Consider the following 55,555-nt stretch of genomic DNA (forward strand, 5'->3'; position numbering starts at 1 on the left):
AGCTCCATCAGAGCCATTCTGTCGTCGGTCATCGTCATCTCCGTCTCAGGTTTCAGGTGTCGCAACCCGAACCTTCTCCGAAGATCGACGGTGACCGCCAGCGTCGCATGTGGCGACGCCCGCGGATTCCTACACCACGCTATGGGGCACTATCGAGCTATGCACCAGAGTGAGACTCGAATTGACCCTCCCTGCGAGCCTTCGTGGCCAGACCGTGATGCTGGATACGTTGGAAGCCGTGGATGGAAGCACAGATACAAAGGCTCTGTTGCGTCCGATCCTGCAGATCATAGAGCGGGCGGTCTCTTCCGGCATCCAGCAGGAGTTTTTCGCCAACTTTGCGCTCTATGCCACTGAAGCGAACTTGCCTCGGCAAGGGCTGGGTGACTTCACCATTGCGCTAGATATCCCGGAGCACGCGCTTGACGCCGCCCGCCAAGATCTCCTCGACATCGCTGTCGCGGGATCCGACCGGATCTGGCAAACCACGTCAGACGGCCGCGCCGCCGCGGTCTTCGAGGTGATCTGCGACATCCTCGACGAGGGGCTCGCTCCAGTCGAGCAGCAGGCGCTGCTCGACGCCAACCTTGCAGACTTGGCAAGCTGATTTCGCCTCCATGCAGTGGCTTTGCCTACTGTGAACCATTCTGGAGCCGGACCGTCGAGGCGCCAGGTGTCATCGGCTGGCGGCCGGGCGTGCCAGGCGCAGCATGCCGGGCTTTGCAGCACGACCGGAGCGCGGGCGCATGTTGGCTTTTGCCGCACGCACATGGACGTGGGCCATCCTGCGATAGCCAAAGCTGATCGCTTCACAGCTGCTGTGCTTTCGATCATCCTTGGAGAGGGCGATGCCCATCGCTCACTTTCAGGCGCACGTCACAAGGATTTCAAGGCAATGTCGGCACCCGACAGTCAGGCGAACAGGGAACATCGGACGGTGAAATTGCGCCGCGCCCTGACGACGCCCTTGCTCACGCTCTATGGGCTTGGCGTCACGGTCGGTGCGGGCATTTATGTCCTCGTTGGGAGCACGGCGGCCGAGGCCGGGGCCTATGCGCCGGTTTCTTTCGTCATTGCCGCCACCGTTGTCGCCTTCACCGCCTTCTCCTACGCGGAACTGACGACGCGATACCCGGTCAGTGCCGGTGAAGCAGCTTACGTCGAAGCTGGATTTCGCTCCGGTTCACTGGCGACTCTCGTCGGGCTGGCGGTCGCCTTGTCGGGTATGGTCTCGGCAGCGGCCGTCGCGATTGGAGCAGCATCCTACTTGCAGGGGGTGATCGCGGCACCTCACTGGGTGCTGACAGTCGCGGTGGTGGCGCTGATGGGGGCCATCGCCCTTTGGGGCATCACGCAGTCGGTTCTGGTGGCCGCAATCATCACCCTGGTGGAAGTCGGCGGACTGATCTTTGTGGCTGTTTGGGGTTTTGGTATTTCCGAGCCACTTGGCGTCGATTTCACAGACATGCTCCCGCCTCTCGTCGGGCAGCACTGGACGGGGATCGGCGCGGCTTCGCTCTTGGCGTTCTTCGCTTTTGTCGGCTTCGAGGACATGGCGAACGTTGCGGAAGAGGTCAAAGACCCGGGATCGACCCTGCCCAAGGCCATTGTTCTGACGTTGGTCATAGCGACTTTTCTGTACCTCGCGACGACTGCCGCCGTGATTGTGGCCGTGCCGCTCGGTGACTTGACCTCTTCCTCTGCTCCGCTCTCACTGGTCTTTGAAGGTGCCCCTTTGGCGGTACGGCAGGGGTTCTCCGTCATCGCCATCGTAGCAACGATTAACGGTGTCTTGATCCAGATGATCATGGCATCGCGGGTCCTTTATGGCCTGGCCGATCAAGGGCACTTGTTTCCAGCCATGGCGATCGTCGGCTCGCGAACACAAACACCGGTCGTAGCAACGCTTCTTGTGATGGGCGTGGTCGCATTTCTGGCCTTGGCACTCCCAATTGATGAGCTGGCCGAACGCACGTCACAGATCGTTCTTTTGGTCTTTGTCTTGGTGAATGGTGCCCTGATCAGGCTGAAATGCCGGGGCGATGGCGGGCCTGACCACTTCACAGTACCCTTGATCGTCCCCGTCATGGGAGCGTTGACAAGCTTGCTTCTGCTCGGAACCGCTTGGCTTTAGAGACGAGGCAGACATCCGCGCAAATCGCGGTAGCGAGCGAAGTGACCGAAAGGATCAGCGGTTTACTGGACCGGGCCCGTTTGACCGCTCACAGCCCAGATTTGCCTTTCGCCGCGTGCTCCGCGGTTTGGTGGGCCGGACCTTTGCCCTGAGACCGTTGGCCGACCAAAGCACGGGGCTTCGGGCCCCTCGCTGGATGTGTCGCCAGCACGAGACAGCGCAGACGAAGCGCGCGAGCCGAAGCCCGCGCCCTTTGCAAATCGCATAAGGTCACTCGACTGTGCCAGGCAGAAGCTCGGTGTAGATCTGCGTGTGCACAAGTTCGATCACCTCCAGAGCATCGTCCGCCGCGGCCGCAAAGAGTGCCGCGTAATCATCGGGGGCGGGAAGCTCACCGTTGACGGTCTCATCTGCAAGATACGCGTTGATATCTACCGTCGCCGTCACGGGAAGCGCGCCGTCGATCGACACCCAGTAGGTGTAATCGGTCGGATAGTCCCGCGAATACTCGAAGGTCGAGTAATCGTAGTAGCCGCCGGCCTCCACGACACCGGAAATGACGTTCTCGTTCACGAGGTAGTCGAGCGTTATATCCCCTGTCTTGTCGGCTAGGCCGGCCAGGAGCGATGCGGCAGTGTCCAGCGTGGCCAACCCTACGGCATCGAGGGCTGCTTCGGTTTCGGATGTCGCGTCGGAAGCAAGCCCGGTCGCGAGATCGGTGTAGAGGGCAAGGTTCTCCAAGGGGGAGTCGATCGTGTACCAGACTCCATCAACGCTGTAGACGATCCTCCCCGACACATCGAGTGCCACGTCCTCGGCAACCTCCAGCTTGTCCAGAGCTTCCTCCAGAGCGTGATCCGTCACGCTTGCAGGAGACCGCGCCACCGACGACCTTCCGAAGTCGACCTCGATCGCGGTTGTGCCGTCGGGGATCTCCCCGAACTCCGTCGCCACGGTGTCGGTGCAGTCGGCGTCGAGACAGACGTAGACCTCGGTGATCTCTTCGCCGGTTTCGGGATCGACGCTGGTGCCGGCGACGATCGGCTCACCAGTTGCGAGATCCCGAAGCAGCACCACGATGTCGCCGTAGACGTCCCCCTTGGTCGTGCCGGAAGATGGGTTTCCTGTGCCCGCGCCCGCATGATCATTCAGGTCCGGATTGCCTCCGGCCCATTCCGGCCGGTCGCTATCTTCGTCAGCCTCTTGCGTAGCAGGCGCGGCGGGACGCACCGCCTGCACGCCAGCACTACCCTGGGCCCGAGAAGAACTCTGTCCTGCGGAACTGCTCCGGGTGTCCACCGACCCGCCGCCGCTCTTGGCGACACTGCCGCCACTGCTGCTACTGCCGCCCCCGGCACTGCCGCCGCTTCCGCCTGAGTCCGAACTGCCTCCCGAACCATGGCCTTGCGCCTGCGCGACATCGACCGTTGCGAGCGAAAGCGCTCCGGCGGCGACCCCTGCCAACAGGACGGTCTTTGCCGAAAGCGCGAGAATTTACCGCGATGTGATCATTGTCTTCCCTCCTCTAAACAGCAGACAACGGCCCCGTTTCCGGGATGGTCCACTTATCGCAAGGGGAGTTTAGCGACCCCCAAGCACATCGACGTTGATAGATATCAATTTCAAGATGCGTTCTTCCTGAATTCTGTTTCCCTTCGGCCAGGCGAGGGCAAGTCTGGGCTCGCAGAGGCCGATCGTCGCGCTCTGCCCGAACGGGAGCTTTCCGGGGATGCGCCTCAGCGGAGCTCCGTCAGCTTCTTGCGCATAGCGGCCCTTGAGAGGTGCCGCAGCGAACGCCGGCTTTCCTGCCCGCGGTGACGCTCTCTGATGGACCTGCTGCGTCAGGTACGCAAGACGGCTGCGCGCCGAGACCGGCCTTGCGCTTTGCGAAGCGCGAAGGCCAGATTGAGTAGCAGGAGCCCAACGAAGTGGGACACCGAGCTCTGCGCAGTTATATCTGCGGTCATCGGTGGCAGGAAACGGAGGCACAGTGCAATCAACAGCCGGGCAGTGCCCCCTGCACCCGCGCCCTCAGGTGCCCCGCCGGGCAGGCAGCGCTGCGCCCCCGTCACTCTCCCGCCCCGAGCTGTTACAATTCGTAAGAATCCGGAAATCATCACGAAATGATTGACCATCAGCCTCACCCTGACCCTTAATGAGGCCAGACGCGCGGGAGACGCGTCGGACCTCGCCAAGACGGGGTCACCGCCCGGAAGAGGAGCCGGGCGCATTGGGAGGAGACAACTTGGCTTACATGTCCGAGGGCGCGGAAGGTCTGCGCTCGATTCCGGCTCTGTTGCAGCGCAACGCCACCCGGTTCGGCACCCGTCCGGCCTATCGCGAGAAGGAATTCGGCATCTGGCAAAGCTGGAGCTGGTCCGAGGCCGAGACCGAGATCGAAGCCTTCGCGCTGGGTTTGCTGAACCTCGGCGTCGAGAAGGGCGACCACGTCGCGGTGATCGGCCGCAACCGGCCGACGCTCTACTGGTCGATGGTGGCGGCGCAGATGTGCGGCGCGGTGCCGGTGCCGCTCTACCAGGACGCGGCGGCGGAAGAGATGGAATACGCGCTGCAGCATTGCGGTGCCCGCTTCGTCATCGCCGCCGATCAGGAGCAGGTCGACAAGGTGATCGACATTCAGGACGACCTGCACCAGTTCGAGCACATGATCTATGTCGATCCGCGCGGCATGCGGAAATACGATCATCGCCGGCTGCACGAGTATTCGCATATCCAGAATCAGGGCCGCGCCGCCTATGACGAGTTCATCGGCGAGCTGACCGCGCGCCGCGAGAGTCTCGGCTACGATGACACCTGCGTGATGCTCTACACCTCGGGCACCACCGGCAAGCCCAAGGGCGTGGTGCTGTCGAACCGCAACATCATCGAGACCGCGAAGAACTCGGCCGAGTTCGACAAGCTGGGGCCGGGCGAGGAAGTGCTCGCCTACCTGCCGATGGCCTGGGTCGGCGATTTCATCTTCTCGATCGGGCAGGCCTACTGGACCGGCTTCTGCGTCAACTGTCCCGAGAGCGCCGAGACCATGATGACGGACCTGCGCGAAATCGCGCCGTCCTACTATTTCGCGCCGCCGCGGGTGTTCGAGACCCAGCTGACCCAGATCATGATCCGCATGGAAGACGCGGGCGCGCTGAAGCGCAAGATGTTCCACCACTTCATGGCCCATGCCCGCGAGGTCGGGCCGAAGATCCTTGATGGCAAGCCGGTGGGCCTGCTGGACCGGCTGAAATACGCGCTTGGCTCGGGGCTGGTCTACGGGCCGCTGAAGAACACGCTGGGCTTTTCCAACGTCCGCGTGGGCTACACCGCCGGCGAGGCGATCGGGCCGGAGATCTTCGATTTCTACCGGGCGCTGGGCATCAACCTCAAGCAGCTCTACGGCCAGACCGAGGCCTCGGTCTTCATCACCCAGCAGCCCGACAACGAGGTCCGGCCCGACACGGTGGGCGTGCCCTCGCCGGGGGTCGAGATCCGCATCGCCGAGAACGGCGAGGTGTTCTACCGCTCGCCGGGCGTGTTCGTGGAGTACTACAAGAACGCCGACAGCACCGCCGACACCAAGGACCCCGAAGGCTGGGTCGCCACCGGCGACGCGGGCTTCTTCGAAGAGGGCACCGGCCACCTGCGCATCATCGACCGCGCCAAGGACGTGGGCAAGATGGCCGACGGGGCGCTGTTCGCGCCCAAGTATGTCGAGAACAAGCTCAAGTTCTTCCCCAACATCCTCGAGGCGGTGGTCTTCGGGGCGGGCAAGGATCGCTGCACCGCCTTCATCAACATCGACCTGACCGCCGTGGGCAACTGGGCCGAGCGCAACAACATCGCCTACGCCTCCTACCAGGAGCTTGCCGGGCATCCCCAGGTGCTCGAGACGATCCGGGGCCATGTCGAGGAGGTCAATGCCAGCGTCGCTGAGGACGAGATGCTCTCGGGCTGCCAGATCCACCGCTTCCTGGTGCTGCACAAGGAGCTCGACGCCGATGATGGCGAGCTGACCCGGACCCGCAAGGTGCGGCGCAAGATCATCGCCGAGAAGTTCCACGACCTGGTGACGGCGCTCTATAACGGCTCGGACAGCATCTACACCGAGACCGAAGTGACCTACGAGGACGGGCGCAAGGGCAAGATCCGCGCCACGCTCGCGATCATGGACGCGAAGACGGTGCCGGCGGCACCGCCCGCGATGGCGGCAGAATGATGGGGATGGCTGGACGGCGCTCTTGCTGCGCAACTCGCCCCGCCCGCCATCCCGCTGACCGGCGCACCCGCGGGGAGGGGCGCGCATGATGGACGGGACCGAACAGACACACTGGACGAATGACGAAAGGCAGGCGGCCGTGAAGGACAGCGAAGGCTACGTGACCGCGGACGGGCGGCAGATCGGCGGGGTGCTGATGGAGCTTCGCAACATCACCCTGCGCTTCGGCGGCGTGGTGGCGATCAAGGACATCTCCTTCGACATCCGCGAGGGCGAGATCCGGGCCATCATCGGCCCCAACGGCGCCGGCAAATCGTCGATGCTCAACATCATCTCGGGCTTCTACACGCCCTCCGAGGGCGAGCTCTGGTACAAGGGCGCCAAGCGGCCGCCGATGAAACCCTACGAGGTGGCGCGGATGGGCGTGGCCCGCACGTTCCAGAACATCGCGCTGTTCGAGGGGATGTCGGTGCTCGACAACGTGATGACCGGGCGGCTCACCCATATGAATGCCGGCATCGCTTCGCAGGCGCTGTGGTGGGGCAAGGCCCGCGACGAGGAGATCGCCAACCGCGAGGTGGTGGAGAAGGTGATCGACTTCCTCGAGATCCAGTCGATCCGCAAGACGCCGGTGGGGCGGCTGCCCTACGGCCTGAAGAAGCGGGTGGAACTGGCCCGCGCGCTGGCGGCTGAGCCCAGCATCCTGCTGCTCGACGAGCCGATGGCGGGGATGAATGTCGAGGAGAAGGAAGACATGTCGCGCTTCATCCTCGATGTGAACGACGAGTTCGGCACCACCATCTGCCTGATCGAGCATGACATGGGCGTTGTGATGGACCTGAGCGACCGCGTGGTCGTCATGGATTACGGCAAGAAGATCGGCGACGGCCCGCCCGACGAGGTGCGCGCCAACCAGGACGTGATCGACGCCTATCTCGGCGTGGCGCATTGAGGGACGGATAGACATGCTGAACGACATCTTCATCAAGCCTTTCGTGGACATGTTCACGGCGCCCGACTTCCTGCTGCAGGTGCTGTGGGAGGGGCTGGTCTCGGGCATCCTCTACGCGCTGATCGCGCTGGGCTTCGTGCTGATCTTCCGGTCCTCGCGGATCTTCAACTTCGCGCAGGGCATCATGGTGGTTTTCGCCGCGCTGACCCTCGTGGGGCTGCACGCCATGGGCGTGCCGGCCTGGATCTGCGTGCTTCTGACGCTGGCGGTGATGTTCGGCCTCGCGGTCACCATCGAGCGCGTGGTGCTGCGCCCGCTGGTGGGCCAGCCCGACATCATCCTGTTCATGGCAACCATCGGCATCACGCTGTTTCTGATCGGTCTCGGCGAGATCATCTTCGGCGGCGAGAACAAGGTGATGATCACCGAGGAACTGGGGATCCCCACGGACAGCGTCGTGCTCGAGCCTTGGGGCGGCCTGCTGATCCTCGAGCAGAAGGATATCACCGCGGTGATCGTGGCGGCCCTGCTGGTGGTGGCGCTGCTGGCCTTCCTCAACAAGACCCGCATGGGCCGAGCGATCCGGGCGCTGGGGGACGATCACCAGGCGGCGCTGTCGGTGGGCATCTCGCTGCAGCAGATCTGGGTTCTGGTGTGGTTCATTGCCGGCATCATCGCGCTGGTCACGGGCATCGCCTGGGGCGCGCGGGCCGGGGTCAGCTTTGCCCTCGAGGTGATCGCCTACAAGGCGCTGCCGGTGCTGATGCTGGGTGGACTCGAATCGATCACCGGGGCCATCGTGGGTGGCCTGATGATCGGGATGCTCGAGAAGCTGTTCGAGATCTACTGGGGCCAGCCGCTGCTCGGGGGCAATACCGAGACCTGGTTCGCCTTCGTGCTGGCGCTGATCGTGCTGCTGTTCCGCCCGCAGGGGCTGTTCGGAGAACGCATCATCGAAAGGGTCTAGCGCCGGTCCGCGGCTCTGGCGCGCCAGACCCTCCGGGGGAGGGTCCGAGGCGCCAGAGGGCGGAGCCCCGGCAAGCCTTCGGGCAACGGACAGGTGAGAGCGGCGCAGGATGCGACCGGATCATCGCGACAGGGTGGAGCCCCCTTCAAGGCTCCGAGGAGACGGGTGGGTGGCGCCGGGAGGAGAGCTGGCGGCACCGCTGCAAGGGAGAAGAAAGAGATGGCGAAGCTGATCGCGATCCTCAACGTCACAGCCTGGGCCGGCTTCTGGGCCTTCGGCTATCTGGCCCTGACCGCCGACAGCGGTGCCGACGGGCAGATGGTCACGGCGCTGATCCTTGCCGCCATCGGCGGCGGGCTTGGGCTCTGGGCGTGGCTCTGGCTGGTGCGGCACAGCGAGGTGACGGGCTATGCCCCGGCGCCGAAGCGGGCCTACCCGGACGAGGATCTGCGGCTGCACGAAGGCAGTCTCTGACACCGCGATACGCGGCTCTGGAAACGACGATTTCGCGGCGGATCTTCCGACCGCGCAGGGCCCCTGCGGCCTGACAACAAGGGAGAGGACCCGGGATGCTCTATCGCACGGCCGGACAATTCAAGACCAGCTACCAGGCCGATCAGGCGCTGTTTCCGGTGCGGCAGGACGCGTTCCTGCTGGCCGTCATCCTCGCCTTCGCATGGGTGATCTTCCCGCTGATGGCGAGCGAGTTTGCCTTCCAGACGCTGCTGATCCCGATCCTGATCTACTCGCTGGCCGCCCTCGGCCTGAACATCCTGACGGGCTATGCCGGCCAGCTCTCGCTCGGCACCGCGGCCTTCATGGGGGTGGGCGCCTATGCCTGCTACAAGATGGTCACGCTGATGCCGTGGCTGAACCCGGTGGTGGCGATCCTGTTCTCGGGCGTGTTCAGCGCCGGGGTGGGCGTGGCCTTCGGCATCCCCAGCCTGCGCATCAAGGGCTTCTACCTCGCCATCGCGACGCTGGCGGCGCAGTTCTTCCTGGTCTGGCTGTTCGAGAAATGGGGCTGGCTCTACAACTACAACGCCTCGGGCGCGATCCAGGTGCCGAACCTCGAGATGTTCGGTGTCTACGTCGCCGGCCCGCAGGCCTCGTCGACGGTGCAATACTACGTGGTGCTGGCGATCGTGACGCTGCTCACGCTGCTCTGCATCAACCTCACCCGCGGCAATCTGGGCCGCACGTGGAAGGCGACGCGCGACATGGACATCGCCGCCGAGCTCATCGGCATCAACCTGATGCGCTCCAAGCTCACCGCCTTTGCCGTCTCGTCCTACGTGGTCGGCGTGGCGGGCGCACTCTTCGTCTTCATGTGGCGCGGCGCGGCAGAGCCCAACCTGTTCGACATCCCGCTGAGCTTCCGCATCCTGTTCATCGCCATCATCGGTGGGCTGGGCTCGATCCTCGGCAACTATCTTGGCGCGATCCTGATCGTCGGCCTGCCGGTGGTGCTGAACACGCTGCCAGAGGCGCTGGGCATCCCGATCAGCTCGGCCACCGTCGAGCACCTGAACATCATGATCGTGGGCTCGCTCATCATCTTCTTCCTGATCATCGAACCGCACGGGCTCGCCCGGCTCTGGGCGCTGATCCGGGAGAAGCTCATCATCTGGCCCTTCCCGCACTGACGGGCCGGCGCAAGATCATCGAATAAAAGGGAGGAGACTTTGACGATGAAGACTTTCACCAGGATCGCCGTGGCGGCGACGCTCGGCGCTGTCATGGGCGCCACCGCCATGGCCGAGGGCCTCTACGCCCCGAACCTCGCCTACCGGACCGGCCCCTTCGCGGCCACCGGCATCCCGCTGATGAACGGTCAGGCCGATTACATGAACATGCTGAACGCCCGTGACGGCGGCATTGGCGGCGTGATGATCGACTTCGACGAATGCGAGACCGGCTATTCCACCGAAAAGGGCGTGGAGTGCTACGAGAAGACCAAGGGCAAGGCCATCGTGACCCAGCCGTGGTCGACCGGCATCACCCTGCAGGTGCTGCCCAAGTCCAATATCGACGAGATCCCGATCCTTGCCCCGGGCTACGGCTTCTCGCCGATGGCCGACGGCAAGGTCTTCCAGTGGGCCTTCAACACGCCCCTGAGCTACTGGGACGGCGCCTCGATCATCCTCAAGTACCTGCAGGATCAGGGCGACCTGAGCGGCAAGAAGATCGCCTTCCTGCATCTCGACCACCCGTTCGGCAAGGAGCCGCTGCCCTATCTCGAGCAGAAGGCCGAGGCGCAGGGCTTCGAACTGGTGCCGATCCCAGTCGGTCTCAAGGAGATGCAGAACCAGTCGGCGCAGTGGCTGCAGATCCGCCGCGAGCGTCCCGACTATGTCATCATGTGGGGCTGGGGCGCGATGAACGCGGGCGCCATCACCGAGGCCGTGAAGACCAAGTTCCCGATGGAGAACATGCTCGGCGTCTGGTGGTCGGGTCATGACGCCGACCTCAAGATCGTCGGCGAGGACGGCAAGGGCTACAAGTCGGTCAGCTGGTCGTTCCCGAACCCGGACGCGCCGGTCATGGCGGACGTCAAGCAGCACGTGGTCGATGCCGGCAACAGCCAGTCCAACGAGGAAGAGATGCAGGGCGTCTTCTACTCGCGCGGGCTGGTGATCTCGGCGATCCTCGCCGAGGGCATCGCAGTGGCGCAGGAGCATACCGGCAAGGCCGAGATCTCGCCCGCCGACCTGCGCTGGGGCCTCGAGAACCTGAACTTCACCGAGGAGCGCCTCGAAGAGCTCGGGATGACCGGCATGGTGCCGCCGTTCTCGACCTCGTGCTCGAACCACACCGGCCACTCCGGCGGCTGGATCCTCGAGTGGGACGGCGCGAAGTTCGTCAAGGCCTCCGACCTGATCATGCCCGACAGCGAGGCGATCTCGGAGCTCGAGATGGCCAAGGCGCAGGAATACGCCGAGGCCAACGCACCCTGGCCGGTCAACGAAGACTGCGAGATGTGATCCGCACCCGTCCGGCGATGGCCTCGATCGTCGTCGCCGGACATACCGACACTGATCCGTCCGGCGGCGGCCCGTTCGCCGCCTGACACACCGACACTGGAGAGACATGACATGCTGGACGCCGGTCAGACGCGCGAGACCCTGCTCGAGGTCAACAACATCGAGGTGATCTACAACCACGTGATCCTCGTGCTGAAGGGGGTGTCGCTCTCGGTGCCCAAGGGCGGCATCACGGCGCTGCTCGGCGGCAACGGGGCGGGCAAGACCACGACGCTCAAGGCGATCTCGAACCTGCTGCATTCCGAGCGCGGCGAGGTCACCAAGGGCACGATCAGCTATCGCGGCGAGCGGGTGCAGGATCTCGACCCGGCGGCGCTGGTGAAGAAAGGCGTCATCCAGGTGATGGAGGGCCGGCACTGCTTCGAGCACCTCACCGTCGAGGAAAACCTGATGACCGGGGCCTTCACCCGCAAGGACGGCAAGGGCGCGGTCGAGGCCGACCTGCAGATGGTCTACGACTACTTCCCGCGCCTCAAGGAGCGCCGCAAGTCGCAGGCGGGCTACACCTCGGGCGGCGAGCAGCAGATGTGCGCCATCGGGCGGGCGCTGATGTCGCGCCCCGAGACCATCCTGCTCGACGAGCCCTCGATGGGCCTTGCGCCTCAGCTGGTGGAGCAGATCTTCGGCATCGTGAAGGCGGTCAACGAGGGCGAGGGCGTGTCGTTCCTGCTGGCCGAGCAGAACACCAACGTGGCGCTGCGCTTCGCCCATTACGGCTACATTCTCGAGAACGGGCGCGTGGTGATGGATGGTCCCGCCGCCGACCTGCGCGAAAACCCGGACGTGAAGGAATTCTATCTCGGCGTCTCGGACGAGGGCCGCAAGTCGTTCCGCGATGTGCGCTCCTATCGCCGCCGCAAGCGGTGGCTGGCGTGATCCGCGACCGGCGCGGCTGAGACATCACGAAGAGGGAGGGAGATGCGGTGCTTTCTTGCCCTGCCGATCCCGGAGCCTCTCCTGCCGCCGCTGATCGCGGTGCAGGAGGCGGTGCCGGTCGGCCGCGCGGTGCCGGAGGACAACCTGCACCTGACGCTGGCCTTCCTCGGGGACCGGCCAGAGGCCGAGCTGCGCGAGTTGCATCTGGTGCTCGGGCAGCGGGCGCTGCCGACGGTGACGCTGGCGCTCTCGGGGCTGGCAACTTTCGGCGGGCGGCGGGTCAAGCTGCTGGCCGCCGAGGTGACGAAGGCGCCCACGCTTGTCGGGCTGCAACGCGAGGCGGTGAGGGCGGCCACGGCAGCGGGGATGGCGCTTCCGCGGGAGCGCTTTCGCCCGCACGTGACGCTCCTGCGCTTCGGCGCCGGGCTGCGCGACGCCGACCGGCCGCGGCTCGACGCCGCGTTGGCACCGCTCGCGGCGCTGAGCACGGCAGCCGAACCGGTCGCGGAGATGCGGCTGGTGGGCTCGACACTGACGCCCGAGGGGGCGGTTTACGACACGCTGGCGGAGTATCCGCTGGCGACAGGATCCGGGACGGGATGAGAGGGAGGCTCGGATGAGCAGCTACTACGACGAACTCGAAACGCGCAGCGCCGAGGCGCGCGCCGCGGCACTGGCCGAGGCCCTGCCGGAGCAGATTGCCCGCGCCAAGGGCCTGCCGGGCTATGCCGAGGCGCTGGCCGGGGTCGACCCCGCCACGGTGACCGACCGCGCGGCGCTGGCGCGCCTGCCGGTGCTGCGCAAGTCGGACCTGGTCTCGGCGCAGGGGCCGGGGGCGCCGCTTGGCGGCTACGCCGCGAGGCCGGTGCATGGCTTTGCCCATGTCTTCCAGTCGCCGGGGCCGATCTATGAGCCGGGCGGCATCGAGCAGGACTGGTGGCGGCTCGGGCGCTTCCTGCATGCCTGCGGCATCGGGCAGGGCGACATCGTGCAGAACTGCTTCGGCTATCACCTGACACCCGCCGGGATGATCTTCGAGAACGGCGCCCGGGCAGTGGGGGCGGCGGTGCTGCCCGCCGGCACCGGCCAGACCGAGCTGCAGGCCCGCGCCGCGCATGATCTGGGCGTTACCGCCTATGCCGGCACGCCGGACTACCTCAAGCTGATCCTCGAGAAGGCCGACACGCTGGGTCTTGAGCTGAACATCACCCGGGCGGCGGTCTCGGGCGGGGCGCTGTTCCCATCGCTGCGTGCCTGGTACGCCGAGCGCGGCATCGCCTGCCGGCAATGCTATGCCACCGCCGATCTCGGCATGGTGGCCTACGAGAGCGAGGCGATGGAGGGGATGATCTGCGACGAGCGGGTGATCGTCGAGATCGTCACCCCGGGCACCGGCGATCCGGTCGCTCCGGGCGAGGTCGGCGAGGTGGTGGTGACCACGCTCAACCCCGACTACCCGCTGATCCGCTTTGCCACCGGCGACCTGTCGGCAGTGCTCGAGGGCGAGAGCCCCTGCGGGCGCAGCAACCTGCGCATCAAGGGCTGGATGGGCCGCGCTGACCAGACCACCAAGATCAAGGGCATGTTCGTGCGCCCCGAGCAGGTGGCGGCTCTGGTGGCACGCCACGACGAGATCGACCGGGCGCGGGTGGTGGCCAGCCGCGAGGGCGAGATGGACGTGCTGACGGTGCGCATCGAGACCAGTGCCGGCGACCCCGCGGCCTATGCCGGCACGGTGGCGGAGGTGCTGAAGCTCAAGGGCACGGTGGAACTTGTGCCGCCGGGCGGGCTGCCCCGCGACGGCGTGGTGATCGAGGACGCGCGGGTCTACGATTGAGCCTTGCGGGGGAGTGACGTCGGCGCTGCGCGGCTGTCCCGGCGGGGCACCTGGGGGCGTGGGCGGGGGGGGGGGGCTGCCCCCTCTGCGGCAGGGCCGCATTCACCCCCGAGGTATTTTTGAACCAAAGAAGACGGGGCGTCTGGTTGGCGGTCAGAGAAGGTCGAGTACCTTTTCCGGAGGGCGGCCGAGGATGGCGCGGGGGCCTGCGATCGCGAGCGGGCGTTCGATGAGCCTGGGCTCGGCGGCCATGGCGCGCAGCAAGGTGTCGTCGTCGGCGTCCTTGCTCAGGCCCAGCTCGCGGAAGGCGGGCTCCTTGCTGCGCATCATCTCGATCGCCGGCAGGTCCAGGGCGGTTTTCGCCGCCTTCAGCTCGTCGTAGCTGGGCGCGTCTTCGAGATACTTGCGGATCTCGGGGCGGACGCCGTGCGCCTCCAGAAGCTTGAGCGCCTCGCGCGATTTCGAGCAGCGCGGGTTGTGCCAGAGGATCACAGCCAGTCCTCCCGGCCGGTGCCCACCGCCTCGGCGACGCTGGCAAAGCCGTCGCGGGCGAGCAGCGCATCGAGGCCGCGCACGATCTCGGGCACGAGGCTCATGCCGCCGAACACCAGTGCGGTGTAGACCTGCACCGCCGACGCGCCGGCGCGGATCTTGGCATAGGCCTGTTCCGCCGAGCCCACGCCGCCGACGCCGATCAGCGGCAGCCTGCCCTCGGTCAGCTGCGACAGCCGCGCCAGAACGCGGGTCGATTTCTCGAACAGCGGCTGGCCCGAGAGCCCGCCCGCCTGCGCCGCGAAGGGCGAGCTCAGCCCCTCGCGCGAGAGGGTGGTGTTGGTGGCGATGATGCCGTCGATGCCGGAGGCCAGCGCCACCTCGGCCACGTCCGTCAGCCCGGCCTCGTCGAGATCGGGGGCGATCTTGAGGAACACCGGGATCGGTTTGGCCAGCCCGTCGCGCGCCGCGAGCACGCCGGCGAGCAGCGCCGACAGCGCCTCCTTGCCCTGCAGGTCGCGCAGCTTCTCGGTGTTGGGCGAGCTCACGTTGACCGTGGCGAAATCCAGATCGCCACCGCAGCGTGCCAGCACCTGCGCGAAATCCGCGGCGCGGTCGTCGCTGTCCTTGTTGGCGCCGAGATTGAGCCCCAGCACCATGTCGCGCGGGCGATGCACAAGCCGGCCGGCGATCGCCTCCATGCCGTCATTGTTGAAGCCGAACCGGTTGATTGCCGCCTGCTCTTGCGTCAGGCGGAACAGCCGCGGCTTGGGGTTTCCGGGCTGCGGGCGTGGCGTGGCGGCGCCGACCTCCACGAAGCCGAAGCCGGATTTCGCCAGACCGGGCAGCGCCTCGGCGTTCTTGTCGAACCCGGCGGCAAGCCCAACCGGGTTGGCAAGCGAAAGACCGGCAACGCTGCAGCGCAGGCGCTCGGAGGTCAGGGGGCCCGCCGACGGGGCCAAGCCCGTCTTGAGCGCCAGCATCGCGAGGCCATGCGCGGCCTCGGGATCGATGCGGTGCAGCACCGCCAGACCGGCGCGTTCGATCAGGCTCATGTCATGTCATCCGGGAAGATATGACCGCCGAGGCCGAGCGGCAGCGGACGCGACCAGCGCACGTCGGCGAGCTTCAGGGGGCCGTAGAGATGCGGGAACAGGGCACCACCGCGCGACGGCTCCCACTTGAGGGCCTCGCCGAGATCGTCCGCCTCGAAGGCGAGGATGTAGAGCCCGTCATCGCCGGCAAAATGCTTGGCAGCGGTTTCGCGCACCTGCGCGAGGGTCGAGAAATGGATATAGCCATCGGCCTCGTCCACCGGAGCACCGGTGGTCTCGGCCTCTGCCTGCAGCGCGGCCCATTCCCCGGACCTCAGGATTTTGTAGATCAGCATGGTCCCCAGATGACCGCGAACGCCGCGCCGGTCAATCCCCGGCGGCGTCGTTGCCTGTCAAAGCCAGCGGCCGCAATGGCGGTGAATGCGGGGAATGATCACCCAGATCATCGTGACGACGATGATCGGCACCATCACGAGGTTGCGCTGCCAGATCTCCCAGCCGACGGTGAGCGGGGCGAGGGCATAGATCAGCGCGGTCACCAGCGGGTAGACCCCGAGAAAGACGAAGATCGCGAGCCGGGCGCGGGAGGGAGGACGGGCGGCAACGGTCATGTACGGATCCTTGGTAGCGCATGTATTTGAACGGAACGTATCGTTTCTATAGGGGCTGGCCTCGGTGCTTGTAAAGACGTAAGACGGGAAAAAAGACCGGATCCATCGCCAATGACCGAAAAACGAGCCTCCATCGGCGCCCGCCGCAATCCCGAGACCGAGGCCGCGGTGCTCGACGCCGCCGAGGCGCTGGTCGAGGAGAAGGGCATTTCCGGGCTCAGCATGGAGGCCGTGGCCAGGCGCGCCCGCGCCGGCAAGGCGACTCTCTACCGCTGGTGGCCGACCCGCGGCGCGCTGCTGATGGCGGTCTACCAGCGCCAGAAGCGCATCGCGGGTTATCCCGATACCGGCACGCTCGAGGGCGACGTGAAGGGGGTGCTCGACACGCTCTTCGCGCATTGGGGGCGTCCCGAGGGCCGCATCTTCCGCCACATCATCGCGGCATCGCAGGCGGACCCGGATGTCCTCGAGGCGCTGGAGGCCTACCGGCTCGGGCGGCTCGAGAGCCTCTCGGTGCTGTTCGAGCGGGCGCAGGCGCGCGGGGAGCTTTCCGGAGAGGTCCCGGCGCGGGACATGGCACGGGCGGTGATGGCGATGGCGTGGCTGCACCTCCTGGTCGACCGGCTCGACGCCGATACCGCGGGCATGGCCCGTACGCTGGTGCGGGGCTGGACCGTCCCATAGCGCGCGAAACGAAGCGCCCCGAATAGGCGCTGCCGCGCTGCTGCGACGGGCGGGCGCTACGTCAGGTGAAGCCGTGCTTTGACTCGCTCGCGGAAGCGTTGCAACAATCCTGTCATAATAACGCCCACAGAGAGGTTTCCCCGATGAATTTCCGTCTGCTGACCAGTGCCGCCGCGCTTGCGCTTGCCGCCGGCGCTGCGAGCGCCGAGTATTCGCTGACCATTCTTCACACCAACGATTTCCATTCCCGGTTCGAGCCGATCAGCAAGTACGATTCGACCTGTGGTGAAGAGGACAACGCCGCGGGCGAGTGCTTCGGTGGCTCCGCCCGCCTCGTGACCGCGCTCGAAGAGGCCAAGGGCCGGCTCGACAACTACCTGCTGGTGGATGGCGGCGACCAGTTTCAGGGCACGCTGTTCTACACCTATTACAAGGGCAAGCTCGCCGCCGAAATGATGAACAAGATGGGCTACGACGCGATGACCGTGGGCAACCACGAGTTCGACGACGGCCCCGAGGTGCTGCGCGGCTTCGTCGATTCGGTCGAGTTCCCGGTGCTGATGTCGAATGCCGATGTCTCGGGCGAGCCGCTGCTGGCCGATGCGATCATGAAGTCGACCATCATCGAGAAGAACGGCGAGAAGATCGGCCTCATCGGCCTGACCCCGCAGGACACCGACGAGCTTGCCTCGCCGGGGCCGAACGTCATCTTCACGCCCCCCGCCGACGCGGTGCAGGGCGAGGTCGACAAGCTGACCGAAGAGGGTGTGAACAAGATCATCGTGCTGTCGCACTCGGGCTACAAGGTCGATCTCGCGGTCGCCGAGAACACCACCGGCGTGGACGTGATCGTCGGCGGCCACTCCAACACCCTGCTGGGCGAGATGGACGGGGCCGAGGGCCCCTATCCCACCATGGTGGGCGACACCGCGATCGTCTCGGCCTACGCCTATGGCAAGTTCCTGGGAGAGCTCAGCGTGACCTTCGACGATGACGGTACTGTCACCGAAGCCTCCGGGGCACCGCTGATCATGGATGCCAGCGTCACCGAGGACGAGACCACCAAGTCGCGCATCGCCGAGGCCGCGGCCCCGCTCGACGAGATCCGCAACGAAATCGTCGCCGAGACCGCCGAGGAGATCGTCGGAGCCCGCGATGTCTGTCGGGCAATGGAATGTTCGATGGGCAACCTCGTGGCCGATGCCATGCTCGACCGTGTCCAGGATCAGGGCATCCAGATTGCCATCGCCAACAGCGGCGGCCTGCGCGCCTCGATCGATGCGGGCGAGGTCACCATGGGCGAGGTGCTGACGGTACTGCCGTTCCAGAACACCCTCTCGACCTTCCAGATCACCGGCGCGACGCTGGTGGAGGCGCTTGAGAACGGCGTCAGCCAGATGGAGGAAGGCGCAGGCCGCTTCCCGCAGGTGGCGGGCATGTCGTTCAGCGTCGATCCCTCCGCCGAGCCCGGCAGCCGGATCTCGGAGGTCATGGTCGGCGGTGAGCCGGTCGACCCCGAAGCCACCTACGGCGCAGTGTCGAACAACTACGTGCGCAACGGTGGCGATGGCTACAAGATGTTCGTCGATGCCGAGAACGCCTATGACTTCGGCCCCGACCTTGCGGATGTGACGGCGGAGTACCTCGCCGCCAACGCGCCCTACGCGCCCTATACCGACGGTCGAATCACCGTGATGGAGTAAGTCTCCCGAACGGAGCTTGTTGACCGGGCGCGCGGCTTGACCACCGCGCGCCCCTTGCATGCGTGCAGGGGGCCTTTCGCCGAAAGACGTTCCGCAAACCGGGCCTGGCCGCAGGGGCCGGACTGCCTCCGGCGGGAGTATTTTTGACGAAGAGAAGCCAGGAGCGCAGCGCCCCTGAGGTTCTTCTGGCCTGAAATATCCCGGGGGAGGCCGCGCCTCGCGTGGACGGCGGCAGCGCCCCCATCGTGGCGAACCCGTGCCGCGACGTCTCGCGGATCTGCCGATAGCCATGCGATCACGGCGCTGTTAAGGCAGGGCGCATGAAGGATTTCGACAAGTCGCGCTCCGCCGGCTACCTCGCCAATCACCAGGCCCGGCTCTTTGCCCAGGCGCTGGCCGAGCGCATCAACCCCATGGGGCTGGCGCCGGCGCAGTTCCAGTGCCTGCTCGAGCTCTGGCGTGAGGATGGGCTGACCCAGCGCGACCTGGTGCAGCGGCTGGATGTCGAACAGGCGACCATGGCCAACACGCTCAAGCGCATGGAGCGCGACGGGCTGATCGAGCGCCGCGCCCACGCGGGCGACGCCCGCGCCCGCACCATCCATCTGACCGAGCGCGCCCGCGATCTGCAGGGGCCGGCCCAGGCCGAGGCGCAGGCGGTCAACGCCCGCGCCACCGCCGAGATGAGCGACGAGGAGCGCACAGCCTTCCTCGACCTGATGACCCGGGCCGTCGACGCGCTGCGCAAGTAAGCCCCGAGACGGGCTGGAAGCGGGGCCCGAACTGCGGCATCCTTGCGGTCCATGCCACCCGGCCCATGCGCCGGTTCAGGAGACGCCGATGGATCATCCGCTGATCGACCTGATCAACGCTCGCATCGCCAAGGCCGAAGGGGAGGGCGCCTTCGACAACCTGCCCGGTGCCGGCAAGCCTCTGCCCGCCTGCGACGATCCCGAGGCGGCGGTGATGACCCGTATCCTGAAGGACAACGGCGCGGTGCCCGAGTTCGTCTCGCTCTCGCGCGAGCTGTCAAGGCTTCGCGAGGCGTTGCGCGACACCGCCGACCGCAGCGAGCGGCGGCGGATGATGCAGGACATGTCGCTGCTCGAGGCGAAGATCGAGATCGCCCGCAAGGCGCGCTGAGGCTTGGACAATCTCCAAGCGCCGTGGCAGGGTCGCGGCCGCATCAAGGAGGGCCGCGCCGGATGGTCAGCGTCAAGGAACAGTACGAAGCCTTTCCCTATCCCGAGCGCGATCCCGAGGACGAGAAGACCCGGCTGATCACCGGCTCGCCGTCGCACCCGCTCGAGATGGATCACTTCCTGTGGCGCGGCAAGCGCGACTGGTCGCAGCCGCTCAAGGTGCTGGTCGCCGGCGGCGGAACCGGCGACGGGCTGATCCAACTCGCCACGCTGCTCGACAAGGCCGGCGCCGCGGCCGAGATCACCTATCTCGACCTCTCCACCGCCTCGCGCGCTGTGGCCGAGGCGCGCGCGGCGATGCGCGGCCTGACCAACATCAGCTTCCACACTGCCAGCCTGCTCGACGCGGCCGAATACGGGGCGTTCGACTATATCGACTGCTGCGGCGTGCTGCATCATCTGCCCGATCCGGCCGAGGGCTTCCGCGCCCTGCGCGCCGCTCTGGCGCCCGGGGGCGGGCTCGGCTTCATGGTCTACGCGCCCTATGGCCGCTCGGGCGTCTACGCGCTGCAGGAGGCCTTCGGCGCGCTCTTCGAGGGGCTGCCCGCGGCGGAGCGGCTGGAGCGGGCCAAGACCATTGCCGCGACCCTGCCCGAGGGCCATCCCTTCGCCAGTAACCGCAATCTCGGCGATCACCACAAGAGCGACGCCGGCTTCTACGACCTGCTGCTGCACGGTCAGGATCGCGCCTTCAGCGTGCCCGAGCTGCTCGGGGTGCTGGGCGAAACCGGCTGGGATCTTGCCTCCTTCACCACGCCTGCGATCTACGATCTCGGGCAGATCGCCGAGGTTCCCGAGGGCATGGACCGCGCGCAGCAGATGGCGGTGGCCGAGAAGCTGCGTGGTACCATCCGCATGCACACCGCCTATGCCGTGCCGCAGGGCACCGGGACGACCATCGCCAAGGGCACCGACCGCAGCCTCGTGCCGCACCTGCGCGGCGTGCAGCGGCAACCGCTGGCCAAGGCCGTGGCGCAGGGGCGCAGCCTGCCGCTGCGCATCGGCCAGCTCTCGGCCGAGATCACCCTGCCGCGCGGTGCGGCGCCGGTGCTGGCGGCGATCGACGGGCGGCGCAACCTGACCGAGATCGCCCGCGCGGCGCGCTTCGACGCGCTGGGGTTCGGCACCGTCTGGGCGCAGGTCGAGGCGGCGCTGGCACCATGGGGGCTGTTGCTCTATTCGGGATTCCTGCGTACGGGCGGGCATGCGCCCAAGTGACTGCCGCGCGCGTCGGAACGTTGCGTCGTGACGGGGCTGCCGTAACGTCCCTGTGCCTTGCGCCGACGCCCGTTCCTTCTCAGACTGGGACGCGAGGAGAACATCGCCCGGCGCCGTCCGGGCACGAGGGAGGAGCCATACCATGAGCTTTGCGTCCGTGAGCGACCGCAACGCGATCGAAGCCGAGATGCCGTGGGCGGAACGCGATGTTCCCGCCACGCTCTGGGGCCAGCTGAGCCGCACGGCAGAGGCCTTCCCCGACCGTCCGGCGGTCAGCTACCAGATGTTCTCGGGCCCCGGGGACAAGGCCGAGACCGTGACCTGGGCGCAGCTGCGCGACCGCACGGCGCAGGCGGCCAACCTGTTCCGCAGCCTGGGCGTCGGCGAGAACGACGTGGTCGCCTACGTGCTGCCGAACTGCAACGAGACGCTCTACACCTTGCTGGGCGGCGCTGTGGCGGGGATCGTGAACCCGATCAACCCGCTGCTCGAGCCCGAGCAGATCGCCGCAATCCTGCGCGAGACCGACGCCAAGGTGGTGGTGACGCTCAAGCCATTTCCCAAGACCGACGTGGCGCAGAAGGTGGCCGAGGCCTGCCGCCATGCGCCGCACGTGCACACCGTGCTCGAGATCGACCTCAACCGCTATCTCACGCCGCCGAAATCCTGGATCGTGCCGCTCATTCGGCCCAAGAGTGATGGCCATCCCCATGCCGACGTGAAGTGCTTCAACAAGGAACTGCGCAAGCAGCCGACCGAGCTGAGCTTTGCCGACAGCAAAGGCGACCGCGTGGCGGCCTATTTCCACACCGGCGGCACCACCGGCATGCCCAAGGTGGCACAGCATCTCTATTCGGGGATGCTCTACAACGGCTGGCTTGGGCACAACCTGCTTTTCGACGAGCATGACAACATCATGTGCCCGCTGCCGCTGTTCCATGTCTTCGCGGTGCACGTGATCCTGATGTCGGCGATCTGTTCTGGCGCGCACGTGGTCTTCCCGACGCCCGCAGGCTATCGCGGCGACGGCGTGTTCGACAATTTCTGGAAGCTCTGCGAGCGCTGGAAGATCACCTTCGTGATCACCGTGCCCACCGCCGTCTCGGCGCTGATGCAGCGCAAGGTCGATGCCGACATCTCGAGCGTGCGCGCGGCTTTCTCCGGCTCGGCGCCGATGCCGATGGAGCTGTTCAAGCGCTTCGAGAGCGCCTGCGGAGTCACCGTCTGCGAGGGCTACGGCCTGACCGAGGCGACTTGCCTCGTCTCGGTGAACCCGCCCGAGGGGAAGAAGAAGGTCGGTTCGATCGGCATTCCCTTTCCCTACACCCACGTCAAGATCGTCAAGCAGACCGGAGAAGGGCCGCGGGAATGCGCCACCGACGAGGTCGGCGAGATCTGTGTCGCCAACCCGGGCGTCTATGCCGGCTCGACCTATACCGAAGAGGACAAGAACCACGATCTCTTCCACGAGGGCATCTACCTGCGCACCGGCGATCTGGGCCGCGTCGATGACGAGGGCTATCTCTGGATCACCGGCCGGGCCAAGGACTTGATCATCCGCGGCGGTCACAACATCGATCCGGCCGAGATCGAGGAGGCGCTGCTGGCGCACCCGGCAGTGGCCTTTGCCGGTGCCATCGGCCAGCCCGACGCCCATGCGGGCGAGCTGCCCTGCGCCTTCGTGGAGCTGGTCGCGGACGCAGAGGTCAGCGAGGACGAGCTGATGAAGCACGCCCGTGTGCATATCCACGAGCGCGCCGCCTATCCCAAGCACATGACCATCCTGCCCGAGCTTCCCAAGACTGCGGTGGGCAAGGTGTTCAAGCCGAAGCTGAGGATGCTGGCGATCCAGCGGATCTACAACGCCGCGCTCGAGGCGGCGGAACTGCCGGCGCGGGTGGTCGACGTGATCGACGACCGCAAGCGCGGTCTGGTGGCACAGGTCGAACGCAACGGTGCAGACGAAGAGGCGGTGTGCCATTGCCTCGGCGCCTTCACCCGGCCGTGGGACTGGGCGGCGGACCGAAAGGTCGCGGCCGAGTAGGCCGAGTAGGCATTTCACGCATCGGGCGGCTCGGGCCGCCCGGTGTCGTTTCAGGGGGAGGCGTGCCTCAGCACTCGTGGCGGGCGCAGAAGATCTCGTAGAGCAGGCCGATGACCCGGCTCGTGTCCTCGTTGGCGAGGCTGTAATAGATCGTCTTGCCCTCGCGTCGCGTGGTCACCAGCTCTTCCTCGCGCAGACGGGCGAGCATCTGGCTTACGGCGGCCTGTCGCATTTCGAGCAGTTGCTCGAGCTCGCCCACCGATTTCTCTCCGGCGCCCAGATGGCACAGGATCATCAACCGGCCTTCATGAGCCAGCGTCTTGAGGTAGGCCGCCGCGCTGCGCGCGTTCTCGGCCATTTCCTTCGGCGGGGGAACAATATGGGTTTGATCGGTCACGATGCGGGCTCACTTTGCGAATGCAGCATATATAGCATGTCCCGCGCAGATTGCGAGATAGCGCCACCGGATACGCGGCCAGACGGCGCCCAACTGCCGGCCTTATGGCCGGGCCTGCCTAGCCGCGCGTCGCCGCGGCGATGAAGCGCTCGAGCGCCTCGGGTTCCAGCGTCTTGCCCGGCCCGGTCGGAGCCCGTTGCATCCGCTCCTCGGCGAGGGCGCGCGCATGCTTGAGGGCGGCGCCGGTGCCCAGCATGAGCTGCGGAAGGGCCAGCCATTCGGTGAACCGAGCCGCGGCGCCGCACTGGGCGCTGGGGAACATGCTGCGCATGGCCGAGGAGTGCACCCAGAGCGATGCCAGTGCCGCCGCCTCGGTGCCGGTCTCGCCCGGCGCCCGGATCAGCGCCAAGGCCTGCGTGAGCTGGGCTGCCCAGTCCGCGATGGCCCGTGGTCCGCTGCGCTCCTCGCTCCAGTCGCGGCCGGGATCGGCGAGGTTGAGCGCTTCGGCCAGCGCCGCGCGAAGCGCCGTGTCGCCGCCGAGCGACACGCAGAGCGCGCGCCCGCGCAGCTCGGGCAGGGCATCGCGCAACGGCAGCAGAGAGCGTCCGCAGGACAGCGCCGCACAGGGCTGCCGGCCGCTGCCCGCCAGCGCCGCGAGCTGGTCCAGAAGCGTGTCCAGCTCGTCGCCGCAGAGCGTCAGGGCCTGCCGCAGCCGCAGCATCAGCGCGCTGTCCTCGATATCCTGCGGGCGGGCGTCATGCAGCAGGTACCGGGCGTATTCCGGCGCCTGCATCAGGCTGGCAAAGGCCTCGACCAGCGCCGGCACCGGGCTGCCGTCCAGCGCCGCCTGCTCGGCCAGCCCGCGCGGATCGACCTGCAGCTCGAGCGAAGCCCGGTGGATCGCCTTCGCCGCGGTCTCGGGGATCACGCCGGCGGCGCCTTGAACCTTGGCCAGCGTGCCGAGCACGATCATCATCGCGCGGATCTCGGCGCTGTCCGAGAACAGCTTGCCGATCTCGCCGGCGGCGAAGAGCTTGTGCAAATGGGCGCTGTCGAATGGCGTGGCGGTCATGGCGTCCTCGTGCGTTTGGCGCTCCCCCTATAGTGGAGCGCCGGTGGCCTGACCAGTGGCAGGTTGCGCGTCAGGGCGCCGCGATCCCGGAGAGCAGGGACGCAAGCGCCTCGGGGTGCGCCAGGAAGGGCGAATGCGACCACGGGCGCTCATAGACCTCGTCGTCCGGAAGCGCCGCTGCCATCCTTTTCTGGTCGCGTGGCGGGATCGCGCGATCCTCGCTGCACAGGATGTAGCTGCGCGGCACCGAGGCGATCGCCCCTGTGAGCGTGACCGGCTCGGCCTGCGGACGGATCGCCTGCGGCACCAGCCGGTCCAGCGCAAAGGCACGATCCGCGGGGCTGCAGTCATGATACAACAGCTCCGGCGCCATGGCGGCATCGAAGCGGAAGGTTGTGCCGTCGGGGTCGCGGCGGATCGCGGGCAGAAGTGGCTGCTCGGTCTGCGCGCGGCGCAGGCTGGCGACGCTGTCGCCGTCCTCGGGCCGGTAGGCGCAGAGATAGACCAGACGCTGCACGCTTGCCGGAGCGCGATCCGCGGCGCCGGTGGCGGGCACCCCGGCCATGGAATGCGCCACCACGATGGCGGGCTCGGGCAGGGCCGCGAGGATGGCGTGGATATAGTCCTGTAGGCCGATCGCGGCCGCCGGGGTCGGGTCCGCGCCATGCGACGGCAGGTCGAGGGCTGTGGCGGAATGTCCCAGCGCGGTCAGCGCGGGCACCACGTCACGCCAGCACCACGCGCCGTGCGAGGCCCCATGCACCAGCAGGAAGCGCGCCATCAGAGATGCCCCTGCGCCGCAAGGAACTCGCTCAGAACCGCGGCGTAGACGTCCGCCGCCTCGACGCAGGCGATGTGCCCGGCGCCACGGATCAGCCGGAACTGCGCGCCGGGGATCAGCTCGGTGGTCTCGCGCACCAGGTCGGGCGGGGTCGAGCCGTCCTCGGAGCTTGCGATGCCGAGCGCAGCGAGCCGCAGCCCCGAGGTCGGGGTTATGAAATCGGTGCCGGCGATGGCGTGGCAGCAGCCGAGATAGCCCTGCACCGGGCTGCGCTCGAGCATGTGCCGCCAGGCGGCGCTCTCGGGCGTGGCGCGGAACCGGGCCGAGAACCAGCGCTGCATCGTACCCTCGGCCAGCGCCGCGACGCCGCCGGCCTCGACCTGCGCGATGCGTTCGGCCCAGATCGCCCGCGTGCCGATCTTGCAGGCGGTGTTCGACAGCACCAGCGCGCGCACCAGGTCGAGCCGCTTGGCCGCCAGCCCCTGCGCGACCATGCCGCCGATCGAGAGCCCCACGACCACCGCGTCTTGCATCTCCACATGCGCCATCAGCCGCTCGGTGTCGCGCACCAGCGTCCCCATGGAATAGGGCCCCTCCGGCGCGTCCGACAGCCCGTGCCCGCGGGTGTCATAGCGCAGGATCCGCAGCCCCTCGGGCAGCCGCGCGACGACCCGGTCCCAGATCCGCAGGTCGGTGCCGAGCGCATTCGAGAACACCACCGGCGCGCCGTCCTCCGGGCCGTCGATGCGGTAATGCAGGCGAATATCGCCCAGATCGGCCATCTGCATGGGGCACTCCTCTCGTTTGCCGCGACCCTATCGCCCCCCGCCCCGCGAGGAAAGCCAACGCGCAGCCCGGCATCTTCTCTACGTCCCAAATACTCCCGCCGGAGGCGTCCGCCCGACCCACCGGATGCATCGCCGGGCGCGTCTCGACCGGCACGCCACCCCAAGCGGACCCTCCGGGCCAACGCGCAGCGCCCCCATCTTCTCTACGTCACAAATACTCCCGCCGGAGGCATCCTCCCGCCCCGTCTGTCGGACCGCAGGGACAACCGGCCCGCAGGAGAACAAGAGACAAAAAAGACCCCGGGGCGGTCTGCACCGCCCCGGGGTCTTCTCTGCGTCTCGAATGCGCCCGCCGGAGGCTTGCGCCCCCGTCATCGGGCGCGCGGTTCAGGCGATCTCGACCAGCTCGATGGCGAAGGTCAGGTCCTTGCCCGCCAGCGGGTGGTTGGCGTCGAGGGTGACCTCGGTCTCGGTCACCTCGGCGACCACCACCTGCACGGTCTGGCCGGTGGGCGTCTGAACCTGCAGCTGGGTGCCGAGGTCGAGCGGGATGTGGTCCGGGATCTCGGTGCGCGGCACCTGCTGGACGGCCTCGGGGTGGACCTCTCCATAGGCCTCTTCCGATGCGATCTCGACGGTTTTCTTGTCGCCCGGCGTCATGCCGGGCATCGCCTTGTCGAGGCCGGGGATGATCTGGCCGGACCCGACGGTGAACTCCAGCGGATCGCGGCCAGCGCTCGAATCGAAGGTGGTGCCGTCGGAGAGCGTGCCGGTGTAGTGAATGCGAACGGTGTCGCCGGTCTTGACCTGCGTCATGAGAAACTCCGTGTCTTTTCGGGAAGATAATGCGTGAATTGACGAGGCCGCCGGGGGCGGGTGCTCGTGTCGATCCTCACAAAGCTAACCATCCGCCTTGCGGAATGCAAACAGACGCCCGGAATTCTCCTTTAAACACCGACGTTGCCGTGCAAGTTTTCCGCCGGGAGGACGCGTTCATGACCATCACCACCTGCATCTTCGACGCCTATGGCACGCTGTTCGACGTCGCGAGCGCCGCGCGGCGCAAGGCGGAGCAGCCCGGTCAGGGCGCGCTGGCCGAGGTCTGGGCCGGGTTGGCCGAGGACTGGCGGCGCAAGCAGCTGGAATATTCCTGGCTGCGAGCGATCACCGGTGAGCACGTGCCGTTCTGGGACGTGACGCAGGATGCGCTCGACTGGGCGATGGAGCACCACGGGCTCGACGATCTCGAACTCCGCGAGGATCTGCTGGCGCTCTACTGGCAGCTCGCACCCTACAGGGAGGTGCCGAAGCTGCTGGCGCAACTCAAGGCCCTGGGAAAGACCTGCGCGATCCTGTCGAACGGCTCGCCGGACATGCTCGAGGGGGCGGTCGACAGCGCCGGGATCGGGCTCTACCTCGACGCGGTGCTCTCGGTCGAGGAGGTCGGCGTATTCAAGCCGGCCCGCGCGGTCTACGACATGGTCGGGACGCGGTTCGGAACCGAACCGTCCGAGGTGCTGTTTGTCTCTTCGAATGGCTGGGACGCGGCCGGCGCCGCGGGCTATGGCTTCACCACCGCCTGGGTCAACCGGGCCGGACTGCCGGCGGACCGGCTGCCGGCGCGCCCGGGCCATATCCTGACCGACCTGACCACGATCCCGGAGCTTCTCTGATGCCGCATTTTACCACCTCGGACGGGCTGTCGCTGCACTACACCGACGAGGGCGCGGGCCTGCCGCTGCTTTGCCTGTCGGGGCTGACCCGCGACGGGCGGGATTTCGACTATGTCGCCCCGCATCTCGAGCAGGTGCGGCTGATCCGGATGGATTACCGCGGACGCGGCCAGTCGGAATGGGGTGATCACAGCCAGTACACCATCCCGGTCGAGGCGCGCGACGCGCTGGAGCTGCTCGACCACCTCGGGCTCGAGAGCGCCGCGTTGCTCGGTACCTCGCGCGGCGGGCTGATCGCCATGCTGCTCGCGGCGACGGCGCAGCAGCGGCTGACCGGCGTGGCGCTGAACGATATCGGCCCCGAGATCGCCCCGGCGGGGCTGGCGGTGATTGAGGCCTATCTCGGCCGCAACCCGGCTTTCGGGACCCTCGAGGAGGCGGCGGTCGCGTTCTCGACCCTGCTGACCCAGTTCGAAGGCGTCCCGATGGCGCGCTGGCGGGCCGAGGTCGGGAAGTTCTTCCGCGAAACGCCGGACGGTTTGGAGATCGTCTACGATCCGCGCCTGCGCGACGCGGTGCTGGGCGACGGCGCGCAGCCGGTCGAGGACATGTGGCCGCTCTTCGACGCGCTGAAGGGCCTGCCGCTCTGCGCCATCCGCGGGGCCAATTCTGACCTGCTGACGCGCGAGACCTTCGCCGAGATGCAGCGCCGCCGCCCGGACATGATCGCGGTCGAGGTGCCGGGGCGGGGCCACATCCCCTATCTCGACGAGCCCGAGTCGCTCGATGCGCTGAAACGCTGGCTGGCGATGCTGCGCTGACGGCCAAGATCTTTCGTCCGAAAGATCTTGTAGGGCAGGCAGGAAAAGATTTTTCTCCGAAAAATCTTGGCGGGCTCAACCGGCAGCGGGCTGCACGAACACCCGGTTCGGGTGCAGCTCGCCGCCCTTGAAGACACCCACCGCCACTGCGCGGCCCTCGAACGAGGCCCAGGCCTCGTCGCCGTAATCGACCTCTCCAGGGATCACCATGCCGGGATTGCCGTTGCGCAGCCGCGCGGCCCCCTCGGCGGTGCATTTGAGCTCCGGCAGCTCGGCCAGACCGACCTCGAGCGGCAGCAGCCTGGCGTCGAGCTCGGGGCTCTTGGCCAGCGCGTCAACCTGCTCGATGGTGATGCCGTCCTCGGCCTCGAACGGGCCCGACCAGATCCGGCGCAGCTTGAGCACGTGGCCATGGCAGCCGAGCGCCTCGCCCAGATCGCGGGCGATCGAGCGCACGTAGCCGCCCTTGCCGCAGGTCATCTCGAGCTCGACATGGTCTGCGTCGGGCCGGCCTGTCATGACCAGCTCCTCGACCCAGAGCGGGCGCGGCTCGATTTCCATGGTCTCGCCGTCGCGAGCCCGCTTGTAGGCGCGTTCGCCGTCGATCTTCACCGCCGAGAACTGCGGCGGCACCTGCTGGATCTCGCCGACGAAGCCGTGCAGCGCTTCCTTGATTTCGTCATCGGAGGGGCGCGCGTCGGAGGAGGCGATCACCTCGCCCTCGGCATCGTCGGTGTTGGTGCGCTGGCCCAGCCGCACGATGAAACGGTAGGCCTTGAGGGCGTCGGTGATGAAGGGCACGGTCTTGGTGGCCTCGCCAAGCGCCACCGCGAGCACGCCGGTCGCCTCCGGGTCGAGCGTGCCCGCATGGCCCGCCTTCCTTGCCGCCAGCGCCCAGCGGACCTTGTTGACCACCGAGGTCGAGGTCATGCCCGCCGGCTTGTCGACGATCAGCCAGCCGGAAATGTCGCGGCCCTTCTTGCGTGCCATGGTCTGCCCTCGCATGTGATGAGGCGCGCGAGGTAGCAAGCCTCAGCGTGGCTTGTCAATCGCGCAAGAATGGGGGCGCTGCCCCCGCCGCGGCAAGCCGCGTCTCCCCCGGGATATTTTCGGCCAGAAGATGCAAGGGCGCGGCGCCCCTGTCTTCTTCTGGCTAAAAATATCCCCGCCGGAGGCATCCGGGCTCTCGGTAGGCGCTGCCGCCGGGACGGGTGCGGATCAGTCGCGCTTGCCGGCGAAGCGGGCCTGCCAGTCTTCGCGCTCGTCATCGGTGATCTTGCGGAAGGTGACGTCCGGTACCGTGAAGGCGTGGCCGGCAGGCAGGGAGGTGAGCGCCGCCGGGACATCGTCGGGCCAGCTGTCGTCGTCGGTCTTCAAGGCCTCCAGAAGCTGCGCCGAGGCGTCGGGGATGAAGGGCTGCGAGATCACCGCGTAGAGGCGGATGACGTTCAGTGCCAGGCGGATCTGGGCGGCAGCGGTCTCCGGGTCGGTCTTGAAGGTCGACCACGGCGCGGCGTCCTGCAGGTATTCGTTGCCCAGCACCCAGGCCGCGCGCAGCGCGGTGGCGGACTTGCGCACCTCGGCATGGGCCATGTGCTCTTCGTACTCGCGGATCTTCGCGGTCAGGTCGGCCACCAGCTGCGCTTCGCGCTCGCCGGTGCTGCCGCCCTCGGGCACCACCTCGCCGAATTTCGAGCGACAGAACTTGGTGACGCGGCTGGCGAAGTTGCCCAGCACGTCGGCGAGGTCCTTGTTCACCGAGGACTGGAAGTTCTCCCAAGTGAATTCCGCATCCGAGCTTTCGGGGGCGTGGCTCAGCAGCCACCAGCGCCAGTAATCCGCCGGCAGGATCTCGAGCGCCTGGTCCATGAACACGCCACGCCCGCGCGAGGTGGAGAACTGGCCGCCATCGTAGTTCAGGTAGTTGAACGACTTGATGTAATCCACGAGCTTCCACGGCTCGCCCGACCCGAGGATTGTCGCGGGGAAGCTGAGCGTGTGGAAGGGCACATTGTCCTTGCCCATGAACTGGGTGTAGGTCACGTCCTCGGCGCCCTTGTCGGTGCGCCACCAGCGCGCCCAGTCATCGCCCTTGCCGGCGTCGACCCATTCCTGCGCGCAGGCGATGTACTCGATCGGCGCGTCGAACCAGACGTAGAAGACCTTGCCTTCCATGCCGGGCCAGTCCTCGTCACCCTTCTTCACCGGGATGCCCCAGTCGAGATCGCGGGTGATGCCGCGGTCCTGCAGGCCATCGCCGTCGTTGAGCCATTTCTTGGCGATCGAGGTGGTCAGCACCGGCCAGCCCTCGCGGGTGTCGATCCAGCTCTCGAGCTGATCCTTCATCTGGCTCTGGCAGAGGTAAAGGTGCTTGGTCTCGCGCATCTCGAGATCGGTGGCGCCCGAGATCACCGAGCGCGGGTTGATCAGCTCCACCGGGTCGAGCTGCTTGGTGCAGTTGTCGCACTGGTCACCGCGGGCATCCTCGAAGCCACAGTTCGGGCAGGTGCCCTCGATGTAGCGGTCCGGCAGGTAGCGCCCGTCGGTGGGCGAGTACATCTGCGTCTCCGAGACCTCGCGGATCAGGCCGCGCTCGGCCAGAACACCGGCGAAGTGCTGCGTCAGCTTGTGGTTCTGCGGGCTCGAGGAGCGGCCGAAATGGTCGAAGGACAGGCGGAAGCCCTCGGCGATCCTCGACTGCACCTCGTGCATTTCGGCGCAGTACTCGGCCACCGGCTTGCCGGCCTTGGCGGCGGCGAGCTCGGCCGGGGTGCCGTGCTCGTCGGTGGCGCAGAGGAACAGCACCTCGTTGCCCCGGGCGCGCTGGTAGCGGGCAAAGAGATCCGCCGGGAGCTGGCTGCCCACGAGGTTGCCCAGATGCTTGATCCCGTTGATGTAGGGGATTGCCGAGGTGATGAGATGCCGTGCCATGTATCGCCTGTCCTGTGGTCCGGTTTGAAGCCGCTTTAGCGGAACTGGCCCGGCGTTGCCAGTGGCCCCGTGCCTGCGCAGGGCTTGAGCAGATCGCGCCCGCCGCCGGTGCGGGGCCGGGCTTTCGCGCCCCGCCCCTTGGCATCCGGGCGCGGCTCGCTAGGTTGGCGCCAACAATCGACCCACGGAGACCGCGATGAAGATGAACCCGCTCGGCCGGACCGGCATGACCGTGTCCGAGCTCTGCCTCGGCACCATGACCTTTGGCAACCAGACCGCGCCGGAAGACGGCCACGCCCAGATCGAGCGCGCGCTCGATGCCGGCATCAACTTCATGGACACTGCCGAGATGTACCCGGTGAACCCGGTGCGCGCGGAAACCATTGGCCGCACCGAGGAGATCCTGGGCGACTGGTTCGCCAAGACCGGACGCCGCAACGAGTGGATCCTCGCCAGCAAGCACACCGGCGATTCCAAGATGGTGCGCGACGGCGCCCCGATCAGCGGCGAGACCATCCCGGCCGCCATCGAGGGCTCGCTGAAGCGGCTCAAGACCGACACCATCGACCTCTACCAGTTCCACTGGCCCAACCGCGGCAGTTACCACTTCCGCCAGAACTGGAGCTTCGACCCGTCCGGGCAGGACCGGGCGCAGACCGTGCAGCACATGCATGACGCGCTCGGCGCGCTGCAGCGCGAGGTCGAGCGCGGCACCATCCGCGCCTTCGGCCTCTCGAACGAGAGCACCTGGGGCACGATGATGTGGCTCAAGATCGCCGAGGAGACCGGCGGGCCGCGCGTCGCCTCGATCCAGAACGAGTATTCGCTGGTCTGCCGTCTCGCCGACACCGATTTGGCCGAGATGATGTGCAACGAGGATGTGGGCCTGCTGCCGTTCTCGCCGCTGGGCGCGGGTCTGCTGACCGGCAAGTACCAGGGCGGCGCGGTGCCCGAGGGCTCGCGCATTGCGCTCAACGGCAATCTCGGCGGGCGCAAGTCGGAGCGGGTGTTCCCGGCGGTCGACGCCTATCTCGAGGTGGCGCAGCGCTTCGGAATCGACCCGGTTCACATGGCGCTGGCGTGGTCATTGCGGCGACCCTTTGTGGCCTCGTCGATCTTTGGCGCCACCACAATGGCCCAGCTCGAGCACCTGCTGGGCGCGGTCGACGTGACGCTCTCGGACGAACTGCTCGAGGCGCTCGACGAGACCCACAAGGCGCATCCGCTGCCCTACTGATCCGGCATGAAAAAGGCGGCGCGAGGGATCGCGCCGCCGTCTGACGACTGTCGATGCGGGGCCGTACTCAGGCGGCGAGGCCCTTGTCGCCCATGCTCAGGAACTTGTCGCGGCGCGCCTTGATCAGGGCCTTGGGCTTCATGTCGTCCATCTCGCCCAGCATCGCGGTGATGGTCTTGCCGACGGCGGCGATGGTTGCCTCGCGGTCGCGATGGGCGCCGCCCAGAGGTTCCGCGATGACGCGGTCGGTGATGCCGAGCTTGAGCAGGTCCTGCGCGGTCAGGCGCAGCGCCTCGGCGGCCTCGCGCATCTTCTCGGCATCCTTCCACAGGATCGACGCGCAGCCTTCCGGCGAAATCACCGAGTAGACCGAGTGCTCGAGCATGGCGAGGCGATTCGCCGTGGCGAAGGCCACCGCGCCGCCGGAGCCGCCTTCACCGATGATGATCGAGATCAGCGGCACGCCGATCTGCAGGCATTTCTCGGTCGAGCGGGCGATGGCCTCGGACTGGCCGCGCTCTTCGGCGCCCTTGCCGGGATAGGCGCCGGGGGTGTCCACCAGCGTGATCACCGGCAGGCCGAAGCGGTCGGCCATGTCCATCAGGCGGATCGCCTTGCGGTATCCTTCGGGGCGCGCCATGCCGAAATTGCGCTCGATGCGGCTCTGGGTGTCGTTGCCCTTCTCGTGGCCGATCACCATCACCGGCTGGTCGTTGAACCGCGCCAGCCCGCCCATCACCGCGTGGTCGTCGGCAAAGCCGCGATCGCCGGCGAGCGGCGTGTACTCGGTGAACAGCGCCTCGATGTAATCCTTGCAATGCGGCCGGTCGGGGTGGCGCGCCACCTGGCACTTCCGCCACGGCGTCAGTTTCTTGTAGAGATCCTTGAGGAGATCCTGCGCCTTGCGGTCGAGCGCCGCGGCCTCGTCCTCCACGTGCATCTCTTCGTTCTTCCGCGCCATGTTGCGCAGTTCTTCGGCCTTGCCTTCGATTTCGGCGAGCGGTTTTTCGAAGTCGAGATAGTGAGTCATTTGCCCGGGCACTCTTGTTTTTCGCGGCCTATATGGCGTCTGAGGCGGCGAGTTGCAACAAAGCAGCCGAATGCTTTGGTGTCAGCCCAGCAGCACCGGGAGCAGCGAGGCCACCAGCAGCGCCGCCATGGTCCAGTTGAAGGCGCGCAGCCGGGCGGGGCGATTGAGCACCCGGCGCATCTCGCGACCGAGTACCGTCCAGGAGGTGGTCGAGATCAGCGACATCACCACGTAGCAGCCCGCCACCCACAGCACCGAGGCAAGATCGCGCCCGGCGGCATAGAGCGTGATCGCGCCAAGCGCCATCGACCAGGCCTTGGGGTTCACCCACTGGAAGGCGGCCGCCTGCAGGAAGCTCAGAGGCCGGCCCTTTGCCTGCGCTCCGGCCTCGGGCGGCGGCGCGGCATGGGCGATCTTCCACGCCAGCCACAGCATGTAGATCACCGAGACCGTGAGAAGCAGGTCATGCGCCAGCGGCCAACGCTCGAAGACCTGCATCACCCCGAGCCCGACAAGCAGCACCATCGTGGGAAAGCCCAGCCCGATGCCCATCATGTGCGGAATGCTCCGGCGGAAGCCGAAATTGGCGCCGGAGGCGAGCAGCATCATGTTGTTCGGCCCCGGCGTGATCACCGAGACGAGCGCGAAGGCGGAGAGGGCGAGGAGCAGATCGGGTGTCATGGCGCAATATTTGCCGAAGATGCGCGGGGAGAGATTGCGAAACGCCGCGCGAGATCAGTATTGTCGCAACGAATGAGCGCACTTGACGATACCGACCGCAGGATATTGCAGGTTCTTGCCCGGGAGGGGCGGATCAGCAACCTCGCCCTGGCCGACAGGGTCGGGCTGTCGCCCTCCGCCTGCCTGCGCCGCGTCGCCGCGCTGGAGAGTGCCGGCGTGATCACCGGGTACCGCGCGGTACTCAGCCCCGAAAAGACCGGGGTGGGCTTTGTCGCCTATGTTACCGTGGGGCTGAACTCCCACACCAAGAGCGCGCAGGAGGCCTTTGAGCGCGCCATCGCCCGGGCACCGGAGGTGCGCGAGTGCCACAACATCACAGGCAACTGGGAATACCTGCTGCGCATCGAGGCCGCTGATCTTGCCGCCTACAAGACCTTCCACACCGAGGTGCTGGGCACCCTGCCGCAGGTCAATGCCATCACCTCCTACGTGGTCATGGGCTCGCCCAAGGATCAGCGCGCCTGAGCCGTCGTGTGCTGCACGCGCTTGAGTCGTCGTGCGCTGCACGCGCTTGAGCCGTCGTGCGCTGCACGGGCTTGAGCCGCCGCGCTGCACAAGCGGTGTCCCGAAAGCGCCGGCCTGTCTTTACCGTGTTGTCCCCTGCGGCTAGGTCTTGGGCCAACGGGACCCCCGCGCCGGCACAAGGGGCGTGGGCGGTCCGCTGACCGACACAGATGGAGCCGTCATGGCGAAGGACACAGATTTCACCGTGCTCACCGGGCGCGAGGCCTTGGCCCGGCTGGCGGATCTGCCAATGCGAAAGCGGCGCGATACGGCGCGCCGTCTGATCTACAAGAAGAACCAGCGCCCCGCCGGTCTGGACGAGCAGATCATCCTGCTCGACGCGCTGCGCAGCGAGCCGGCCCTGACCGAGATCGACCGGTTCTACGCGCTGATCGCCGGCGGTCACAAGGTCTGCGAGGAGGTGATGGTCGCGGAGGCGGAGCACTGGCTCGACCGGTTTCTCGAGGCCGAGGCACAGATCCGTGCCATGCCAATCGCCTTCGGGCTGCGCAAGGACCGTACCCACCTGGTGTTCTCGGCCCTGAACGTGGCGCTGAACCTCGACCTGCTGACCGGGGCGCGCCACGCAGACCGGCTGGCGTCGTGGTTCCGGGAGGAGGTCGAGGGGCTGCAGCTGCGCCGCATGACGCCCTATCTGTTCAACAGCAGCAGCAACACGGTCAAATGCGCCGGCATCGTGCTGCTCGGTGACCCGGACGACATCGCGCGCATCGCGAGGCTGATGCGCAAGCTGCTGTCCTACGGAACCGAGATCAACAACCCGCTGCACTGGTGGATCTTCTCCCGCTTCAAGGCGCCAAAGCATCTCGCGGAGGTCTCCGAGCGCGCCGCGTTCGGTTCGTTCTGCAACAGCGTCCACAGGCTGACCGCGATCGAGGCTGCTGCCGCGGCGACCGGCCTTGAATCCCGGCGCGCGGCGCTGCGCGCGGTGGCCGACCTCTGCGTCGCGCAGGCCAGGCCGGCGCAGAAGGCGGCGCTCATGGAGCAGGCCGGGACGCGCCTCGGGGCGATGGCCTGAGCCCATCGGGGCGACGCGCAGAGCATGTGGCCGCGGCGCTCTTGCCGGAGGTGATCTTTCACGGCGCAGACCGGCCTGCCTCCGGCGGGAGTATTTTTGACGAAGAGAAGCCACGGGCGCAGCGCTCCTGGCTTCTTTGGTTCAAAAATACCTCGGGGGTGAATTGGCCGTAGGCCAAGAGGGGGCTGGCCCCCTTCGGCCCGTGCCACGCTTGTAATCGTCGGCAAGGCAGACATGAAAACAGCGCCCCGAGAGAGGGGCGCTGCAAGAGCTCTTCGCGCGGAGCCGGGGCTCAGATCTGGCGCACGGCGCCCTTGGCGGCGCTGGTGGTCAGCGCGGCGTAGGCCTTGAGCGCCTTCGACACCTTCCGCTTGCGCTTTTCGTCCGGCTGCCACCCCTTCTCGTCGCGCTTCAGGCGGCGCTCGGCGATCACCGCGTCATCCACCGCGAGCTGGATCTTGCGGTTGGGGATGTCGATCTCGATCAGGTCGCCCTCTTCCACCAGGCCGATGGTGCCGCCCTCGGCCGCCTCGGGCGAGACGTGCCCGATGGACAGGCCCGAGGAGCCGCCGGAGAAGCGGCCGTCGGTGACCAGCGCGCAATCCTTTCCGAGCCCTTTCGATTTCAGGTAGCTCGTGGGGTAGAGCATTTCCTGCATGCCGGGGCCGCCGCGCGGGCCCTCGTAGCGGATCAGCACCACGTCGCCGGGATGCACCTTGTTGGTCAGGATCGCGCTCACCGCGCTGTCCTGGCTTTCGAAGATGCGGGCCGGGCCGGAGAACTTGAGGATCGACTCGTCGACGCCGGCGGTCTTCACGATGCAGCCATCTTCGGCGAGGTTGCCGTAGAGCACCGCGAGCCCGCCATCCTTCGAGAACGCGTGCTCTGCGTCGCGGATCACGCCGGTCTGGCGGTCGAGGTCGAGCTCGGCGTAGCGGCGGTCCTGCGAGAAGGCGGTGGTCGAGCGCACCCCGCCCGGCGCGGCGCGGAAGAAATCGTGCACGCTCTCGGAATTGGTGCGCGACACATCCCAGCGATCGAGCGCGTGGGCCATGGTCTCGGCATGGACCGTGTGCACCGAGCTGTCGAGCAGCCCGGCGCGCTCGAGCTGGCCGAGGATCGCCATGATGCCGCCGGCGCGGTGCACGTCTTCCATGTGCACGTCGTCTTTCGCGGGCGCCACCTTGCACAGCACCGGCACGTTGCGCGACAGGCGGTCGATATCGGTCATGTCGAAATCGACCTCGCCCTCGTTGGCGGCGGCCAGCAGGTGCAGCACGGTGTTGGTCGAGCCGCCCATGGCGATGTCGAGCGTCATGGCGTTCTCGAAGGCCGGAACGGTGGCGATCGAGCGCGGCAGCACGCTCGCGTCGTCCTGCTCGTAATAGCGCTTGGCGAGGTCGACGATCAGGTGGCCGGCCTCGATGAACAGGCGCTGGCGGTCGGCATGGGTGGCAAGCGTCGAGCCGTTGCCGGGCAGCGACAGTCCCAGCGCCTCGGTCAGGCAGTTCATCGAGTTGGCGGTGAACATGCCGGAGCAGGAGCCGCAGGTCGGGCAAGCGGCCTCTTCGATCGCCTGCACCTGCGCGTCGGTGTACTTGTCGTCGGCGGCGGCGACCATGGCGTCGACCAGGTCGAGCGCCTTCTCGCCGTCTTCCCACTCGACCTTGCCGGCCTCCATCGGGCCGCCGGAGACGAAGACCACGGGGATGTTGAGGCGCATGGCGGCCATCAGCATGCCCGGGGTGATCTTGTCGCAATTCGAGATGCAGACCATGGCGTCGGCGCAGTGCGCGTTGACCATGTACTCGACCGAGTCGGCGATGATCTCGCGCGAGGGCAGCGAGTAGAGCATGCCGTCATGGCCCATGGCGATGCCGTCATCCACCGCGATGGTGTTGAATTCCTTGGCCACGCCGCCGGCCTTCTCGACCTCGCGGGCGACCATCTGGCCGAGATCCTTGAGGTGCACGTGGCCGGGCACGAACTGGGTGAAGCTGTTGACGATCGCGATGATCGGCTTGTTCCAGTCGCCATCCGTCATGCCTGTGGCGCGCCACAGGCCGCGGGCGCCGGCCATGTTGCGGCCATGGGTGGTGGTGCGGGAGCGATAGGCGGGCATGGGTTTCCCTTCCGTTGGCGGTGTTGGGGCTGTTTATCGTCCGCCAGCGCTTGCGGCAAGGGCGCAGCGGATGGGGGCGCTGCCCCCGCCGCCCTGCGGGCGACTCCCCCGAGGTATTTGGAAACCAGAGAAGGGCAGGGGGGGGCGCCTATGGTCGAGGATGGGCCATGGACCCGGGGCCGCACGGCATTGTTAGGGCAGGCTCAGTGGGGCGGGCGCCTACGGGGTACGGCGGCGCGGCTTGGGCGGGCGCGGGGCGACCTTTTCCTCAATATGCTGGATCACCAGCCCGGCGATGTCCTTCTCGGAGGTTTTCTCGATGCCCTCGAGCCCCGGCGAGGAATTGACCTCGAGCACCTTGGGGCCGTCCTCGCCGCGCAGCAGGTCGACACCGGCCACGTCGAGCTTCATGGCGCGGGCGGCCTTGATCGCGGTCTCGCGCTCGCTGCGGGTGATCTTCACCGGCTCGGCGGTGCCGCCCTGGTGCAGGTTGGAGCGGAAATCGTCAGGCTTGCCGCGGCGGCGCATGGCGGCCACCACCTTGCCGCCGACCACGAAGCAGCGGATGTCCTCGCCGGCGGCTTCCTTGACGAAGCTCTGCACCAGGAAATCGGCCTTCAGCCCCTGGAAGGCGGAGATCACGCTCTCGGCCGCCTTCTTGGTCTCGGCCAGCACAACGCCCTTGCCCTGCGTGCTCTCGAGCAGTTTCAGCACCAGCGGCGCGCCGCCCACGAGGCTGATGACATTGCCCGAATCCTTGGGGCTTCGGGCGAAGGCCGTGGTCGGCATGCCGATGCGGTGGCGCGCCAGCACCTGGTGGGCATGCAGCTTGTCGCGCGACACGGTGATGCCCTCGGAGCCCGACAGGCAATAGGTGCCGAGGCTCTCGAACTGGCGCACCACCGCGGTGCCGTAGGAGGTCACCGAGGCCCCGATGCGGGGGATCACCGCGTCGTAATGCGGCAGGCGGCGGCCATCGTAATGCACCTCACCGCCGACGGCGCGGATGTTCATGTAGCAGCGCGAGGTGTCGATCACCTCCATCGTGTGGCCGCGCGCCTCGGCCGCCTCGATGAGCCGGCGGGTCGAATAGTTCGAGGGCTCACGGGTCAGGATGGCGAGGCGCAGGGCGCGGCGGTGCTGCTTGTGGCGCGGGATCGCACGGTACTCGTCGAAGGACAGTTCGGGCTGCTGGAAGCTGTGGCTGGGCGAGACGATCATGTCGTCATCGAGCGCCGAGCGGCCGAGCAGCATGCGGTAGGCCATCGAGCCGCGATCGGTCAGGGTCACCTCGATGGGCCAGCTGCGCCCGTCCATCGCCACCGTGGTCTCGATCACGAAGCGCAGCTCGGTCTCGCCGTTCGACGAGGTCACCTCGCGCCGGTCCTTGAGCGGCGCCGAGCAGATGATCTCGAGCCCCGGGTCGGCCGGATCGGGATGGATGGCGAAGCGCACCATCGGCTTGTCCTCGGAGCCGAAGGGTTCGATCGCGAAGGCGTGCAGCGCCGAGGTGCGCGCGCCGGTATCCACCTTGGCGCGGATCGCCGGAAGGCCGAGATCGGGAAGGGCAAGCCACTCTTCCCATCCAAGGGTGAACTGGGTCATCTACGGGCTCCTTTCGAGACGCGCGGTAGCGCGCTGTAGCGGGACAGTATGACAGGCACAATACGTCTGCGCAGCTAGCCTTCTGCAGCGCCGAGGCAAATGGGCCCGCTCGCGCAAAAGGCGAAAATCGTCTATTATTTGTGCGTTTTGGGCGCATCGCGCGGCGTCGCGCCCGTGAAAAGCCGGGGTTGCGAGCGGATTCTGCGCGGCGATGGCGCGGAACCGGCGCAGACTGGGGATCTGGATTCGAAAAGGAGACTGCCATGGGGGCCGCATTGCGCGATAGCGACGGCAAACTGTCGCTGACCACCCGGATCATGATCGCCATGGGGGCGGGGCTCGTCCTCGGGGTGATCCTCAACATCGCCGGCATCGAGGCGATCAACACGCATCTCGTCGGAGGCTTCTTCGGCATGGTCGGGCGGATGTTCGTCAACGCGCTGCAGATGCTGGTGGTGCCGCTGGTGTTCTTCTCGCTAATCTGCGGTGTGGCCGGGATCGGCGACATCCGCATCCTTGGCCGGGTCGGCGGCAAGAGCTTCGGACTCTACATGGCGACCACCGCGACCGCCATCGCGGTGGCGATCCTGATCGCGCTGCTGGTCTCGCCGGGCGACGGCTTCGTGATGGAGGGCATCGACACCTCGGGCGTGACCGGACGAGAGGCGCCGAGCGTCTGGGAGACCTTCGCGGCCATCGTGCCGCGCAACCCGGTGGCGGCGTTCTCCGGCGGCGAGATGCTGCAGATCATCTTCTACACCATCGTGCTCGGCATTGCGGTGCTGATGCTGGGTGAGCGCTCGAAGACCTTCGTGGAAGCCTGCGAGTACATGAACGAGCTGATGATGAAGGTGGTGCAGATCGTCATGGCCTTCGCGCCCTACGGCGTGTTCTGCCTGATCGCCAAGACCTTCACCGAGCAGGGCATCGGCCTCTTCATGCCGGTCATCGCCTATGTGCTGGTGCTGGTGGGGGCGCTGCTGCTGCATCTCTTCGTCACGCTGATGCTGTTCCTGAAGCTGTTCGCAGGGCTCAACCCGATCACCTTCCTGCAGAAGATCCGCCCGGCGCAGATCTTTGCCTTCTCCACCGCCTCGTCGAACGCGACCATTCCGGTCACCCTGCGCTGCGTGACCGAGCGCATGGGGGTGAACAACTCGGTGGCCTCGTTCTCGGTGCCGTTCGGCGCCACCATCAACATGGATGGTACCGCGATCATGCAGGGCGTGGCGACGGTGTTCCTTGCCAATGTCTACGGCATCGACCTCGGCCTTGGCGGCTATCTCACGGTGATCGCCATGGCGGTGCTGGCCTCGATCGGCACCGCGGGCGTGCCCGGCGTGGGGCTCGTGATGCTGACGATGGTGCTGGGGCAGGTGGGCCTGCCAATCGAGGGCATCGCGCTGATCCTTGGCGTCGACCGGCTGATGGACATGATCCGGACGGCGGTGAACATCACCGGCGACGCGGTGGTCTCGACCATCGTCGCCAAGACCGAGGGCCAGATGGACCTTGCCATCTATGCCGACCCGAATGCCGGCGTGATCACCGCCGACGACCTGCATATCGACGAGGAGGCCGAGCACGTGCTGGCCGACGCGGCGCACAAGCCGGCGGAGTAGGCGTCTGCGTCGGAACGATTGAGAGGGCGCCTTCGGGCGCCCTCTTGCGTGTCACCAGACCTGAAGCACCCGGCGCGACAGGTGGAAGCCGTGGCCGTCGGCGTTCTGGCAGCGCAGCCCGGTGGTTTCGGAGAGGCACGAGATGCCGCCCCAGGTGGCCGAGACGCCATAGGGCGCAACGTCGACGCCGGGTGCGGTGTTCGGCCGGCCCGGCCCGCGGCACTCCATCTGTACCGGTCCGCGCTCGAGGATGACGTAGTTATGGCCCCAGCCGCTGCCGCAGGAGGCGGGGCGTGGCACGTTGGGGGTGCCGCTGAACTGGAAGATCGTGCAGCTCAGATCGGCAGAGTTCGGGCCGGTGCCGATGTAGCACTCGATATTGCCGGACGGGGTCTTGAAGGGGGTAACGTCGGCGATGGCCGGGCTGGCCAGCATCAGGCCGGCGGCAAGAAGAGGTTTGAACATGGACGGATCCTGAAAAAGGCAATCGGAAAAGGTCTTGCCCGTTCAGGGTCCGCCGGGAGGACGCGTCTGTCAATCGTGCCGTGGCAGTGAAGCGACTTGTGGGGGAGGGCGCTCAGATGAAGCGGGGCGAGCGAGCGCGGCGGCGCGGGTGAGTACATGAAGCCCGTCGCGCGCGGTTCTGCGGGATGCCGTCGGGCCCGCATGAAAAAAAGGCGCGACCCCCGGCTGAGGACCGCGCCCTGATACGTCTCGCCCTGTGGGCTCAGTGCCCGGCGATCATCTCGGACTGCTTCACGATCACCTCGGCCTGCTTGATCGAGGCGATGTCCACCAGCCGGCCCTTGTAGACCGTGGCGCCTTCGCCTTTGGCCTTGGCCTCCTCCATCGCGGCGAGGATCTCGCGCGCTTCCGAGACCGCCTCGTCGGACGGGGTGAAGACCTCGTTGGCCAGTGCCACCTGCTTGGGGTGGATCGCCCACTTGCCGACCATGCCCAGCGTGGCCGAGCGCAGCGCCTGCGCGCGGAAGCCCTCGTCGTCGGAGAAATCGCCGAACGGGCCGTCGACCGGCAGCACGCCGTGGGTGCGGCAGGCGGCGACGATGGCGGCCTGCGCCCAGTGCCACGGATCCGACCAGTGCTTCTGGCCCTCGCGGATCATGTAGTAGTTTTCCTGCGTGCCACCGATGCCGGTGGTCGCCATGCCCATCGAGGCGGCGAAATCCGCGGCGCCGAGGCTCATCGCCTCGAGCCGGGGCGAGCCGGCGGCGATCTCCTCGACATGGGCGATGCCGGCGGCAGATTCGATGATCACCTCGAACTTGATCGGCTTGGCTCGGCCCGTGGCACGCTCGACCGCGGTCACCAGCGCGTCGACGGCATAGAGATCTGCTGCGCAGCCGACCTTGGGGATCATGATTTGGTCGAGCCGGTCGCTCGACTTCTCGAGCAGCTCGACCACGTCGCGATACCAGTAGGGCGTGTCGAGCCCGTTGATCCGCACCGAGAGCGTCTTGTTGCCCCAGTCGATGTCACCGATGGCCTGAATGATGTTGTCGCGGGCGCTGTCCTTGTCGGACGGCGCGACCGAATCCTCGAGATCGAGGTTGATCACGTCCGCCGCCGAACCGGCCATCTTTTCGAAGATCGCGGGGCGCGAGCCCGGGCCGAACAACTGGCAGCGGTTGGGGCGTGCCGGGGCGGCGGGCTGGATGCGGAAGCTCATGCGGGTCCTCGTTGCGTAATGATATTTCGCTTACTCCGCGACTGGGGTTATTAAATTGCGCCATGCTGCGCAAGCAAAATCCTCCTGCGAAAGGCGCTGCCTTGCGGCGTGAGAGGCGCGAAGGGATGCACGATTCTTCGGCGGCGCGGCGGAAATGCACGAAAATTCGGCGCGGGCTCCGGTGGATCGCTGGCATTCGCGATGTATTTGCGTGTGATGCGGGGCAACATGCCGCGAATCCAAACGACAGGGAACTGACATGATCGAGACGCCGTATCTGCTCTTTCTCGGAGACGCTCCGGACCCCCTCGCCGCCAAGGTGGCGCAGGGTATCAAGGACTGGCGCCCGGAGAACTGCGTGGGCCAATTCCGCCTCGAGGGCTGCAAGGCCGACATGAAACTGCCCGACATGACGCTGGCCGAGGCCAAGGCCGCCGGCGCCAAGACGCTGGTGATCGGCGTCGCCAACCGGGGCGGGGTGATCTCGCAGACCTGGAAGAAGGTGCTCGTCGAGGCGCTGGAAGAGGGCTTCGACCTCGCCTCCGGCCTGCACAACCTGCTGCGCGACGAGGAAGACCTCGCCGCCGTGGCCCGCGCCACCGGCCAGAAGCTGCACGACGTGCGCATTCCGTCGGTGAAATACCCGATCGCCAATGGCGAGCCGCGCAAGGGCAAGCGCCTGCTGGCGGTGGGCACAGACTGCTCGGTCGGCAAGATGTACACCGCGCTCGCGCTTGACGCCTCGATGCGCGAGAAGGGCATGAAATCGACCTTCCGCGCCACCGGCCAGACCGGCATCCTGATCACCGGCGACGGCGTGCCGCTCGACGCGGTCATCGCCGACTTCATGGCCGGCTCGATCGAGTACCTGACGCCGGACAACGACGAGGATCACTGGGACATCATCGAGGGCCAGGGCTCGCTGTTCCACGTCTCTTATTCGGGCGTGACCATGGCGCTGGTGCATGGCGGCCAGCCGGACGCGCTGGTGCTGTGCCACGAGCCGACCCGCAGCCACATGCGCGGCCTGCCGGGCTACCAGCTGCCCTCGCTGGAGGCGGTGCGCGACGTGGCGCTGCAGCTGGCGCAGGTCGCCAACCCCGCGTGCAAGGTGATCGGCATCTCGATCAACACCCAGCACATGGGCGAGGACGAGGCCAAGGCCTATTGCAAGGAGATCGAAGAGAAGTTCGGCCTGCCGACGGTCGATCCCTACCGCCACGGGGCAGACCGCCTCGCGGATGCGGTTGCCGCGCTCTGAGCCATCCGGCACCTTGAGATGAACCGACGGGCGGCGGCGCGGGCTGCGCCGCCGCCCGTCAAGACGACGGAACGACACAACGAAGGGGCAGGGCTCTTGAGCATCGAGGTCACGCGCGACACGTTCAGACTGGCACAGGTCTTCACCATCTCCCGGGGCAGCCGCACCGAGGCCAAGGTGCTGACCGTGAAGATCACCCGCGACGGGGTGACCGGCTGGGGCGAATGCGTGCCCTATGCGCGCTACGACGAGACGCTCGAGAGCGTGACCGAAGAGATCGCAGGCCTGCCGGCCGATGTGAGCCGCGCGGCGCTGCAGGGGCTGCTGCCCGCCGGCGCCGCCCGCAATGCCGTCGACTGCGCGCTCTGGGATCTCGAGGCCAAGGCGCAGGGCAAGCGGGTCTGGGAGCTTCTGGGCCAGCCGAAGCCCGGCCCGGAGATCACCGCCTACACGCTGTCGCTCGACACCCCCGAGAACATGCAGGCACAGGCCGCCAAGAATGCCGCCCGACCGCTGCTGAAGGTCAAGCTCGGCACGCCCGACGACATGCCGCGGCTCGAGGCAGTGCGCCGGGGCGCCCCAGACAGTACCATCATCGTCGACGCCAACGAGGGCTGGACGGCCGAGGTCTATGCCGATCTGGCGCCGCATCTGGTGCGGCTCGGCGTGGCGATGGTCGAGCAGCCGCTGCCCGCGGGCGACGACGAGGCGCTGATCGGCATGGAGCGCCCGGTGCCGGTCTGCGCCGACGAGAGCGCCCATGACCGCGCCTCGCTGCCCGGGCTCAAGGGCAAGTACGACATCGTCAACATCAAGCTCGACAAGACCGGCGGCCTGACCGAGGCGGTGGCGATGCGCGCCGCGGCCGAGGCCGAGGGCTACGGCATCTTCGTCGGCTGCATGGTCGGCTCGAGCCTTGCCATGGCGCCCGCCGTGCTGGTGGCGCAGGGCGCCGCCTTCACCGATCTTGACGGCCCGCTGCTTCTGGCAGAAGACCGCCCCACCCCCCTGCTGTTTGACGCGCAGGGCGTGCATCCTTCCGAGCCGGCGCTTTGGGGCTGATCCCCGCCCGCCGCTCCCGACCGACCTGACTGGAGACCCCTTACATGACCCGCACTGTCTACGTTAACGGAGAGTACTTGCCCGAGACCGAGGCCAAGGTCTCGATCTTCGACCGCGCCTTCCTGATGGCCGATGGCGTCTACGAGGTGACCTCCGTGCTGGGTGGCAAGCTGATCGACTTCGAGGGCCACCAGAAGCGGCTCGAGCGGTCGCTGAACGAGCTCGACATGAAGAAGCCCGCCGCCTTCGACGACCTGATCGAGATCCACCGCAAGCTGGTGGAACTCAACGGCATCGAAGAGGGGCTGATCTACCTTCAGGTCACCCGTGGCGCGCCCGGCGACCGCGACTTCGCCTTCCCCGACCCCGAGACCACCGAGCCGACGCTGGTGCTGTTCACCCAGAACAAGCCCGGCCTCGCGGACAACCCGACCGCCAAGAAGGGCATCAAGGTGATCTCGATCGAGGACATCCGCTGGGGCCGCCGCGACATCAAGACGGTGCAGCTGCTCTACCCGTCGATGGGCAAGATGATGGCCAAGAAGGCCGGCTGCGACGATGCGTGGATGGTCGAGGACGGCTTTGTCACCGAGGGCACCTCGAACAACGCCTATATCGTCAAGGACGGCAAGATCATCACCCGCAACCTGTCGACCGACATCCTGCACGGCATCACCCGTGCCGCGGTGCTGAAATTCGCCCGTGAGGCGCAGATGGTCGTGGAAGAGCGCCCCTTCACCATCGAGGAGGCCAAGGAGGCCGACGAGGCGTTCTTCACCTCGGCCTCGGCCTTCGTGATGCCGGTCGTGGAGATCGACGGCGCCACCATCGGCACCGGCACGCCGGGGGACGTGGCGGGCCGCCTGCGTGAAATCTATCTCGAGGAAAGCCGCAAGGTCGCGGTCTGATCGACGAGACGCGATTGGCTTCTCAAGCAAGTCAGAAGGGGCGTCCGAATGCGGGCGCCCCTTTCATGTTTCAGACAAAAGCGACCGTCCTGTCAGGTCGCTGACCCAGATCGCATGTGCCAGGGATAAGTTGTCGTTCGCGCCCCATGCGGCGGACGACGGCTTCGAGCCCAAAATACCGCACCTGAGCCGAATCTTCGCTGCGGGTGCATAGGTCCGCTCCCAGCCCGAACTTGCCATTCGCCTCGAGTCACCCAACACGGTGAAGCGGACCACCGGGACGCGGACAAAGCACAAGTTCGATGCGCCTCCGCCAGGGTCAGCTTTGACGATTTGGCAATGAAAAGATCGGTGATTTTTGCTTGGATCACAAATCCTTGGCAGGATCGAGCGACGATGCTCCGAGAACGGTAGCAGAGCTGTCGCGCTTGAGCCAACGCAAGGACGCCTAACCGCCAATCTACCTACAGGACTCTGTGGCGCGCAGTTCAAGTATTTCACCATCCGATCCAAACTGGACTGCAATTGGGAACTTAGAAGGCTCCGCATACCCGAATTTTGGCAAATCGACTTGCTTCCCATTGATGATACTCCACCTTTTTAGGTCGGGAAGCGATTTAGATAGGCTCTCCAAATGCTCCTGAACCGGAGTATATGACTCCGGTATTATGGTTGTGACAAAATTTAACTCCCCCTTAGGCGTCTCTCCAAATAAGAGCTTTAGATAGTTTGAGAAATTCTTAATAGTAAACCGAAACGTTACTACATCCCCAGGGCCGAAGGTTGCAAACCTACTGAATGGCTTCTCTTCGGCGCCGTAATAAATTCGAACGCTTTGAGAAAGGCCAAAACAGTCGCTAAAGCCGAAGAAAAAGTCGCTACTCACAGAGACGTGAAGCTCGCCATTGTTTTGGAATGTCGCGTAGAAATGGGCGTCATCACCCTTGTAGGAAAGTTGTGTTTCTACAATGGAAACCTCAGGAAACAGCAATTGGACGGCATCAATTTCAGCTGTGTATTTGGCAGACATTGCGGACATGCGGAGTTGATAAAATGCCAGCACACCGCCTGCTAAGGCTAAAATGAGAGCGATAGTCGATATAAGATTTTTATACTTAGAAAGCAGCGCTTCAACTCTTTCTAATGCGTGAGGACTCTCTGGTGGCGACCCAAAACTACCCGCCTTGGCCGAATGAGATGCGCCTTGAGACTTCGACATTTAGCAATCCCTAAAAGCTTGATTTGTATATGGGAAAATTCCCTAAAAATGCCCTCGACCCAATACCCGGAAGCCAAACGCGCGCACTGGAACACAGGCGGCATGGCCGAGTTTCGTGAAAAATTGAGGTGCCCAAAAACAGGTTTGTCAAAAATATGCAATCCGTCTGGTCAGAAGTGGTGACTCATTTGCTTCCGCATGCAACTCAATATTTGCATAAGGTTAGCCGAGGCAGAAACCCAAAGCAATGAAATCTATGATTCTGGCACGTTTTTAGCTTATCACGATGGCGGTTGTTCGTGGTAAAGGGACGAACGGGTAAGGTGGGCTCGCAGCAGCTGGTCGCTGCACTCTGCAAACACGGCTGCCATCATGGCCTGAACTCAGCGGAGCCGAGTCTGCTTTCCTGCGCATTGCCGACGCTCGACCCGCCGAAGGTTGCGCATGCAGCGAACGGCAGGAAGGTCCGCATTGCGGTCGTTCGCCTTTCGGCATCCAAGGTTCGGTTTGGGTCGGACATGCTCGGCGGTTGCGGCGGGATTTCTTGCCACCGCCCGCAGTCACACCCCAGTAAACCGTAGCTTCGATCCGCCTTCGCTCGGCGTTCGACACGCCCCTTTCGTCTGTTGACGGCCCCGTCGCGTGCCATCAGTGTCGACCGGGCCACGGAGACGGGAGGAGGCGGAATGGAAGACAGGGCCATTTTGTGCTGGCTGGCGACGGTATCCGAAGAGGGGCTGCCGAACGTGTCGCCGAAGGAGGTCTATGCCGAGCCGTCCGAGGGCGTCTTCCTGATCGCCGAGATCGCATCGGGTCGCAGCCTGCGCAACATCTGCGCCAACCCGGCGGTCTGCATCAGCATGATCGACGTGTTCAGCCAGCGCGGGAGGCGTCTGGAAGGGCGTGCCCGTATCGTGCCAGCGGACAGCGAGGGGTTCGACGCGCTCGCCGCCCCGCTGCTGGCGCAGGTCGGCACCCGCTTCCGCATTCGCAACGTCATCGCCGTCGATGTGAGCACCGAAAGTGCCGTGCGCGCGCCAAGCTATCTCTTCTATCCGGAAACCGAGGTCGCCGAGATGCGTGAGGGCGCGATGCGCAGCTACGGTGTGCGGCCGCGCGACGACAGGTAGCGCGCCGCGTGGCGGCCGGCCCAGAGCCCGGTCGCGAAGCAGGCGGTGAGCAGGTAGCCACCGGTCGGCGCCTCCCAGTCGATCATCTCGCCGGCCACGAAACAGCCCGGGCGCTGCGTCAGCATCAGGCCCGCATCGAGCGCCGCGAAGGCCACGCCGCCGGCGGTCGAGATCGCCTCGTCCATCGGGCGCAACCCCTGATGCGGCAGCTCAAGTGCCTTGACGGTGCGGGCGAGCGTGCCCGGATCCTCGGGCAGGGGGCGGGCGCATTCCATCAGCAGGGCGCGGGCGGCGGGCGTGAGCTTCAGCGCCCGGCGCAGGTGGTTCGACAGGCTCTGCTTGCCGCGGGGCTTCGCGAGCCTTGCGGTCAAAGCCTTCTCCGAGACATCAGGGGCGAGGTCGATGACCAGAGCCGCACCCTCGCGCAGCGCCGGCGACAGCGGGTAGAGCCCGCCGCCCTCGAGCCCGCGCGCCGAGATCACCGCCTCGCCGCGCGAGACCAGCCCGCCGGCGCGAAATGCCACGCCCTTGAGCGGCGCGCCGAACTGCGGTGCCATGTGCTTGGACCAGTCGACGCAGAGACCTGCATTGGCCGGCTGGAACGGCGCGACCTCGATGCCTTGCCCCGCGAAATGCCCGGTCCACGCGCCGTCCGAGCCAAGACGGGCCCAGCTCGCTCCGCCAAGCGCCAGCACCGTCACGCGCGGCCGCAGCGCCAGCGGGCCGTCGGGGGTCTCGAAACGGGTTTCGTCGCCATCCCAGCCGGTCCAGCGCCAGCGCGTGTGGCGCTCGAGCCCCATGGCGTCGAGCCGTGCCAGCCACGACCGCAAGAGCGGCGAGGCTTTCATCGCGGTGGGGAAGACCCGGCCCGTGGAGCCGGTGAAGGTGGTCTGGCCCAGCCCCTCGGCCCAGGCCTGCACGGTCTCGGGGGTGAACTCGGCCAACATCGGGCGCAGCGCCGCCTCGGCGCTGCCATAGGCCGCGAGGAACGGCCCGAAGGGTTGAGCGCGGGTCAGGTTCAGCCCCGACTTGCCCGCCATCAGGAACTTGCGCCCGAGCGATGGCTTGGCCTCGGCCAGCAGCACCCTGTGCCCGGCCGAGAGCAGCGCGTCGGCGGCCATCAGCCCGGCCGGGCCGCCGCCGATCACCAGCGCCTCGATCTCGCGCCCTGCCTGCATCAACGCCCCTTTGATCCTGCCGTGAATGGCGCCAGTCTTCTGCCCTGCCAGACGCCCCCGTTCAAGAGCCGCGCATGACCGATCCGATCTGCCCCCTGTGCCTGCGCCCGATCCCGCCAGAGGCGAAACAGAGCCTGCATCACCTCGTGCCGAAACTGAAGGGCGGCAAGGGCGGGCCGGTCGTGCGGCTGCACCAGATCTGCCACAACGAGATCCACGCCACCTTCACCGAGGCCGAGCTGGCGCGCGCGTTCAACACCCCCGAGGCGCTGCGCGCCCATCCCCGCATGGCGCGCTTCCTCGCCTGGGTCGGCAAACGTCCGCCGGCCTTTCATGCGCGCAGCAGCGGTGGACGGCGCAAACGCTAGCCCGGCGTGGCGCCGTGAGCACGCGCACGATCCTGCCATAAAGCGTGACTTGATCCGGATCGCCGGGAAGCCCACCTTCTCAGGCACAAAAAGACGCCCAAGAAAGAATCAGAGGCAGAGCAGATGTCGATCAGAACAGAATTGTGGGGGATGTGCGGCCTGTTGGTCGCGCTTGTCGCCCTTCTCATGCATCCCGATGGCGAAGCCGAGCGCAAGGCGCTGGAATGGGCCGCGCTGTCGGCATTCTCGGCCGAGAACTTCGCGCTGCGCTAGGGGCGCCGCGACAGCCGCGGGTGGAGAGCTGTGGCCGCGTCAGTCGCGGGCCGGCCGCGGCGTCTGCGCCAGCAGTCGTTCGACCCACTCGATGTGCTGCGGCAGGCAGCGGGTCCTGAGATCGTAATGCTCGCGCACATGGGCGCGGGCAGCCTGCCCCAGACGGGCGCGGGTCTCGGGATCATCGAGCAGGGTGCAGAGCCGGTCGGTAAGGCTCTTCACGTCGAAGAAATCGACCATCCAGCCGGTCTCGTTCTCGGTCAGCGCCTCGCGCACCGGCGCGGTGTCGCTGGCGAGGATCGCGCAGCCCGCGCTCATCGCCTCGAGCAGGGACCAGCTCAGCACGAACGGGTAGGTCAGGTAGACGTGCACCCGGCTTACCTGCATCATCGACAGGAACCGGTCATAGGGCACCCGGCCAAGGAAGTGCACGCGCGCCCAGTCTTCCTCCGAGATCCGGTCCTTCACCTCGTCGATGAACGTCTGTTTCCAGGTGGTGCCCTTGGGCGGCTTCGAGCCGTAGCTCACCTCGTCGCCGCCGATCAGGGTGATCTGCGCATTGGGGCGCCGCCGCAGGATCTCGGGCAGGGCGCGCATGAAGATGTGGTAGCCGCGATAGGGCTCGAGGTTGCGGTTGATGAAGGTGATGACCTCGTCGTCGCGGGTCAGCACCTTGCCGTCGCCGACCTCGAGCGTTGCGTCCGCGTTGGGGCGCACGAGATCGGTGTCGATGCCGTCATGCGCGACGGTGATGCGGTCCTGCCAGGCCTCGGGAAAGGTCGAGGCCTGAAACCGCGTCGGCGAAATGCCGGCATCCATGATCTCTTCGTGGAGCCGGTTGTTGAGGTTCTTCATCCGGATGCGCAGCGCGTTGGTGTCCGGCGGGGCCTTGTCGAACTCCGGGTCGAAGCCGACGAAGGGCTTCGACGCCAGGTGATAGAGCTCGCAATACAGCCCCATCCGGGCGCGCGGCCAGACATCCTTGAGGAACATGCTCTCACCCCAGCCGTGATGGGCGAGAATCACGTCGGGGGTGAAGCCCTGCTTCTTCAGTTGCACCGCCCCGTTGTAGCAACTGGTGCCGCGGATCAGCTTGGTCTCGAAATCCCCGAGCCACGGGTGGATGCCCTGGGTGCTGCCGCCGTTGATCTTGTAGGGCAGGACGCGCACCCCATTCCACTGCGTCGGCTCCTTCACCTTGAGGGTCAGCGCCACGACCTCGTGCCCCCGCTGCACCAGTGCGGGCGCGAGGTGCTTGTACTGGCCGGGGAAATTCTGGTGAATGCAGAGAATTTTCATCTGGGCGGTCATCTCGAAATGGCTTTTGCGATTTGTTGCATGAGACGGGGCGCGATCCAACCACGCAAGCTGCCGGGGGGCGGCGATCCGGGGTGTCGGTTGCGGAAATGTCGCCTTGCACTGGACGCCCCGATCCCATGCGCCTATCACCCCGCCCGAGACCCGTCCGTTCCGAGGGAATAAGAAATGTCGCGTTACGACCCCGCCACGATCGAGCCGAAATGGCAGGCCGCATGGGATGAGGCCCTGACCTTCAAGGCCACCCGCACCGCCGACAAGCCGAAATACTACGTGCTCGAGATGTTCCCCTACCCGTCGGGGCGCATCCATATCGGCCATGTGCGCAACTACACGATGGGCGACGTGATCGCGCGCTACAAGAAGCAGAACGGCTTCAACGTGCTGCACCCGATGGGCTTTGACGCCTTCGGAATGCCGGCCGAGAACGCCGCGATGGCGTCCGGCGGCCACCCCAAGGACTGGACCTATTCCAACATCGACACGATGGTCGAGCAGATGAAGCCGCTGGGCTTCGGGCTCGACTGGTCGCGCATGTTCGCCACCTGCGACCCGGACTATTACGGCCAGCAGCAGGGTCTGTTCCTCGACATGCTCGAGGCGGGCCTCGTCTACCGCAAGAACGCCGTGGTGAACTGGGATCCGGTCGACATGACCGTGCTGGCCAACGAGCAGGTCGAGAACGGCCGCGGCTGGCGCTCGGGTGCGCTGGTCGAGCGCAAGGAGCTCACCCAGTGGTTCTTCAAGATCTCGGACTTCTCCGGCGAGCTGCTGGATGCGCTCGACGGGCTCGACGACTGGCCCGCCAAGGTCAAGCTGATGCAGGCCAACTGGATCGGCCGCTCGCGCGGGCTCGAATTTGCCTTCTCGACCGTCGACGCCCCCGAGGGCTTTGACCGCATCGAGGTTTACACCACCCGCCCCGACACCCTGCTGGGCGCGAGCTTTGTCGGCATCTCGCCGGATCACCCGCTGGCCCGCACGCTCGAGAAGGACAACCCCGAGCTGGCCGAGTTCGTCGCCGAGTGCCGCCGCATGGGCACCTCCGAGGAAGAGCTCGAGAAGGCCGAGAAGCGCGGCTTCGACACCGGAATCACCGTGCGCCACCCGTTTGACACCTCGGTCGAGCTGCCGGTCTATGTCGCCAACTTCATTCTGATGGATTACGGCACCGGCGCGATCTTCGGCTGCCCGGGCCACGACGCGCGCGACCACGAGTTCGCCACCAAGTATGGCCTGCCGATCGTCGAGACCTTCGTGCCGCTCGAAGGCGAGATCGACATCTCCGCCGAGCCCTTCGTGCCGCAAAAATCGGAAAAGGTCCGCTACACCCGTCTCGTGGCGGGCGAAGAGGTCCAGACCGGCGACGAGGCGGTCAACGCGGCCGTTGCGTTCTGCGAAGAGAATGGCGTCGGCCACGGCGTCACCAAGTACCGCCTGCGCGACTGGGGCCTGAGCCGCCAGCGCTACTGGGGCTGCCCGATCCCGGTGGTGCATTGCGAGGCCTGCGGCGTGGTGCCGGAGAAGAAGGAAAACCTTCCGATCCAGCTGCCCTATGACGAGGGTGGCAAGCCGATCGACTTCTCGATCCCCGGCAACCCGCTCGACCGTCACCCGGATTGGCGCGACTGCGCCTGCCCGTCCTGCGGCGCGCCCGCCCGGCGCGAAACCGACACGATGGACACCTTCGTCGACAGCTCGTGGTACTTCGCCCGCTTCACCTCGCCGGATGCCGACGCCCCCGTCGATCCCGAGGAGGCCGCGTACTGGATGAATGTCGACCAGTATATCGGCGGCATCGAGCACGCGATCCTGCACCTGCTGTACTCGCGCTTCTTCGCGCGGGCGATGCACATCACCGGCCATCTGCCGGAGAAGTGCAAGGAGCCGTTCAACGCGCTCTTCACGCAAGGCATGGTGACCCACGCGATCTACCAGACCAAAAACGCCGAGGACCGTCCGGTCTATCACTATCCCGAGGCAGTTGAACTGCGCGACGGCAAGGGCTTCCTCGAAGATGGCACCGAGGTCGAGATCATCCCCTCGGCCAAGATGTCGAAGTCGAAGAACAACGTCGTCGACCCGGTCGCCATCATCGGCCAGTACGGCGCCGACACCGCGCGCTGGTTCGTGCTCTCGGACAGCCCGCCCGAGCGGGACGTCGAATGGACCGCGTCGGGGGCCGAGGCCGCCAACAAGCACCTCTCCCGCGTTTACCGCGCCTGCGCCGAGATCGCGGCGGGCGACGTGCCGCCGACCGGTGAGGACGAGGCGCTGCTGCGCGAGATGCACAAGGCGATCCACGACGTGACCATGGGCGTCGAGAGCTTCGGCTTCAACGCCGCCATCGCGCGGCTTTATGCCTTCACCAACGCGCTGACCAAGTCGCGCGCCGGCACAGAGGCCAAGACCCAGGCTGCCAAGGTTCTGGCGCAGCTGATGTCGCCGATGACGCCGCACCTCTCGGAAGAGATCTGGCAGCTGCTGGGCGGCGAGGGGCTGATCGCCGATGCCGCATGGCCCGAGGCCGACGAGGCGATGCTGGTCGAGGACACCGTGACCCTGCCGATCCAGGTCAACGGCAAGCGCCGCGGCGAGCTGACCGTGCCCAAGGACATGGCCAAGGAAGAGATTGAAAAACTCGTGCTGGCGCATGAAGCTGTGGAACGGACCCTGCAGGGGGCCGCGCCGAAGAAGCTGATCGTTGTCCCGGGCCGGATCGTCAATGTGGTTGCCTGATCGCAGAACCTTCCTGATCTCGCTCGCAGCCCTCGCGGGCTGCGGGTTCACGCCGGTCTACGGGCCTCAGGGCGGCGGTGGCCAGCTGCTGAACGCCGTGGCCCTGCCCGAGCCAGACCGACGCTACACATATGATTTCAATGCGCGCTTCGAGGAACGGCTTGGCCGCGCCTCGGGGCCCTACATGCTGAACCGCTCGATCGACGTGACCTCGAACGGGCTCGGTTCGCTGGCCGACGGCCAGACCACCCGCTACCAGCTCACCGGCCGGGCAACCTACAGCCTGGGCTTCGTGGGCAGCGAGGAGGTGCTGATCTCGGGCCAGACCGACGCCTTCACCGGCTACTCTGCCACTGGCTCCACAGCCGCCACGCAGGCCGCCGAGCGCGACGCGCGCCGTCGCCTGATGGTGATCCTCGCCGATCAGGTCATCGACCGGCTGCTGCTCGACGCGGACATGCTGCCGCAATGAAGCTCACCGGGCGCGACGCACAGGCCTTCTTCCGCAAGCCCGACCCGTCGCGCGCGGGGGTGCTGCTCTTCGGCGAGGACGCGATGCGCGTCGCCCATCGCCGGCAGGAAGTCATCGGCGCGCTGGTGGGCCCGGAGGGCGAGGCCGAGATGCGCCTCACCCGCATTCCCGCCAGCGAGCTGCGCCGCGACAGCGCCATGCTGCTCGACGCGATCAAGTCGCAGGGCTTCTTTCCCGGACCCCGGGTGGCCTTTGTCGAGGACGCCACGGATGGCCTGACGGACGTGATCAAGACGGCGCTCGATGAGTGGCGCGAGGGCGATGCCCAGATCATCGTCACCGCCGGGCAGCTGGCAGCGAAATCCAAGCTGCGCAAGCTCTTCGAGGGCTTTCACAACGCCTTTTCCATCGGCATCTATTCCGACCCGCCGGGCCGCGACGAGATCGAGGCAGCGCTGAGGAAGGCGGGGCTCGAACAGGTCGACCGCGCCGCCTTCGAGGCGCTCGAGGGGCTGGCCCGGGCGCTCGATCCGGGCGATT

54 protein-coding genes (1 of these 54 cut by a window edge) are annotated in these 55,555 nt (G+C 66.6%); 32 read left to right on the forward strand and 22 right to left on the reverse strand.

The window, feature by feature from the left end; all coding sequences use genetic code 11:
- Positions 1-217 precede the first annotated feature (217 nt).
- Complete coding sequence (locus JF542_RS10725; RefSeq protein ID WP_207075839.1) at positions 218-607, forward strand: hypothetical protein; 390 nt, start codon at positions 218-220, stop codon at positions 605-607.
- 69 nt (positions 608-676) lie between these two features.
- On the opposite strand, the gene JF542_RS10730 is transcribed toward JF542_RS10725, so the two are convergent.
- A complete protein-coding gene (locus tag JF542_RS10730; RefSeq protein WP_207075840.1) occupies positions 677-856 on the reverse strand; it encodes a hypothetical protein in 180 nt (59 codons plus the stop codon).
- Between the two features lie 39 nt (positions 857-895).
- Between JF542_RS10730 and JF542_RS10735 the strand changes: the two genes are divergently transcribed.
- Positions 896-2,134 carry an APC family permease gene (locus JF542_RS10735; protein WP_207075841.1) on the forward strand — a complete coding sequence of 413 codons (1,239 nt, stop codon included), beginning with the start codon at positions 896-898 and terminating at the stop codon, positions 2,132-2,134.
- Between the two features lie 270 nt (positions 2,135-2,404).
- Here JF542_RS10735 and JF542_RS10740 read toward each other — a convergent pair whose 3' ends face one another.
- On the reverse strand, positions 2,405-3,598 hold the full coding sequence (locus JF542_RS10740; protein WP_207075842.1) for a hypothetical protein: 1,194 nt from the start codon (positions 3,596-3,598) through the stop codon (positions 2,405-2,407).
- A 790-nt stretch (positions 3,599-4,388) separates the two neighbouring features.
- Between JF542_RS10740 and JF542_RS10745 the strand changes: the two genes are divergently transcribed.
- From JF542_RS10745 to JF542_RS10785, 9 genes are all read left to right on the forward strand, one after another.
- Positions 4,389-6,353: an AMP-binding protein gene (locus JF542_RS10745; RefSeq protein WP_207076009.1), complete on the forward strand. Its 1,965-nt coding sequence runs from the start codon at positions 4,389-4,391 to the stop codon at positions 6,351-6,353.
- Between the two features lie 88 nt (positions 6,354-6,441).
- Positions 6,442-7,305 (forward strand): ABC transporter ATP-binding protein, encoded by an 864-nt coding sequence (locus JF542_RS10750; RefSeq protein WP_050768432.1) that lies wholly within the window; start codon positions 6,442-6,444, stop codon positions 7,303-7,305.
- Positions 7,306-7,318: 13 nt separating this feature from the next.
- Positions 7,319-8,272 (forward strand): branched-chain amino acid ABC transporter permease, encoded by a 954-nt coding sequence (locus tag JF542_RS10755; RefSeq protein WP_007794515.1) that lies wholly within the window; start codon positions 7,319-7,321, stop codon positions 8,270-8,272.
- Positions 8,273-8,491: 219 nt separating this feature from the next.
- The gene (locus JF542_RS10760; protein ID WP_007794512.1) at positions 8,492-8,746 is read left to right on the forward strand and encodes a hypothetical protein; all 255 of its coding nucleotides are present in this window, start codon (positions 8,492-8,494) and stop codon (positions 8,744-8,746) included.
- Between the two features lie 95 nt (positions 8,747-8,841).
- Positions 8,842-9,918 (forward strand): branched-chain amino acid ABC transporter permease, encoded by a 1,077-nt coding sequence (locus JF542_RS10765; protein ID WP_007794509.1) that lies wholly within the window; start codon positions 8,842-8,844, stop codon positions 9,916-9,918.
- A 45-nt stretch (positions 9,919-9,963) separates the two neighbouring features.
- Complete coding sequence (locus JF542_RS10770; protein ID WP_207075843.1) at positions 9,964-11,256, forward strand: ABC transporter substrate-binding protein; 1,293 nt, start codon at positions 9,964-9,966, stop codon at positions 11,254-11,256.
- A 111-nt stretch (positions 11,257-11,367) separates the two neighbouring features.
- Positions 11,368-12,192 carry an ABC transporter ATP-binding protein gene (locus tag JF542_RS10775; protein WP_007794500.1) on the forward strand — a complete coding sequence of 275 codons (825 nt, stop codon included), beginning with the start codon at positions 11,368-11,370 and terminating at the stop codon, positions 12,190-12,192.
- Between the two features lie 42 nt (positions 12,193-12,234).
- A complete protein-coding gene (gene thpR / locus JF542_RS10780; protein ID WP_207075844.1) occupies positions 12,235-12,795 on the forward strand; it encodes an RNA 2',3'-cyclic phosphodiesterase in 561 nt (186 codons plus the stop codon).
- Positions 12,796-12,808: 13 nt separating this feature from the next.
- Complete coding sequence (locus tag JF542_RS10785; protein WP_207075845.1) at positions 12,809-14,029, forward strand: phenylacetate--CoA ligase family protein; 1,221 nt, start codon at positions 12,809-12,811, stop codon at positions 14,027-14,029.
- Positions 14,030-14,182: 153 nt separating this feature from the next.
- On the opposite strand, the gene arsC is transcribed toward JF542_RS10785, so the two are convergent.
- The 4 genes from arsC to JF542_RS10805 are packed head-to-tail and all read right to left on the reverse strand — an operon-like array spanning position 14,183 to position 16,187.
- A complete protein-coding gene (gene arsC / locus JF542_RS10790; protein ID WP_207075846.1) occupies positions 14,183-14,521 on the reverse strand; it encodes an arsenate reductase (glutaredoxin) in 339 nt (112 codons plus the stop codon).
- A complete protein-coding gene (locus JF542_RS10795) occupies positions 14,518-15,576 on the reverse strand; it encodes a quinone-dependent dihydroorotate dehydrogenase (protein WP_207075847.1) in 1,059 nt (352 codons plus the stop codon). The genes arsC and JF542_RS10795 overlap by 4 nt, the downstream gene beginning before the upstream one ends.
- Positions 15,573-15,911 carry a DUF952 domain-containing protein gene (locus tag JF542_RS10800; RefSeq protein ID WP_207075848.1) on the reverse strand — a complete coding sequence of 113 codons (339 nt, stop codon included), beginning with the start codon at positions 15,909-15,911 and terminating at the stop codon, positions 15,573-15,575. The genes JF542_RS10795 and JF542_RS10800 overlap by 4 nt, the downstream gene beginning before the upstream one ends.
- A gap of 57 nt (positions 15,912-15,968) precedes the next feature.
- Positions 15,969-16,187 carry a putative antibiotic biosynthesis monooxygenase gene (locus JF542_RS10805; protein WP_007794484.1) on the reverse strand — a complete coding sequence of 73 codons (219 nt, stop codon included), beginning with the start codon at positions 16,185-16,187 and terminating at the stop codon, positions 15,969-15,971.
- Positions 16,188-16,298: 111 nt separating this feature from the next.
- Here JF542_RS10805 and JF542_RS10810 point away from each other — a divergent pair, with 111 nt between their 5' ends.
- The 6 genes from JF542_RS10810 to JF542_RS10835 all read left to right on the forward strand — a co-directional run bounded on the left by JF542_RS10810 (position 16,299) and on the right by JF542_RS10835 (position 23,038).
- A complete protein-coding gene (locus JF542_RS10810) occupies positions 16,299-16,871 on the forward strand; it encodes a TetR/AcrR family transcriptional regulator (protein ID WP_007794481.1) in 573 nt (190 codons plus the stop codon).
- 143 nt (positions 16,872-17,014) lie between these two features.
- Complete coding sequence (locus tag JF542_RS10815; protein WP_207075849.1) at positions 17,015-18,574, forward strand: bifunctional metallophosphatase/5'-nucleotidase; 1,560 nt, start codon at positions 17,015-17,017, stop codon at positions 18,572-18,574.
- A 320-nt stretch (positions 18,575-18,894) separates the two neighbouring features.
- The gene (locus JF542_RS10820; RefSeq protein ID WP_007794476.1) at positions 18,895-19,326 is read left to right on the forward strand and encodes a MarR family winged helix-turn-helix transcriptional regulator; all 432 of its coding nucleotides are present in this window, start codon (positions 18,895-18,897) and stop codon (positions 19,324-19,326) included.
- A gap of 88 nt (positions 19,327-19,414) precedes the next feature.
- Positions 19,415-19,717, forward strand: a complete 303-nt coding sequence (locus JF542_RS10825) for a DnaJ family domain-containing protein (RefSeq protein WP_207075850.1) — start codon at positions 19,415-19,417, stop codon at positions 19,715-19,717.
- A 62-nt stretch (positions 19,718-19,779) separates the two neighbouring features.
- Positions 19,780-20,994, forward strand: coding sequence for a class I SAM-dependent methyltransferase (locus JF542_RS10830; protein WP_207075851.1), 1,215 nt, complete (start codon positions 19,780-19,782; stop codon positions 20,992-20,994).
- Positions 20,995-21,136: 142 nt separating this feature from the next.
- Complete coding sequence (locus tag JF542_RS10835; RefSeq protein WP_207075852.1) at positions 21,137-23,038, forward strand: acyl-CoA synthetase; 1,902 nt, start codon at positions 21,137-21,139, stop codon at positions 23,036-23,038.
- A gap of 67 nt (positions 23,039-23,105) precedes the next feature.
- Here the strand turns inward: JF542_RS10835 and JF542_RS10840 are convergent, their stop codons facing one another.
- From JF542_RS10840 to JF542_RS10860, 5 genes are all read right to left on the reverse strand, one after another.
- Positions 23,106-23,396, reverse strand: a complete 291-nt coding sequence (locus JF542_RS10840) for an ArsR/SmtB family transcription factor (protein ID WP_007794464.1) — start codon at positions 23,394-23,396, stop codon at positions 23,106-23,108.
- 157 nt (positions 23,397-23,553) lie between these two features.
- Positions 23,554-24,507 (reverse strand): lyase family protein, encoded by a 954-nt coding sequence (locus JF542_RS10845; RefSeq protein ID WP_207075853.1) that lies wholly within the window; start codon positions 24,505-24,507, stop codon positions 23,554-23,556.
- 70 nt (positions 24,508-24,577) lie between these two features.
- On the reverse strand, positions 24,578-25,288 hold the full coding sequence (locus JF542_RS10850; protein ID WP_207075854.1) for an alpha/beta fold hydrolase: 711 nt from the start codon (positions 25,286-25,288) through the stop codon (positions 24,578-24,580).
- Positions 25,288-26,076 (reverse strand): 3-oxoadipate enol-lactonase, encoded by a 789-nt coding sequence (gene pcaD / locus JF542_RS10855; RefSeq protein WP_207075855.1) that lies wholly within the window; start codon positions 26,074-26,076, stop codon positions 25,288-25,290. The genes JF542_RS10850 and pcaD overlap by 1 nt, the downstream gene beginning before the upstream one ends.
- A gap of 387 nt (positions 26,077-26,463) precedes the next feature.
- The gene (locus tag JF542_RS10860; protein WP_007794453.1) at positions 26,464-26,892 is read right to left on the reverse strand and encodes an FKBP-type peptidyl-prolyl cis-trans isomerase; all 429 of its coding nucleotides are present in this window, start codon (positions 26,890-26,892) and stop codon (positions 26,464-26,466) included.
- 179 nt (positions 26,893-27,071) lie between these two features.
- Here JF542_RS10860 and JF542_RS10865 point away from each other — a divergent pair, with 179 nt between their 5' ends.
- Positions 27,072-27,749, forward strand: a complete 678-nt coding sequence (locus JF542_RS10865; RefSeq protein WP_207075856.1) for a haloacid dehalogenase type II — start codon at positions 27,072-27,074, stop codon at positions 27,747-27,749.
- Positions 27,749-28,570 (forward strand): alpha/beta fold hydrolase, encoded by an 822-nt coding sequence (locus JF542_RS10870; RefSeq protein ID WP_207075857.1) that lies wholly within the window; start codon positions 27,749-27,751, stop codon positions 28,568-28,570. The genes JF542_RS10865 and JF542_RS10870 overlap by 1 nt, the downstream gene beginning before the upstream one ends.
- A 75-nt stretch (positions 28,571-28,645) precedes the next feature.
- Here the strand turns inward: JF542_RS10870 and truB are convergent, their stop codons facing one another.
- Both truB and metG read right to left on the reverse strand, forming a co-directional pair.
- On the reverse strand, positions 28,646-29,560 hold the full coding sequence (gene truB, locus JF542_RS10875) for a tRNA pseudouridine(55) synthase TruB (RefSeq protein ID WP_207075858.1): 915 nt from the start codon (positions 29,558-29,560) through the stop codon (positions 28,646-28,648).
- Between the two features lie 228 nt (positions 29,561-29,788).
- A complete protein-coding gene (metG, locus tag JF542_RS10880; protein ID WP_207075859.1) occupies positions 29,789-31,501 on the reverse strand; it encodes a methionine--tRNA ligase in 1,713 nt (570 codons plus the stop codon).
- Between the two features lie 196 nt (positions 31,502-31,697).
- Here metG and JF542_RS10885 point away from each other — a divergent pair, with 196 nt between their 5' ends.
- Positions 31,698-32,738, forward strand: a complete 1,041-nt coding sequence (locus JF542_RS10885; RefSeq protein WP_207075860.1) for an aldo/keto reductase — start codon at positions 31,698-31,700, stop codon at positions 32,736-32,738.
- Between the two features lie 67 nt (positions 32,739-32,805).
- On the opposite strand, the gene JF542_RS10890 is transcribed toward JF542_RS10885, so the two are convergent.
- Together JF542_RS10890 and JF542_RS10895 are read right to left on the reverse strand one after the other, a co-directional pair.
- On the reverse strand, positions 32,806-33,768 hold the full coding sequence (locus JF542_RS10890) for an acetyl-CoA carboxylase carboxyltransferase subunit alpha (RefSeq protein ID WP_007794438.1): 963 nt from the start codon (positions 33,766-33,768) through the stop codon (positions 32,806-32,808).
- 81 nt (positions 33,769-33,849) lie between these two features.
- Entirely contained in the window at positions 33,850-34,449 is a 600-nt protein-coding gene (locus JF542_RS10895; protein ID WP_207075861.1) for a LysE family translocator, read from the reverse strand.
- A gap of 72 nt (positions 34,450-34,521) precedes the next feature.
- Between JF542_RS10895 and JF542_RS10900 the strand changes: the two genes are divergently transcribed.
- On the forward strand, positions 34,522-34,974 hold the full coding sequence (locus JF542_RS10900; protein ID WP_040544369.1) for an Lrp/AsnC family transcriptional regulator: 453 nt from the start codon (positions 34,522-34,524) through the stop codon (positions 34,972-34,974).
- A 220-nt stretch (positions 34,975-35,194) separates the two neighbouring features.
- Positions 35,195-36,052, forward strand: a complete 858-nt coding sequence (locus JF542_RS10905) for a hypothetical protein (protein ID WP_207075862.1) — start codon at positions 35,195-35,197, stop codon at positions 36,050-36,052.
- A 292-nt stretch (positions 36,053-36,344) separates the two neighbouring features.
- Here the strand turns inward: JF542_RS10905 and ilvD are convergent, their stop codons facing one another.
- A complete protein-coding gene (gene ilvD / locus JF542_RS10910) occupies positions 36,345-38,174 on the reverse strand; it encodes a dihydroxy-acid dehydratase (protein WP_207075863.1) in 1,830 nt (609 codons plus the stop codon).
- Positions 38,175-38,393: 219 nt separating this feature from the next.
- The gene (gene rimK, locus JF542_RS10915; protein WP_207075864.1) at positions 38,394-39,779 is read right to left on the reverse strand and encodes a 30S ribosomal protein S6--L-glutamate ligase; all 1,386 of its coding nucleotides are present in this window, start codon (positions 39,777-39,779) and stop codon (positions 38,394-38,396) included.
- Positions 39,780-40,042: 263 nt separating this feature from the next.
- On the opposite strand from rimK, the gene JF542_RS10920 reads away from it, so the two are divergent.
- A complete protein-coding gene (locus tag JF542_RS10920) occupies positions 40,043-41,401 on the forward strand; it encodes a dicarboxylate/amino acid:cation symporter (RefSeq protein ID WP_207075865.1) in 1,359 nt (452 codons plus the stop codon).
- A gap of 51 nt (positions 41,402-41,452) precedes the next feature.
- Here JF542_RS10920 and JF542_RS10925 read toward each other — a convergent pair whose 3' ends face one another.
- Both JF542_RS10925 and JF542_RS10930 read right to left on the reverse strand, forming a co-directional pair.
- A complete protein-coding gene (locus JF542_RS10925) occupies positions 41,453-41,866 on the reverse strand; it encodes a DUF6636 domain-containing protein (RefSeq protein WP_007794416.1) in 414 nt (137 codons plus the stop codon).
- A 262-nt stretch (positions 41,867-42,128) separates the two neighbouring features.
- Positions 42,129-43,088, reverse strand: a complete 960-nt coding sequence (locus JF542_RS10930; protein WP_207075866.1) for an L-malyl-CoA/beta-methylmalyl-CoA lyase — start codon at positions 43,086-43,088, stop codon at positions 42,129-42,131.
- A gap of 259 nt (positions 43,089-43,347) precedes the next feature.
- Here JF542_RS10930 and dgcN point away from each other — a divergent pair, with 259 nt between their 5' ends.
- The 3 genes from dgcN to JF542_RS10945 all read left to right on the forward strand — a co-directional run bounded on the left by dgcN (position 43,348) and on the right by JF542_RS10945 (position 46,319).
- Complete coding sequence (gene dgcN, locus JF542_RS10935) at positions 43,348-44,349, forward strand: N-acetyltransferase DgcN (protein ID WP_007794410.1); 1,002 nt, start codon at positions 43,348-43,350, stop codon at positions 44,347-44,349.
- 96 nt (positions 44,350-44,445) lie between these two features.
- Entirely contained in the window at positions 44,446-45,411 is a 966-nt protein-coding gene (gene dgcA / locus JF542_RS10940; protein ID WP_207075867.1) for an N-acetyl-D-Glu racemase DgcA, read from the forward strand.
- A 44-nt stretch (positions 45,412-45,455) separates the two neighbouring features.
- A complete protein-coding gene (locus JF542_RS10945) occupies positions 45,456-46,319 on the forward strand; it encodes a D-amino-acid transaminase (protein WP_207075868.1) in 864 nt (287 codons plus the stop codon).
- Between the two features lie 460 nt (positions 46,320-46,779).
- Here the strand turns inward: JF542_RS10945 and JF542_RS10950 are convergent, their stop codons facing one another.
- On the reverse strand, positions 46,780-47,538 hold the full coding sequence (locus tag JF542_RS10950) for a hypothetical protein (RefSeq protein WP_207075869.1): 759 nt from the start codon (positions 47,536-47,538) through the stop codon (positions 46,780-46,782).
- Between the two features lie 686 nt (positions 47,539-48,224).
- On the opposite strand from JF542_RS10950, the gene JF542_RS10955 reads away from it, so the two are divergent.
- Positions 48,225-48,668 carry a pyridoxamine 5'-phosphate oxidase family protein gene (locus JF542_RS10955; protein WP_207075870.1) on the forward strand — a complete coding sequence of 148 codons (444 nt, stop codon included), beginning with the start codon at positions 48,225-48,227 and terminating at the stop codon, positions 48,666-48,668.
- Here JF542_RS10955 and JF542_RS10960 read toward each other — a convergent pair.
- The gene (locus JF542_RS10960) at positions 48,638-49,846 is read right to left on the reverse strand and encodes a TIGR03862 family flavoprotein (RefSeq protein WP_207075871.1); all 1,209 of its coding nucleotides are present in this window, start codon (positions 49,844-49,846) and stop codon (positions 48,638-48,640) included. The two genes, JF542_RS10955 and JF542_RS10960, sit on opposite strands and share 31 nt — an antisense overlap.
- A gap of 74 nt (positions 49,847-49,920) precedes the next feature.
- Between JF542_RS10960 and JF542_RS10965 the strand changes: the two genes are divergently transcribed.
- Together JF542_RS10965 and JF542_RS10970 are read left to right on the forward strand one after the other, a co-directional pair.
- Complete coding sequence (locus JF542_RS10965; RefSeq protein WP_207075872.1) at positions 49,921-50,214, forward strand: HNH endonuclease family protein; 294 nt, start codon at positions 49,921-49,923, stop codon at positions 50,212-50,214.
- Between the two features lie 123 nt (positions 50,215-50,337).
- Positions 50,338-50,487 (forward strand): hypothetical protein, encoded by a 150-nt coding sequence (locus JF542_RS10970; protein ID WP_154657514.1) that lies wholly within the window; start codon positions 50,338-50,340, stop codon positions 50,485-50,487.
- 39 nt (positions 50,488-50,526) lie between these two features.
- Here JF542_RS10970 and JF542_RS10975 read toward each other — a convergent pair whose 3' ends face one another.
- Positions 50,527-51,786 (reverse strand): glycosyltransferase family 4 protein, encoded by a 1,260-nt coding sequence (locus JF542_RS10975; protein WP_207075873.1) that lies wholly within the window; start codon positions 51,784-51,786, stop codon positions 50,527-50,529.
- Positions 51,787-51,972: 186 nt separating this feature from the next.
- Between JF542_RS10975 and leuS the strand changes: the two genes are divergently transcribed.
- The 3 genes in view from leuS to holA are tightly spaced (each overlapping or abutting the next) and all read left to right on the forward strand, a layout consistent with a single transcriptional unit that may run on beyond the window.
- A complete protein-coding gene (gene leuS, locus JF542_RS10980) occupies positions 51,973-54,543 on the forward strand; it encodes a leucine--tRNA ligase (RefSeq protein ID WP_207075874.1) in 2,571 nt (856 codons plus the stop codon).
- A complete protein-coding gene (gene lptE, locus JF542_RS10985; protein WP_007794378.1) occupies positions 54,530-55,015 on the forward strand; it encodes an LPS assembly lipoprotein LptE in 486 nt (161 codons plus the stop codon). The genes leuS and lptE overlap by 14 nt, the downstream gene beginning before the upstream one ends.
- A protein-coding gene (gene holA, locus JF542_RS10990) for a DNA polymerase III subunit delta (RefSeq protein ID WP_207075875.1) crosses the window boundary here: on the forward strand, positions 55,012-55,555 show its 5' portion. Its footprint extends 485 nt past the window's final position; only the first 544 of its 1,029 coding nucleotides appear in the window; the start codon lies at positions 55,012-55,014; its stop codon lies off the right edge, out of view. The genes lptE and holA overlap by 4 nt, the downstream gene beginning before the upstream one ends.

The organism is Salipiger bermudensis (assembly GCF_017309175.1).
Lineage (GTDB): Bacteria > Pseudomonadota > Alphaproteobacteria > Rhodobacterales > Rhodobacteraceae > Salipiger > Salipiger bermudensis.

Coding starts and splice junctions, on each gene's coding strand:
- JF542_RS10860 (WP_007794453.1), bottom strand. CDS start 26,892: ATGACGCAGGTCAAGACCGGCGACACCGTTCGCATTCACTACACCGGC.
- JF542_RS10815 (WP_207075849.1), top strand. CDS start 17,015: ATGAATTTCCGTCTGCTGACCAGTGCCGCCGCGCTTGCGCTTGCCGCC.
- JF542_RS10745 (WP_207076009.1), top strand. CDS start 4,389: ATGTCCGAGGGCGCGGAAGGTCTGCGCTCGATTCCGGCTCTGTTGCAG.
- JF542_RS10960 (WP_207075871.1), bottom strand. CDS start 49,846: ATGCAGGCAGGGCGCGAGATCGAGGCGCTGGTGATCGGCGGCGGCCCG.
- JF542_RS10890 (WP_007794438.1), bottom strand. CDS start 33,768: ATGACTCACTATCTCGACTTCGAAAAACCGCTCGCCGAAATCGAAGGC.
- JF542_RS10970 (WP_154657514.1), top strand. CDS start 50,338: ATGTCGATCAGAACAGAATTGTGGGGGATGTGCGGCCTGTTGGTCGCG.
- JF542_RS10835 (WP_207075852.1), top strand. CDS start 21,137: ATGAGCTTTGCGTCCGTGAGCGACCGCAACGCGATCGAAGCCGAGATG.
- JF542_RS10850 (WP_207075854.1), bottom strand. CDS start 25,288: ATGGCGCGCTTCCTGCTGGTGCATGGGGCCTCGCACGGCGCGTGGTGC.
- ilvD (WP_207075863.1), bottom strand. CDS start 38,174: ATGCCCGCCTATCGCTCCCGCACCACCACCCATGGCCGCAACATGGCC.
- JF542_RS10895 (WP_207075861.1), bottom strand. CDS start 34,449: ATGACACCCGATCTGCTCCTCGCCCTCTCCGCCTTCGCGCTCGTCTCG.
- JF542_RS10945 (WP_207075868.1), top strand. CDS start 45,456: ATGACCCGCACTGTCTACGTTAACGGAGAGTACTTGCCCGAGACCGAG.
- rimK (WP_207075864.1), bottom strand. CDS start 39,779: ATGACCCAGTTCACCCTTGGATGGGAAGAGTGGCTTGCCCTTCCCGAT.
- JF542_RS10845 (WP_207075853.1), bottom strand. CDS start 24,507: ATGACCGCCACGCCATTCGACAGCGCCCATTTGCACAAGCTCTTCGCC.
- JF542_RS10735 (WP_207075841.1), top strand. CDS start 896: ATGTCGGCACCCGACAGTCAGGCGAACAGGGAACATCGGACGGTGAAA.
- metG (WP_207075859.1), bottom strand. CDS start 31,501: ATGGCACGGCATCTCATCACCTCGGCAATCCCCTACATCAACGGGATC.
- JF542_RS10825 (WP_207075850.1), top strand. CDS start 19,415: ATGGATCATCCGCTGATCGACCTGATCAACGCTCGCATCGCCAAGGCC.
- JF542_RS10725 (WP_207075839.1), top strand. CDS start 218: ATGCTGGATACGTTGGAAGCCGTGGATGGAAGCACAGATACAAAGGCT.
- lptE (WP_007794378.1), top strand. CDS start 54,530: ATGTGGTTGCCTGATCGCAGAACCTTCCTGATCTCGCTCGCAGCCCTC.
- JF542_RS10885 (WP_207075860.1), top strand. CDS start 31,698: ATGAAGATGAACCCGCTCGGCCGGACCGGCATGACCGTGTCCGAGCTC.
- truB (WP_207075858.1), bottom strand. CDS start 29,560: ATGGCACGCAAGAAGGGCCGCGACATTTCCGGCTGGCTGATCGTCGAC.
- JF542_RS10865 (WP_207075856.1), top strand. CDS start 27,072: ATGACCATCACCACCTGCATCTTCGACGCCTATGGCACGCTGTTCGAC.
- JF542_RS10750 (WP_050768432.1), top strand. CDS start 6,442: ATGGACGGGACCGAACAGACACACTGGACGAATGACGAAAGGCAGGCG.
- JF542_RS10955 (WP_207075870.1), top strand. CDS start 48,225: ATGGAAGACAGGGCCATTTTGTGCTGGCTGGCGACGGTATCCGAAGAG.
- JF542_RS10755 (WP_007794515.1), top strand. CDS start 7,319: ATGCTGAACGACATCTTCATCAAGCCTTTCGTGGACATGTTCACGGCG.
- JF542_RS10820 (WP_007794476.1), top strand. CDS start 18,895: ATGAAGGATTTCGACAAGTCGCGCTCCGCCGGCTACCTCGCCAATCAC.
- JF542_RS10830 (WP_207075851.1), top strand. CDS start 19,780: ATGGTCAGCGTCAAGGAACAGTACGAAGCCTTTCCCTATCCCGAGCGC.
- dgcN (WP_007794410.1), top strand. CDS start 43,348: ATGATCGAGACGCCGTATCTGCTCTTTCTCGGAGACGCTCCGGACCCC.
- JF542_RS10925 (WP_007794416.1), bottom strand. CDS start 41,866: ATGTTCAAACCTCTTCTTGCCGCCGGCCTGATGCTGGCCAGCCCGGCC.
- JF542_RS10840 (WP_007794464.1), bottom strand. CDS start 23,396: ATGGCCGAGAACGCGCGCAGCGCGGCGGCCTACCTCAAGACGCTGGCT.
- JF542_RS10965 (WP_207075872.1), top strand. CDS start 49,921: ATGACCGATCCGATCTGCCCCCTGTGCCTGCGCCCGATCCCGCCAGAG.
- JF542_RS10920 (WP_207075865.1), top strand. CDS start 40,043: ATGGGGGCCGCATTGCGCGATAGCGACGGCAAACTGTCGCTGACCACC.
- JF542_RS10765 (WP_007794509.1), top strand. CDS start 8,842: ATGCTCTATCGCACGGCCGGACAATTCAAGACCAGCTACCAGGCCGAT.
- JF542_RS10805 (WP_007794484.1), bottom strand. CDS start 16,187: ATGACCGTTGCCGCCCGTCCTCCCTCCCGCGCCCGGCTCGCGATCTTC.
- JF542_RS10775 (WP_007794500.1), top strand. CDS start 11,368: ATGCTGGACGCCGGTCAGACGCGCGAGACCCTGCTCGAGGTCAACAAC.
- JF542_RS10950 (WP_207075869.1), bottom strand. CDS start 47,538: ATGTCGAAGTCTCAAGGCGCATCTCATTCGGCCAAGGCGGGTAGTTTT.
- JF542_RS10870 (WP_207075857.1), top strand. CDS start 27,749: ATGCCGCATTTTACCACCTCGGACGGGCTGTCGCTGCACTACACCGAC.
- JF542_RS10810 (WP_007794481.1), top strand. CDS start 16,299: ATGACCGAAAAACGAGCCTCCATCGGCGCCCGCCGCAATCCCGAGACC.
- JF542_RS10900 (WP_040544369.1), top strand. CDS start 34,522: ATGAGCGCACTTGACGATACCGACCGCAGGATATTGCAGGTTCTTGCC.
- pcaD (WP_207075855.1), bottom strand. CDS start 26,076: ATGCAGATGGCCGATCTGGGCGATATTCGCCTGCATTACCGCATCGAC.
- JF542_RS10760 (WP_007794512.1), top strand. CDS start 8,492: ATGGCGAAGCTGATCGCGATCCTCAACGTCACAGCCTGGGCCGGCTTC.
- JF542_RS10800 (WP_207075848.1), bottom strand. CDS start 15,911: ATGCTGATCTACAAAATCCTGAGGTCCGGGGAATGGGCCGCGCTGCAG.
- JF542_RS10795 (WP_207075847.1), bottom strand. CDS start 15,576: ATGAGCCTGATCGAACGCGCCGGTCTGGCGGTGCTGCACCGCATCGAT.
- JF542_RS10975 (WP_207075873.1), bottom strand. CDS start 51,786: ATGAAAATTCTCTGCATTCACCAGAATTTCCCCGGCCAGTACAAGCAC.
- thpR (WP_207075844.1), top strand. CDS start 12,235: ATGCGGTGCTTTCTTGCCCTGCCGATCCCGGAGCCTCTCCTGCCGCCG.
- JF542_RS10770 (WP_207075843.1), top strand. CDS start 9,964: ATGAAGACTTTCACCAGGATCGCCGTGGCGGCGACGCTCGGCGCTGTC.
- JF542_RS10930 (WP_207075866.1), bottom strand. CDS start 43,088: ATGAGCTTCCGCATCCAGCCCGCCGCCCCGGCACGCCCCAACCGCTGC.
- leuS (WP_207075874.1), top strand. CDS start 51,973: ATGTCGCGTTACGACCCCGCCACGATCGAGCCGAAATGGCAGGCCGCA.
- JF542_RS10730 (WP_207075840.1), bottom strand. CDS start 856: ATGGGCATCGCCCTCTCCAAGGATGATCGAAAGCACAGCAGCTGTGAA.
- JF542_RS10905 (WP_207075862.1), top strand. CDS start 35,195: ATGGCGAAGGACACAGATTTCACCGTGCTCACCGGGCGCGAGGCCTTG.
- JF542_RS10785 (WP_207075845.1), top strand. CDS start 12,809: ATGAGCAGCTACTACGACGAACTCGAAACGCGCAGCGCCGAGGCGCGC.